Origin of the sequence: uncultured Sphingomonas sp., from assembly GCF_937859915.1 — a bacterium.
GTDB lineage: Bacteria > Pseudomonadota > Alphaproteobacteria > Sphingomonadales > Sphingomonadaceae > Solisphingomonas.
In genome coordinates this window covers 1-49,242 of sequence record NZ_CALMAW010000009.1, presented here as the reverse complement: position 1 = coordinate 49,242, position 49,242 = coordinate 1, and the positions used below count along the sequence as shown (strand labels likewise).

At 68.3% G+C, this 49,242-nt stretch carries 44 protein-coding genes and 1 tRNA gene; 23 read left to right on the top strand and 22 right to left on the bottom strand.

Going from position 1 to position 49,242, the window contains the following annotated elements; genetic code table 11:
* Positions 1 to 401 precede the first annotated feature (401 nt).
* Positions 402 to 1,409 carry a heme-binding protein gene (locus Q0326_RS01460; RefSeq protein WP_298686319.1) on the bottom strand — a complete coding sequence of 336 codons (1,008 nt, stop codon included), beginning with the start codon at positions 1,407 to 1,409 and terminating at the stop codon, positions 402 to 404.
* Between the two features lie 170 nt (positions 1,410 to 1,579).
* Here Q0326_RS01460 and Q0326_RS01455 point away from each other — a divergent pair, with 170 nt between their 5' ends.
* Complete coding sequence (locus Q0326_RS01455; protein WP_298686317.1) at positions 1,580 to 1,882, top strand: hypothetical protein; 303 nt, start codon at positions 1,580 to 1,582, stop codon at positions 1,880 to 1,882.
* Positions 1,883 to 2,124: 242 nt separating this feature from the next.
* Here the strand turns inward: Q0326_RS01455 and Q0326_RS01450 are convergent, their stop codons facing one another.
* The gene (locus tag Q0326_RS01450; protein WP_298686315.1) at positions 2,125 to 2,502 is read right to left on the bottom strand and encodes a hypothetical protein; all 378 of its coding nucleotides are present in this window, start codon (positions 2,500 to 2,502) and stop codon (positions 2,125 to 2,127) included.
* A gap of 229 nt (positions 2,503 to 2,731) precedes the next feature.
* The gene (gene lepA, locus Q0326_RS01445) at positions 2,732 to 4,543 is read right to left on the bottom strand and encodes a translation elongation factor 4 (protein WP_298686313.1); all 1,812 of its coding nucleotides are present in this window, start codon (positions 4,541 to 4,543) and stop codon (positions 2,732 to 2,734) included.
* A 246-nt stretch (positions 4,544 to 4,789) separates the two neighbouring features.
* Here lepA and Q0326_RS01440 point away from each other — a divergent pair.
* A tRNA-Pro gene (locus Q0326_RS01440) sits at positions 4,790 to 4,866 on the top strand.
* Positions 4,867 to 5,070: 204 nt separating this feature from the next.
* Here Q0326_RS01440 and Q0326_RS01435 read toward each other — a convergent pair.
* The 3 genes from Q0326_RS01435 to Q0326_RS01425 form a co-directional block, all read right to left on the bottom strand.
* A complete protein-coding gene (locus Q0326_RS01435) occupies positions 5,071 to 8,175 on the bottom strand; it encodes an efflux RND transporter permease subunit (protein WP_298686311.1) in 3,105 nt (1,034 codons plus the stop codon).
* Entirely contained in the window at positions 8,172 to 9,260 is a 1,089-nt protein-coding gene (locus Q0326_RS01430) for an efflux RND transporter periplasmic adaptor subunit (RefSeq protein ID WP_298686309.1), read from the bottom strand. Before Q0326_RS01430 ends, Q0326_RS01435 begins: the two co-directional genes overlap by 4 nt.
* An 85-nt stretch (positions 9,261 to 9,345) precedes the next feature.
* Positions 9,346 to 9,966 carry a TetR/AcrR family transcriptional regulator gene (locus tag Q0326_RS01425; protein ID WP_298686307.1) on the bottom strand — a complete coding sequence of 207 codons (621 nt, stop codon included), beginning with the start codon at positions 9,964 to 9,966 and terminating at the stop codon, positions 9,346 to 9,348.
* Positions 9,967 to 10,051: 85 nt separating this feature from the next.
* On the opposite strand from Q0326_RS01425, the gene Q0326_RS01420 reads away from it, so the two are divergent.
* From Q0326_RS01420 to Q0326_RS01390, 7 genes are all read left to right on the top strand, one after another.
* Positions 10,052 to 11,509, top strand: coding sequence for an efflux transporter outer membrane subunit (locus Q0326_RS01420; RefSeq protein WP_298686305.1), 1,458 nt, complete (start codon positions 10,052 to 10,054; stop codon positions 11,507 to 11,509).
* A gap of 258 nt (positions 11,510 to 11,767) precedes the next feature.
* Complete coding sequence (locus Q0326_RS01415) at positions 11,768 to 12,073, top strand: hypothetical protein (RefSeq protein ID WP_298686302.1); 306 nt, start codon at positions 11,768 to 11,770, stop codon at positions 12,071 to 12,073.
* A gap of 359 nt (positions 12,074 to 12,432) precedes the next feature.
* Positions 12,433 to 13,944 carry an aldehyde dehydrogenase family protein gene (locus Q0326_RS01410; protein WP_298686323.1) on the top strand — a complete coding sequence of 504 codons (1,512 nt, stop codon included), beginning with the start codon at positions 12,433 to 12,435 and terminating at the stop codon, positions 13,942 to 13,944.
* Positions 13,945 to 14,082: 138 nt separating this feature from the next.
* The gene (locus tag Q0326_RS01405) at positions 14,083 to 16,134 is read left to right on the top strand and encodes a hydantoinase/oxoprolinase family protein (RefSeq protein ID WP_298686300.1); all 2,052 of its coding nucleotides are present in this window, start codon (positions 14,083 to 14,085) and stop codon (positions 16,132 to 16,134) included.
* A gap of 29 nt (positions 16,135 to 16,163) precedes the next feature.
* Positions 16,164 to 18,050 carry a hydantoinase B/oxoprolinase family protein gene (locus Q0326_RS01400; protein WP_298686298.1) on the top strand — a complete coding sequence of 629 codons (1,887 nt, stop codon included), beginning with the start codon at positions 16,164 to 16,166 and terminating at the stop codon, positions 18,048 to 18,050.
* A gap of 6 nt (positions 18,051 to 18,056) precedes the next feature.
* Entirely contained in the window at positions 18,057 to 18,686 is a 630-nt protein-coding gene (locus tag Q0326_RS01395; RefSeq protein ID WP_298686296.1) for an isochorismatase family protein, read from the top strand.
* Between the two features lie 325 nt (positions 18,687 to 19,011).
* Positions 19,012 to 19,794 carry an IclR family transcriptional regulator C-terminal domain-containing protein gene (locus tag Q0326_RS01390; protein WP_298686293.1) on the top strand — a complete coding sequence of 261 codons (783 nt, stop codon included), beginning with the start codon at positions 19,012 to 19,014 and terminating at the stop codon, positions 19,792 to 19,794.
* 45 nt (positions 19,795 to 19,839) lie between these two features.
* On the opposite strand, the gene Q0326_RS01385 is transcribed toward Q0326_RS01390, so the two are convergent.
* Together Q0326_RS01385 and Q0326_RS01380 are read right to left on the bottom strand one after the other, a co-directional pair.
* Positions 19,840 to 21,060: an FAD-dependent monooxygenase gene (locus Q0326_RS01385; RefSeq protein ID WP_298686291.1), complete on the bottom strand. Its 1,221-nt coding sequence runs from the start codon at positions 21,058 to 21,060 to the stop codon at positions 19,840 to 19,842.
* A complete protein-coding gene (locus Q0326_RS01380; RefSeq protein ID WP_298686290.1) occupies positions 21,057 to 21,344 on the bottom strand; it encodes a DUF1330 domain-containing protein in 288 nt (95 codons plus the stop codon). Before Q0326_RS01380 ends, Q0326_RS01385 begins: the two co-directional genes overlap by 4 nt.
* Positions 21,345 to 21,631: 287 nt before the next feature.
* Between Q0326_RS01380 and Q0326_RS01375 the strand changes: the two genes are divergently transcribed.
* From Q0326_RS01375 to Q0326_RS01360, 4 genes are all read left to right on the top strand, one after another.
* The gene (locus tag Q0326_RS01375) at positions 21,632 to 23,065 is read left to right on the top strand and encodes an aldehyde dehydrogenase family protein (protein WP_298686321.1); all 1,434 of its coding nucleotides are present in this window, start codon (positions 21,632 to 21,634) and stop codon (positions 23,063 to 23,065) included.
* A 151-nt stretch (positions 23,066 to 23,216) separates the two neighbouring features.
* The gene (locus tag Q0326_RS01370; protein WP_298686287.1) at positions 23,217 to 24,437 is read left to right on the top strand and encodes a class I SAM-dependent methyltransferase; all 1,221 of its coding nucleotides are present in this window, start codon (positions 23,217 to 23,219) and stop codon (positions 24,435 to 24,437) included.
* Positions 24,434 to 24,781, top strand: a complete 348-nt coding sequence (locus Q0326_RS01365) for a hypothetical protein (protein ID WP_298686285.1) — start codon at positions 24,434 to 24,436, stop codon at positions 24,779 to 24,781. The genes Q0326_RS01370 and Q0326_RS01365 overlap by 4 nt, the downstream gene beginning before the upstream one ends.
* Positions 24,778 to 25,995 carry an FAD-binding oxidoreductase gene (locus tag Q0326_RS01360; protein ID WP_298686283.1) on the top strand — a complete coding sequence of 406 codons (1,218 nt, stop codon included), beginning with the start codon at positions 24,778 to 24,780 and terminating at the stop codon, positions 25,993 to 25,995. The genes Q0326_RS01365 and Q0326_RS01360 overlap by 4 nt, the downstream gene beginning before the upstream one ends.
* A gap of 395 nt (positions 25,996 to 26,390) precedes the next feature.
* On the opposite strand, the gene Q0326_RS01355 is transcribed toward Q0326_RS01360, so the two are convergent.
* Complete coding sequence (locus Q0326_RS01355) at positions 26,391 to 26,894, bottom strand: VOC family protein (RefSeq protein WP_298686281.1); 504 nt, start codon at positions 26,892 to 26,894, stop codon at positions 26,391 to 26,393.
* 14 nt (positions 26,895 to 26,908) lie between these two features.
* On the bottom strand, positions 26,909 to 27,595 hold the full coding sequence (locus tag Q0326_RS01350) for a hypothetical protein (protein ID WP_298686279.1): 687 nt from the start codon (positions 27,593 to 27,595) through the stop codon (positions 26,909 to 26,911).
* Positions 27,596 to 27,859: 264 nt separating this feature from the next.
* Between Q0326_RS01350 and Q0326_RS01345 the strand changes: the two genes are divergently transcribed.
* Genes Q0326_RS01345 through Q0326_RS01335 form a run of 3 tightly spaced genes read left to right on the top strand, consistent with a single transcriptional unit; the run spans position 27,860 to position 30,707 of the window.
* Positions 27,860 to 28,594 carry an arylmalonate decarboxylase gene (locus Q0326_RS01345; RefSeq protein WP_298686277.1) on the top strand — a complete coding sequence of 245 codons (735 nt, stop codon included), beginning with the start codon at positions 27,860 to 27,862 and terminating at the stop codon, positions 28,592 to 28,594.
* A gap of 23 nt (positions 28,595 to 28,617) precedes the next feature.
* Complete coding sequence (locus Q0326_RS01340) at positions 28,618 to 29,547, top strand: polysaccharide deacetylase (protein WP_298686275.1); 930 nt, start codon at positions 28,618 to 28,620, stop codon at positions 29,545 to 29,547.
* Positions 29,544 to 30,707, top strand: coding sequence for an FAD-dependent monooxygenase (locus tag Q0326_RS01335; protein ID WP_298686273.1), 1,164 nt, complete (start codon positions 29,544 to 29,546; stop codon positions 30,705 to 30,707). Before Q0326_RS01340 ends, Q0326_RS01335 begins: the two co-directional genes overlap by 4 nt.
* A 136-nt stretch (positions 30,708 to 30,843) precedes the next feature.
* On the opposite strand, the gene Q0326_RS01330 is transcribed toward Q0326_RS01335, so the two are convergent.
* The 4 genes from Q0326_RS01330 to Q0326_RS01315 are packed head-to-tail and all read right to left on the bottom strand — an operon-like array spanning position 30,844 to position 34,338.
* Positions 30,844 to 31,767: a polysaccharide deacetylase family protein gene (locus Q0326_RS01330; RefSeq protein ID WP_298686271.1), complete on the bottom strand. Its 924-nt coding sequence runs from the start codon at positions 31,765 to 31,767 to the stop codon at positions 30,844 to 30,846.
* Positions 31,767 to 32,690, bottom strand: a complete 924-nt coding sequence (locus tag Q0326_RS01325) for a polysaccharide deacetylase family protein (protein ID WP_298686269.1) — start codon at positions 32,688 to 32,690, stop codon at positions 31,767 to 31,769. The genes Q0326_RS01330 and Q0326_RS01325 overlap by 1 nt, the downstream gene beginning before the upstream one ends.
* Positions 32,690 to 33,373 (bottom strand): isochorismatase family protein, encoded by a 684-nt coding sequence (locus tag Q0326_RS01320; protein ID WP_298686267.1) that lies wholly within the window; start codon positions 33,371 to 33,373, stop codon positions 32,690 to 32,692. Before Q0326_RS01320 ends, Q0326_RS01325 begins: the two co-directional genes overlap by 1 nt.
* 14 nt (positions 33,374 to 33,387) lie before the next feature.
* Entirely contained in the window at positions 33,388 to 34,338 is a 951-nt protein-coding gene (locus Q0326_RS01315; protein ID WP_298686265.1) for a hydroxymethylglutaryl-CoA lyase, read from the bottom strand.
* Between the two features lie 75 nt (positions 34,339 to 34,413).
* Between Q0326_RS01315 and Q0326_RS01310 the strand changes: the two genes are divergently transcribed.
* Positions 34,414 to 35,583 (top strand): CoA transferase, encoded by a 1,170-nt coding sequence (locus Q0326_RS01310; protein ID WP_298686263.1) that lies wholly within the window; start codon positions 34,414 to 34,416, stop codon positions 35,581 to 35,583.
* Here Q0326_RS01310 and Q0326_RS01305 read toward each other — a convergent pair.
* On the bottom strand, positions 35,544 to 36,302 hold the full coding sequence (locus Q0326_RS01305; RefSeq protein ID WP_298686261.1) for a GntR family transcriptional regulator: 759 nt from the start codon (positions 36,300 to 36,302) through the stop codon (positions 35,544 to 35,546). The two genes, Q0326_RS01310 and Q0326_RS01305, sit on opposite strands and share 40 nt — an antisense overlap.
* 76 nt (positions 36,303 to 36,378) lie before the next feature.
* Between Q0326_RS01305 and Q0326_RS01300 the strand changes: the two genes are divergently transcribed.
* Together Q0326_RS01300 and leuD (Q0326_RS01295) are read left to right on the top strand one after the other, a co-directional pair.
* Positions 36,379 to 37,806, top strand: coding sequence for a 3-isopropylmalate dehydratase large subunit (locus Q0326_RS01300; RefSeq protein WP_298686259.1), 1,428 nt, complete (start codon positions 36,379 to 36,381; stop codon positions 37,804 to 37,806).
* Positions 37,803 to 38,402: a 3-isopropylmalate dehydratase small subunit gene (gene leuD, locus Q0326_RS01295; protein WP_298686257.1), complete on the top strand. Its 600-nt coding sequence runs from the start codon at positions 37,803 to 37,805 to the stop codon at positions 38,400 to 38,402. Before Q0326_RS01300 ends, leuD (Q0326_RS01295) begins: the two co-directional genes overlap by 4 nt.
* 97 nt (positions 38,403 to 38,499) lie before the next feature.
* Here leuD (Q0326_RS01295) and Q0326_RS01290 read toward each other — a convergent pair whose 3' ends face one another.
* The 5 genes from Q0326_RS01290 to leuC all read right to left on the bottom strand — a co-directional run bounded on the left by Q0326_RS01290 (position 38,500) and on the right by leuC (position 43,411).
* On the bottom strand, positions 38,500 to 39,309 hold the full coding sequence (locus tag Q0326_RS01290; RefSeq protein ID WP_298686254.1) for an alpha/beta hydrolase: 810 nt from the start codon (positions 39,307 to 39,309) through the stop codon (positions 38,500 to 38,502).
* A 113-nt stretch (positions 39,310 to 39,422) separates the two neighbouring features.
* Positions 39,423 to 40,553, bottom strand: a complete 1,131-nt coding sequence (locus Q0326_RS01285; RefSeq protein ID WP_298686252.1) for a zinc-binding dehydrogenase — start codon at positions 40,551 to 40,553, stop codon at positions 39,423 to 39,425.
* Positions 40,550 to 41,410: an isocitrate lyase/PEP mutase family protein gene (locus Q0326_RS01280; protein ID WP_298686250.1), complete on the bottom strand. Its 861-nt coding sequence runs from the start codon at positions 41,408 to 41,410 to the stop codon at positions 40,550 to 40,552. The genes Q0326_RS01285 and Q0326_RS01280 overlap by 4 nt, the downstream gene beginning before the upstream one ends.
* The gene (gene leuD, locus Q0326_RS01275; RefSeq protein ID WP_298686248.1) at positions 41,403 to 42,011 is read right to left on the bottom strand and encodes a 3-isopropylmalate dehydratase small subunit; all 609 of its coding nucleotides are present in this window, start codon (positions 42,009 to 42,011) and stop codon (positions 41,403 to 41,405) included. Before leuD (Q0326_RS01275) ends, Q0326_RS01280 begins: the two co-directional genes overlap by 8 nt.
* Positions 42,008 to 43,411 carry a 3-isopropylmalate dehydratase large subunit gene (gene leuC, locus Q0326_RS01270; RefSeq protein ID WP_298686246.1) on the bottom strand — a complete coding sequence of 468 codons (1,404 nt, stop codon included), beginning with the start codon at positions 43,409 to 43,411 and terminating at the stop codon, positions 42,008 to 42,010. Before leuC ends, leuD (Q0326_RS01275) begins: the two co-directional genes overlap by 4 nt.
* A 165-nt stretch (positions 43,412 to 43,576) precedes the next feature.
* Here leuC and Q0326_RS01265 point away from each other — a divergent pair, with 165 nt between their 5' ends.
* From Q0326_RS01265 to Q0326_RS01255, 3 genes are all read left to right on the top strand, one after another.
* Complete coding sequence (locus Q0326_RS01265; protein WP_298686244.1) at positions 43,577 to 44,722, top strand: aldose epimerase family protein; 1,146 nt, start codon at positions 43,577 to 43,579, stop codon at positions 44,720 to 44,722.
* Positions 44,723 to 45,296: 574 nt separating this feature from the next.
* Complete coding sequence (locus Q0326_RS01260) at positions 45,297 to 45,620, top strand: hypothetical protein (protein WP_298686242.1); 324 nt, start codon at positions 45,297 to 45,299, stop codon at positions 45,618 to 45,620.
* 47 nt (positions 45,621 to 45,667) lie between these two features.
* Positions 45,668 to 46,147 (top strand): hypothetical protein, encoded by a 480-nt coding sequence (locus tag Q0326_RS01255; RefSeq protein WP_298686240.1) that lies wholly within the window; start codon positions 45,668 to 45,670, stop codon positions 46,145 to 46,147.
* A 390-nt stretch (positions 46,148 to 46,537) separates the two neighbouring features.
* Here the strand turns inward: Q0326_RS01255 and Q0326_RS01250 are convergent, their stop codons facing one another.
* Both Q0326_RS01250 and Q0326_RS01245 read right to left on the bottom strand, forming a co-directional pair.
* Positions 46,538 to 47,143 (bottom strand): acetate uptake transporter, encoded by a 606-nt coding sequence (locus Q0326_RS01250; RefSeq protein WP_298686238.1) that lies wholly within the window; start codon positions 47,141 to 47,143, stop codon positions 46,538 to 46,540.
* Between the two features lie 109 nt (positions 47,144 to 47,252).
* A complete protein-coding gene (locus tag Q0326_RS01245; RefSeq protein WP_298686236.1) occupies positions 47,253 to 48,233 on the bottom strand; it encodes a CorA family divalent cation transporter in 981 nt (326 codons plus the stop codon).
* 206 nt (positions 48,234 to 48,439) lie between these two features.
* On the opposite strand from Q0326_RS01245, the gene Q0326_RS01240 reads away from it, so the two are divergent.
* Positions 48,440 to 49,138 carry a pirin family protein gene (locus Q0326_RS01240; RefSeq protein WP_298686235.1) on the top strand — a complete coding sequence of 233 codons (699 nt, stop codon included), beginning with the start codon at positions 48,440 to 48,442 and terminating at the stop codon, positions 49,136 to 49,138.
* Positions 49,139 to 49,242: the final 104 nt, after the last annotated feature.

The following is a 49,242-nucleotide window of genomic DNA, read 5'->3' as shown; positions in this document are numbered from 1 at the left end:
GCCCAGGCCCGCGCCGCCGCCGGCGCCCCTGGCCAGGCGCGCGACGCCGGTCAGGATGCGACGCCCGGTCAGACGTATCTTGCGACCTCAGACGCATCTTGCGACCTCAGACGTATGTTGCGACCTCCGACGTATGTTGCGACCGACGCGACCGTTGATCCGTAGGCAGCCGACGCCATCGGATATCCGCGCCTTTCGCCGAGACGGTCTCCATTCCCGGCAGTGACGCGCGCGACCTACGATCGGCCTGCGGGTTCGAGACGAGAGCCGGGCTGCGGCGTCCGCCCGGCGATCCTCGTCGGCCCCTGGCGCAGCATGAGCCTCGGCTCTGCGGCGACAGCCTCGCCGCCCGATGCGCACGCACCGCGGCCGAGGCGCCGCGCCGAGCCCTGCGGCGCGCCCTAGCCCGCGCGGATCCTGGCCAGCACGTCGACCGGAATATGCGGATCGACGAAGGTCGGCGGCACCGCCACCTGGACATGCTTGCGCAGCGTGCCGACCGTGACGTGCGGCCATAGGATGCCGTCGTCGAACTTGAGCATCACGGTCTGCGAATATTGCAGCTGCTGAAAGTCGGGCGCGCCGCCCGTCCCCTTGACCGTCTCGATCCAGAAGGTCGAGGTCACCTTGGTCGCATCCGCATTGGGACCCTGGGCGCCGCCGACGAGGAAGGAGGTGTTGCTCGTACCGCCGCCGGTGATCGGCGCGGGGGCCGCGGTCGAGACCTCGAGGATGGTGACCGCGGTGATCGTCTGCCCGTGGATCGCCGCGGCCAGCACCGAATTGGGATTGTCGACCATCGCCTGGGTGATGCCGACGATGTTGGCGGGCGGCGAGCGGAACGGCGTCGAATGCGACAGATTCTGCTGCTCGAACGGCACCGCCGGCCCGCGCGGCGGGATCGGATTGATGTTGATCGCGGGAAACATCGGCGCGCCCTGCCCGGCATGCGCCTGGCCCTGCGCGAGGATCGTCGTGCCGTGCGGGATCGAGGCCATGCGCACCACCGTCGGCGGCTCGGCCGGGCTGCTGGTCTGCGGCACCGTCGCCCAGATTCCGGGCTCGATATGCAGGCCCGCCCCGACCACGGAATCGCTAATCTGCTGGAGATAGGTCAGGCCGAACATGTTGATGTCGGGCTGGAAGAAGCCGCGATTGGGGATCTGCCCGCTGATCGCGGTGAATTCGAGCGTCTCGGTGGTCAGGTTGAGCTCGAGGAACTCGTCTTCCTTCGCCGGCGGCTTGGCGAAGAAGGGGCGCCAGATCGTGTTGAAGCCGGTGCCCGACCAGGTCCCCGGCAGATCCTTGAGCGGCCCCAGCGGATCGAGGATGGCGGGAAAGGGCAGATGCACCGGCTGCGCGATCGCGGGCAGCGGCGTAAAGGAGAAATTGGCCTTCAAGTCCATCATGGAGCTCCCGTCTGACGACATCGAACAACCGCGAACGCACAGGAATATCGACGCACTATCGACAGGACCCGTCTTGCGCGCAGCGGGTCGTGAGACACTGTTTTACGAGCGCCATGCTTGCTGGCCGGACCGGTCTATTAGCAATGCCGCCTGCGTCAAAGCGAAGATCGATGCATTATGACGCGGTCTTCGGTCGGCACGCGCCGGACGGACACCCCTACCCGCACCCCCCCGCACCCGCACGAAGGCGCGCCGTCGCGGCGGCGGCGGCGATGCTCGAGGACGCGCCCGATTTCGCGCCCGTCCCGCGCGAGCACAGCCGCTACGACGGCTGGACGCCCGCGCCCCAGCGCGCCGTCTTCAAGCTGCTTGGCGAACATGGCTGCGTGCGCCGGGCCGCCGCGGCGCTCGTCATCCCGTCAAGCGTGACCGGTCGCGGGCACACGCGCAAGCGACGCTGTCGGGGCCCCTAGCCTGCGGACAACGCCGTCGTCGCGCGCGCGGCACAGAAATCGAGAGCCACGAGCCCCAGGCTCGATTGCTTCGCCGCGACGCTCCTCGCGATGACGGGAATGGCGCGCTTTGATGGTCTGTACTTGGCCCGCTTTAGACCCGCTGGATCAACCGTCGCCTACCTGCCGGCGGAAAGCCGATCAGAGCAACGACCAGCCGGGCCAAAAACGACTATCGCGCGACCTTGGACTATCGAGCCGCCTTAGTTGGTCCAATTGGGATGGCTCGCAATCAGCTTGGCGTCAAATGCGTCCACCCGATCTGTGGACCAAAGAGGATGACGCTTTACCGTCTCTTCGGAAACGATCTGTTTCAAGCGTCGATCCAGCATGTCTTGATCGTGAAACGTCAACGATCCGCCGTCCTCGCGTCTTTTCTTCGCGACAAGGCGCTTATAGTCGGCAATGTTGCGACGATAGTCTTGCACCGAAGACGATCCCCTTATGCGGTTACTGGCATAGGGACCATAGATCTGCGCAAGGCCGGGGGTGGCCAGTCCAATGGCAAGCGCTACGAAGGTAAGGGATCGAGCTAGCGTCATGATCGCAACCTCTCCGAACAGTCTTTCGGCGAAACTCATTTCGTAACAGCCGGGTTCCCCATCGCAAAGCGGTTCGGACACGCCGAATATTGAGGTTCTCGCCCGTCTGCTTTCCAGAACGGCGAAGTCCTGCCATCAACATAGTTGTCGGGCGCTTGCCGCCCTCGCTGCCGTCATGGCGAGTGCGAAGCGCCATAGCGGTCCACGGGCCGGACCCGGATTGCTTGCCCCGGCTCTAGCCCGGGGTCGCAAGGACGGCGCTCGGGGCTCAGCCTTCGTCGCCCATCCTCAGCGCGGCGATGAACGCCTCCTGCGGGATCTGCACGCTGCCATATTCGCGCATCCGCTTCTTGCCCTCCTTCTGCTTCTCGAGGAGCTTCTTCTTGCGGGTCGCATCGCCGCCATAGCATTTGGCGGTGACGTCCTTGCGCATCGCCGCGATCGTCTCGCGCGCGATCACCTTGCCGCCGATCGCCGCCTGCACCGGGATCTTGAACAGGTGCCGCGGGATCAGGTCCTTCAGCCGCTCGCACATGCCGCGCCCGCGTGCCTCGGCGGTGCCGCGGTGGACGATCATCGACAGCGCGTCGACCGGCTCGGCATTGACCATGATCGACATCTTGACGAGGTCGCCCTCGCGGTAGCCGATCTGGTGATAGTCGAAGGAGGCATAGCCGCGCGAGATCGACTTCAGCCGGTCGTAGAAGTCGAACACCACCTCGTTGAGCGGCAGCTCGTAGGTGATCTGCGCGCGGCCGCCGACATAGGTCAGGTTCTTCTGGATGCCACGGCGATCCTGGCAGAGCTTGAGCAGCGAGCCCAGATATTCGTCGGGCACGTAGATCACCGCCTCGATCCACGGCTCCTCGATCGTCGCGATCTGCATCACGTCGGGCATGTCGGCGGGATTGTGCAGCTCGATCTCGCCCTTGTCGTGCGCGAGCTGGATCTTGTAGACCACGCTCGGCGCCGTCGTGATCAGGTCGAGATCATATTCGCGGGTCAGCCGCTCCTGGATGATCTCGAGATGGAGCAATCCCAGAAAGCCGCAGCGGAAGCCGAAGCCCAGCGCGGCCGAACTCTCCGCCTCGAAGCTGAACGAGGCGTCGTTGAGCCGCAGCTTGTAGAGGCTGTCGCGCAATTTCTCGAAGTCGGCGGCGTCGACCGGGAACAGGCCGCAGAACACGACGGGCTGGACGGTCTTGAAGCCGGGCAGCGCCTCGGCGGTCGGGCGCTTGGCGTCGGTGATCGTGTCGCCGACCGCGGTCTGCGACACCTCCTTAATCTGCGCGGTGATGATGCCGATCTCGCCCGCGGCGAGCTCGGTGAGTTGCTCGAGCTTGGGGCGCATGCAGGCGACGCGGTCGACCAGATGCAGCGTGCCATGCTGCATGAACTTGATCTGCTGACCCTTCCTGAGGACGCCCTCGACGACGCGGACGAGGATGACGACGCCCAGATAGGGATCGTACCAGCTGTCGACGAGCATCGCCTTCAGCGGCGCGTCGCGGTCGCCCTTGGGGGGCGGGATGCGGGTGACGATCGCCTCGAGCACCTCGGCGATGCCGATCCCCGACTTGGCCGAGGTCAGGATCGCATTGTCGGCGGGGATGCCGATGATGTCCTCGATCTCGGCCTTGACCTTGTCGACCTCGGCGGCGGGCAGGTCGATCTTGTTGATCACGGGCACGATCTCATGGTCGTGCTCGATCGACTGGTAGACGTTGGCGAGCGTCTGCGCCTCGACGCCCTGTGCGGCGTCGACGACCAGCAGCGCGCCCTCGCAGGCGGCAAGGCTGCGCGACACCTCATAGGCGAAGTCGACATGGCCGGGGGTATCCATGAGGCTGAGCTCATAGGTCAGCCCGTCCTGCGCCTTATAGCTAAGACGCACGGTCTGCGCCTTGATGGTGATCCCGCGCTCTTTCTCGATGTCCATGTTATCAAGGACTTGCGCCGACATCTCGCGCTCGGTGAGGCCCCCGGTCGACTGGATCAGCCGGTCGGCGAGCGTCGACTTGCCATGGTCGATATGCGCGATGATCGAGAAGTTGCGGATACGGTCGAGCGGAATGGACACGGTGGGAAATCGTCCTCGGGCGGGAAAGCGTGCGCGCCCGATAGCACCGCACGCCGCATTGCCCAAGCGGCGCGTCCGTTGAGGCGGACGGCGGGGGCGGACGGCGGGGGCGGACGACGGGGGTGGTCGCGAAATCGGCGCCCGGCGCAAAAGAGACGCTTGCCGAGCCCGTCGGGCCTGCCTATAGGCCACCCCGCTTGGCACCGCCGGTCGGCTCCCGAGTGATAAAAACGACCGGTGCTCCGTCGGGGAGTAGCTCAGCCTGGTAGAGCACTGTCTTCGGGAGGCAGGGGCCGGAGGTTCGAATCCTCTCTCCCCGACCATTTTTCTTTAACGATATCATGCCGCGCGCTTCGTCCGTGGCCCGGCAGACGGCTCGATCGGCATCGTGCCATATGCGACGACTTTGCCCGCGTGCCATAACCGGCGCCGGACGCGGCGGGATCGCGACGCCGCACAGGCGCAAAGATCTCCTCAACCCCGGCGACGCCCCGGCGAGAGGTCAGCCGTTCGCCCGTGCCCGCCTGCTAGCCCGCAGAAGGCGCCGTGCGATGCGACGGCATCCGGTTCGGCGCGGTCTCGCGTGCCGGCCTGATCCGATACCAGATCGCATAGAGCGCCGGCAGGAACACCAGCGTCAGCGCCGTGCCCCCGATCGTCCCCCCGATCAGCGTGAAGGCGAGCGAGCCCCAGAACACCGAGAAGGTCAGCGGGATGAAGGCGAACACCGCGGCGAGCGCGGTCAGCACCACCGGTCGCGCGCGCTGCACCGTCGCCTCGACGACGGCATGATAGGGATCGAGCCCGTCGGCCTCATTCTGGTGGATCTGTCCGATCAGGATCAGCGTGTTGCGCATGATGATCCCGGCGAGCGCGATCAATGCCAGGATCGCGTTGAACCCGAATGGCTGGTTGAACAGCAGCAATGTCGGCACGACCCCGACCAACGCCAACGGCGCGGTCAGCAGCACCATCGCCATCGCCGACATCGAGCGGACCTGGAAGATGATCACCACCATCATCAGGATGATCATCAGCGGGAAGACCGCGGCCAGCGCGACGTTCGCCTTGCCGGCCTCCTCGAGCGCGGCGGCGGTTTCGATCTTGTAGCCCGGCGGGAGCGCATCGACGATCGGCTTGATCTGCTTGATCACCGCGAGCGAGATGTCCGGCGGCTGATATTGTTCGCCGATGTCGCCGCGCACGGTGATCGTCGTATAGCGGTCGCGACGGCGCAGGATCGGATCCTCCATGCGGATCTCGGCCTTGCCGATCTGGCCGAGCGGGACGCGCTGCCCGGCGCTGCCGGTGAGCGTGAACGCGTCGAGCTTGGCGGGGTCGAGGCGGTCGGGGCCGGCGCTGCGCGCGATCACCTCGACGGACCGGATATCCTCGCGGATCTGCGTGACCGGCGTGCCGGTCAACAGAAACTGGAGCTGCTGCGCGGCATCATGCGAGGAGAGGCCGATCGCGCGCAGCCGATCCTGGTCGAGCACGACGTGGACGGTCGGCACGCGCTCGCCCCAGTCGGTGTTGACCTGCCGCATCGATCCGTTCTTGAGCATGGCCTGGCGGACCTGTTCGGCGATCGCGCGGACCTTGTCCTCCTCCGGCCCCATCACGCGGAACGCGACCGGGAAAGGCGAATAGGGCCCGAACACGATCTGCGTCGCACGGATGCGCGCGCCGGGGACAAGGCCCTGTGCCGCGACCTGGCGGACGCGCAGCTTGAGCGTCTCGCGATCCTCCTTGCTCGGCGTCAGCACGACGATCTTGGCGAAGGACGGATCGGGCAGCTCGGGCGACATCGCGAGGAAGAAGCGCGGCGCCCCCTGCCCGACGTAGCTCGTGACGATCTTCGCCTCGGGCTGCTTGCGCAGCCACGCCTCCATCTTCGCGGTGGCGGCGCTGGTCGTCTCGATGCTGCTGCCTTCGGGCATCTGCACCTCGACGAGTACTTCGGGCCGATCCGAGATCGGGAAGAACTGCTGCTTGACGAAGCCCATGAAGAACACCGCGACGAAGAACAGCGCGACGACGGTCAGCGCCACCTTCTTCTTGTTGTCGACCGTCCAGGAGATCAGCGCGCGCAACCGATTATAGCGCGGCGTACCGTAGATCGCGGCATGGCCGCCCTCGATCGCCTTGATGTCGGGGAGCAGCTTGACGCCGAGATAGGGGGTGAACACCACCGCCACGACCCACGAGGTCAGCAAGGCGAAGCCGACCACCCAGAAGATGTTGCCGGCATATTCGCCCGCGCTCGACTTGGCGAAGCCGACGGGCATCAGCCCGATCGTGGTGACCAGCGTGCCGGCCAGCATCGGCGCCGCGGTATGGCCCCAGGCGTAGGTGGCGGCGGTGATGCGGTCGTGGCCCTCCTCCATCTTCACCACGATCGTCTCGATGATGATGATCGCGTCGTCGACCAGCAGGCCGAGCGAGAGGATGAGCGCGCCGAGCGTGATCCGGTCGAAGTCGCGGCCCGTCGCCAGCATGATCACGAACACCCCGGCGAGCGTCAGCGGCACCGCCAGCGCGACGACGATGCCGACACGCCAGCCGAGGCTGATCAGGCTGACCGCGATCACCACCGCCAGCGCGACGAAGAACTTCAGCATGAACTCACCGTACGCCTCCTTGATGTTCACCGCCTGGTCGGTGACCTTGGTGAAGGAGAGGCCGAGCGGCATGTCGGCGGAGATCGCCTTCGCCTCGGCGTCGAGATCCTTGCCGAGCTGGAGGCCGTTGTAGCGTTCCTTCATCACCACGCCGAGTTCGAGCGCGGGCTCGCCCTGGTTGCGGATCAGGAAGGTGGCGGGATCCTCGTAGCCGCGCCTGACGTCGGCGATGTCGGAGAGCTTGAGCGTCTTGCCGCCCGCGACGATCGGCGTGTCCTTGATCTTCTGGACATCGTCGAGCGCGCCATCGAGCCGGACCTGGACCTGGGGACCGTCGGTGTCGATCGACCCGGCGGGGGTGACGAGATTCTGGTTGGCGAGCGCGGCGAACACGTCGCGCGCGGAGACGCCGAGATTGGCGAGGCGGGCATAGGAGAATTCGACGTAGATCTTCTCGGGCCGCTCGCCGATGATGTTGACCTTCTTGACGCCCGCGACGTGGAGCAGCCGCTGGCGCAGCGCCTCGGCCTGGCGGACGAGCAGCCGCTGCGGCTCGCCGCGTGCTTTCAGCGCGTAGAGCGCGAAGGTCACGTCGCCATATTCGTCGTTGATGAAGGGGCCGGCGACGCCGGTGGGCAGTTTGAGCGCCTCGTCTCCGAGCTTCTTGCGCGCCTGGTAGAATTCCTCGGGCACTTCGGCAGGCGGTGTCGGATCCTTGAGCGTCACCGTCGTGAAGGCAAGACCCGGACGCGTAAACGTCTCGGCGCGATCATACCATTTGAGCTCCTGCATCCGCTTCTCGAGCGGCTCGGCGACCTGATCCTGCATCTCCTGCGCGGTGGCGCCGGGCCACGTCGTGACGAAGGTCATCGACTTGATCGTAAAGGTCGGGTCCTCGGCGCGCCCGAGATGAAAGAAGGCGAACAGCCCGGCCACCGAAATCGCGAGGATCAGGAACAGCGTGACCGCGCGCTCGCGGACCGCCAGCGCGGAGAGGTTGAAGCCGCTCATCGCGCCGCGACCGCGTCGGGGGCGATGCGGACCGCCTCGCCCTGGTGGAGCAGATGCGCGCCGAGCGCGACGAAATGCTCGCCCGACTTCACCCCATCGGCGATCGTCGCGGTCTCGTCGCCGAGGCCGGCGAGCCGGACGGGACGCCAGGTGACCTGAAGCGGCGACCCGGCGACGATCCACACGCCCGGCCCGTGGCCATTGTCGAAGAGCGCCGACAGCGGCACCTCCATCGCGCCGGCCGCCTTCGCGTCCGTCAGCGCGATCGTCACGGTCGCGCCGAGCGGCGCGTTGGCCGCCGCGCCCTCGAGCACGTAGCGCGCGTCGAAGGTGCGGGTCATCGGGTCGGCGGCGCTGGAGAGCTGGCGAAGCCGGGCCGAGCCCGATGCGGCGGCGTTGAAGATCGCGGCGGACGCGGTCGACCCGATCGCGGGGCGGATCGTCTCGGGCAGGCTGACCGTCGCCTCGCGCGGCCCGGCATGCGCCAGCCGCACCACCGTCTGCCCAGCGCTCACCACCTGGCCCGGCTCGGCGAGCGTCTCGACGACGACGCCGTCCGCATCCGCCACGAGCACCGAATAACCGGCTTCGTTACGCGCGACGCCGGCCTGCGCCTGCGCGGCGTCGAGCTGCGCCCTGGCCGCGTCCGCCGCCGCCTTCGCTTGGTCGTAGGCCGATGCCGAGACGGCACCCGCCGAGACGAGATCGCGGTAGCGCGCCTCGTCCGCCGCGGTCTGCAGCGCCTTGGCGCGCGCCGCGGCGACGGAGCCCGCCTGCGCGACCGTGGCAAGCGCGAGATCGGTGCGGTCGATCCGCATCAGCGGCTGTCCGCGGCGGACGACCTGCCCCGTGTCGACCAGCCGTTCGACGATCTTTCCAGGCACGCGGAACCCGAGATCGCTCTGCACCCGCGCCGAGACGATGCCGGTGAACGTGCGCCTCGACTGACCGGCGGCCCCCACGGTCGCGACCCGCACCAGCGGCGGGCCGACGCGCGGGTCGGCCGGCGCCTTGGAACAGGCGACCAGCGCCAACGCCAGCGCGCCGCTGAGGATCATCGAGCCGGAATTCTCGAGACGTAGCATGGCGCGCTCCCCACATTGGGCCGCGCTCATCTGTCGACGTGTGACCATATTGTCAATACGTCACCGGCGGTCTTTCCCGTCGGTGCTACGGGGCAAGGCTCCGGAGGACGAGGCTCGCCACCTCGTTGGCGCCGTCGGGAATGGCGTCGAGATTATATTGCAGCATCACCGGGTTCATGAACGGCTGATAGACCAGCATGATCGCGCGCACGGCCTCGTCGATCGGCGTCTTGCGCTCGAACTCGCCCGCCTGGCGGCCCTCCTGGATGATGGCGGTGAGGATCCCGCCGATCTCGTCGAGATAGGCCATCGCGGACGGCCATTTCTCGGCGCAGGAATAGGCGGCGATTTCGTAGATCTTGCGATCCCGAAAGGCGATGTCCGCGGTCGTCACGGTAATCGTTCGGAACAGCCGGCGCAATTTGTCGGTGGCCGACCTGCCCTCCGATAGCGATTGATGGACCGCCGCGGTGACCGTGCCGAGGCAACGGCTGCAGATCGCCTCGCCGATCGCCTGCTTCGAGGTGAAGAATTTGTAGATATAGGCCTTCGAAAAGCCGATCGCCTTGGCCAGATCGGCCACGGTCGTCTTGCCATAGCCATAGCGGCCGAAATGGTCGTCGGCGGCGTCGATGATCTGGTCGCGGATGCTATGATCTGCGGGGCCGCGTTGCCCGGCCGCGGTGCTGGCTTGGAGGTCGCTCATCGCGATCACATAGCGTCTGCGGGAAATATTGACAACGAGTGACCACAACATATAATAGTCACTCACCGCTCAGACCGAGGCCGCAATGCGCAATTTTCCTTTGGCGACCGCCTTGTTTGCCGCGAGCCTGCTCGCCGGCTGTGCCGTCGGACCGGACTATCATCGGCCGGCCATGGCCGCGCCCGCGGCGTTCATGGGCAGCGCGGCCGTCCAGTCGCGATCGGTGCCGGCGATGCCCGGCCCCGAAGACACGCGCTGGTGGTCGAGCTTCGGCGATCCGATGCTGACCGCGCTCGTCGATCGGGCGCTGGGGCAAAATCTCGACGTCGCGCAGGCCGTGGCGCGTGTCTCCCAGGCGCGCGCCGGGCTGCACGAGGCGACCGCAGCGCTGCTCCCGTCGGGGACCGTGTCGGCGTCGGCAGCCGCGCAGCGGCTTTCCGAGGACACGCTGCAGGGACGCCAGCTCGCTGCATTCGGGATCGGTCGCAACACCGAGGCCTATGAAGCCGATCTCGGTGCCAGCTGGGAGATCGATCTGTTCGGCGGGCTGCGGCGCGATCGCGAGGCGGCCCTGGACGCGTATCAGGGCGCGCGCGCCGATGTCGCGGCGGCCCGGCTCTCGGTCGCGGCGCAGGTCGCCGACAGCTATATCACGATCCGCGGACTGCAGGAGCGCCTGGCGGTCGCCGACGCGCAGGTCGGAACGCAGCAGCGGCTCGTCGACACGATCGGCCTGCAATATCGCAAGGGGATCGCCGCCGAACTCCAGTTGCGCCAGTCCGAGGGAGCGCTGGCGCAGGTCCGCGGAACCGTGCCCGTGCTCCAGGTCGCGCTCGACGGCGCGCTCAATGCGCTCGACGTGCTGATGGGCGAACAGCCGGGTACCGAGCGCGCGCGGCTGTCCGCACCCGGCGCCATCCCCATGGCACCCGCCATCACCGCCATCGGCAGCCCCGCCGATCTGCTCCAGCGCCGCCCCGACCTGATCGTCGCGGAGCGCAAGCTGGCCGCCTCGAATGCGCAGATCGGGTCGGCGATCGCCGAATATTATCCCAAAATCTCGCTGAGCGGCCTGATCGGCACCGCGGCGACGGGGCCGGCAAGCCTGCTCACCGGCGGGGCGACGCAGGCGCAGGGCGTGTTCGGGCTACGCTGGCGGCTGTTCGACTTCGGCCGCGTCGACGCCGAGATCAAGGCCGCGCGCGGCCGCAACGCCGAAGCGCTGGCGGCCTATCGCCTCTCGGCGCTGCGCGCGTCGGAGGATGTCGAGGATGCGTTCTCGGCACTGGTCAACCGCGAGCAGCAACGGCGCACGCTGGCGGACGGCGCCAAGGCGCTGACCCGCGCGCAGCAATCTTCGATGGCGGCGTACAAGGGCGGCGTCGTCAGCCTGATCGAGGTGCTCGACGCCGACACGCGCCTCCTGGAGACACGCGACGCACTGGCACAGGCAAGGACCGAGACCGCGCGCGCCGCCGTCGCGTCGTTCCGGTCGCTCGGCGGCGGATGGACTGCCGCTACACCCAGCGGCGGTGGCGCGTAGTCCGAAAATGCGGACGCCGATCCAAAGCGGCCGGCAAGAGAATAGTCCGCACCGATCGCCGCGCCACGAAACCAGCCCAGGCGACCCGTCTATACTTTAGTCGCGCAGCATGGACTCCGGACGATCGCCAAGCCGACAAACCTTCGGCTTACGCCGCTTGCCTTTGCGGTCGCCCCGCTGTTCGACGACGTCGATTTCTACATCATCGGCTCAGGCTACAAGGGCGATCTTGGCGGGAACGTCAAACTGCTCGACGAGATGACGTTCGACGCGACGCTGCCCTATGTCCGCTTCAGCGACGCGGTCGTCGCGCCCTATCGCGAATCCACGGCGTCTTCCTATCTCGCTGAAACCAGCCTCAAGCTGCTCCAGGCCTCCTTCTACGGGATACCGTCCATCTGCCCGCATTTCGCGGTCGGCGACGATCCGCTCCGGCATGGCTATACCGCGGGGAACGGCGCGAGCGCGATCGCGGCGACCAGGGCAGCGCTGGGTACGGCGCGCGTTCCGGTCATGCAGAATGCGCCGACCTGGGATCGCGTCGCCGAACAGCTTTTCGCGTGATGCCGGCCGAAGGATGTTCGGCTAGCGTCCATCCTATCTGTTGAGGCTATTCTTCTTCGCGTTTGGCCGGCTTGGCCGCGTGTCGAGCAACCCCGCGGACCATGCCTAGACTGTGATCCGCCGACCAAGACGAGGGCGTGACGGCATGTGGGTCATGTCGGCCGCGCGATGTCCGGCCGACGCCCATGGCGAAATCGCCTGGTCGCGCTCGGACCCGCCGCCCGCCCGTCGTCTCGGCACTCCCCGCGTGCCGGATAGGTCTTGGCGAGATGGGCTTGCCGTCGCCGCGCTGCGCTAGGCTGGGGTCCGCACCGGCCGGCCAAGCGTCGGCCGCCTTCGCAGACCAGGAGTCTTCCGTGATGCCGTTCGTCCCGCCCGCGACCGATCTTCCGCTTTCGGCGACGACCCGCGCCTTTCTCCAAGGTCCCTTCCCGTTGCTGATCGCCGGCGTGTCGCGCCCAGGCGTCGCGGGCGAGACGCTCGCGACCTTCGATCCGGCGACCGGCGCGCATCTCGCCGACGTCGCGATCGCCGATGCGCAGGACGTCGATGCCGCGGTGATCGCCGCACGCGCCGCGTTCGAGGGCGGCTGGGGCAGGAGCCGCGGCGCCGACCGCGCGCGGCTGATCCGCAAGCTTGCCGCGCTGGTCGAGCGCGATGCGGACCTGCTCGCCGAGGTCGAGGTGCTCGACAATGGCATGCCGATCGGGCTCGCGCAGATGATCGTCGGCGGCGCGGTCGAGATGCTCGATTATTATGCCGGCTGGGCGACACGGATCGAGGGGACGACCACCGCGCCGCCCGCGCATCTCACCATGTTCGGCGAGGCACTGACCTATACGGTGCGTGAGGCGGTCGGGGTGATCGGGCAGATCGTGCCGTGGAACGTGCCGCTGTCGATGGCGATCCTCAAGCTCGCCCCCGCGCTGGCGGCGGGGTGCACGGTCGTGCTCAAATCGTCCGAGGAGACTCCGCTCTCGGCGATCATCCTGGGCCGCCTGATCAGCGAGGCGGGCTTTCCCGACGGCGTCGTCAACATCATCTGCGGGATCGGCGAGGTCGCGGGCGCCGCGCTGGTCGCGCATCCGGACGTCGACAAGATCGCCTTCACCGGATCGACCGAGGTCGGCAAGCTGATCGTGCGCAGCGCGGTCGAGACGATGAAGAAGGTCTCGCTCGAGCTCGGCGGCAAATCCCCCGTTGTCGTCTTCGCCGACGCCGATCTCGATATCGCCGTCCCCGGCGTCGCGATGGCGACCTTCTTCCTGCAGGGCCAGAACTGCATGGCCGGCACGCGGATCTTCGTCCACGAGGCGATCCACGACGATTTCGTCGCCCGGCTCGCCGCGCACGTCGCGACCTATCGCATCGGCCATGGCCTCGATCCGGCGACGCAGATCGGCCCGCTGATCTCGCAGGGACATCGTGACCGCGTCGCCGCCTATGTCGAGAGCGGGATCGCCGCGGGCGCGCGCGTGCTGGTCGGCGGGACGACGCCCGAGGGTCCGGGCAATTTCATCGAGCCGACCATCTTCGCCGACTGCACCCCCGACATGGCGATCGTGCGCGAGGAGATTTTCGGGCCGGTGATGGCGATCGAGCGCTTCGGCGACGAGGACCTCGACGCGGTCGCCAAGCGCGCCAACGACAGCGTCTACGGCCTGTCGGGCAGCGTCTGGACGCGCGACCTGTCGACCGCGCACCGCATGGCGGCGCGCATCCGATCTGGCCATGTCTCGATCAACTGCCACGGCGCGGTCGCCGCCAACATCCCGTTCGGCGGCTACAAGCAATCGGGTTGGGGCCGCGAGTTCGGCAAGGAGGGGCTCGACCTCTATCTCGAGACCAAGGCGATCACGGCGCGGCTCTAAGGCGGCGCGATCGGCGCCGCTTAACCGCTGGACGAACAGCCGTGCCGCCGGCGTTGCACCGCCCGATCGCGCTGGCCATCACGGATCGAACGCTGCGCCCGCGAGGCGCGGCACAGTCTTTTTCCGAGGGTCTCCAGCATGTCCTACCGCCTGGGTGTCGATGTCGGCGGCACGTTCACCGATCTGCTGCTGTTCAACGAGGCCAGCGGCGACTTCTGGCGCCACAAGACGCCGTCGACGCCGCACGACAGTTCGGAGGGCATCCTCACCGGCGTCGAGGCGGTGTGCGCCAAGGCGGGGATCACGGCCAAGGAGATCGTCTACTTCCTCCACGGCACCACGGTCGCGACCAATGCGATGCTGGAGGGCAAGGGCGCGCGCGTCGGGCTGGTGACGACCGAGGGCTATCGCCAGATCATGCAGATCGCGCGCAGCTTCGTCCCCGGCGGTCTCGCCGGCTGGATCGTCTGGCCCAAGCCCGAGCCGCTCGCCCGGCTCGAGGACACGGTCGAGATCAAGGGCCGGATGGACGCCCGCGGCAAGGAACTGCGCCCGATCGACGAGGCCGACATCCGCGCCCAGCTCGAGGCGCTGAAAGCCAAGGGCGTCGAGGCGCTGACCGTCTCTTTGATCAACGCCTATCTCAACGGCGCGCACGAGCTGGCGGTGGCCAAGCTGGCGGCCGAGATCCTGCCCGACGTGCCGATCTCGCTCAGCCACGAGGTTCTGCCCGAGATGCAGGAATATGAGCGCACGCTGACCACGGTCGCCAATGCCGCGGTGCGCCCCGTCGTCGGCCGCTACGTCCGCAACCTGCGCGGCAAGCTCGAGCAGATCGAGATGAAGGGCCGGCTCGCGCTGCTGCGCTCGGACGGCGGGCTGATGTCGTCGGAAAAATCCGAGGAGCAGCCGGTCGCACTGCTGATGTCGGGGCCCGCGGGCGGCGTCACCGGCGCGCTGTGGGTGGCGAAACATGCCGGCCTCAAGAATATCCTGACGCTCGACGTCGGGGGCACCTCGACCGACGTCGCGCTGATCGAGAATGGCGAGCCGCGCCGCGTCCGCACCACCGAGGTCGGCCATCTCTCGGTGCGCGCCTCCTCGCTCGACGTGAAGACGGTGGGCGCGGGCGGCGGCTCGATCGCCTATGTGCCGCAGCTCACCAAGGCGCTGCGGGTCGGGCCGCAGTCGGCGGGCGCCGTCCCCGGCCCCGCCGCCTACGGCAAGGGCGGCACGCTGCCGACCGTCACCGACGCCAATGTCGTGCTGGGCTATCTCCCCGAGAACCTGCTCGGCGGCGCGTTCAAGCTCGATCGCGCCGGCGCCAAGGCGGCGGTGCAGACGATCGCCGACGCGCTCGGCATCGATCTCTACAAGGCCGCGCGCGGCATCATCGATATCGTCAACGAGAATATGTTCGGCGCGCTGCGGATGATCTCGGTGCAGCAGGGCTATGATCCGCGCGAGTTCGCGCTGATGGGCTTCGGCGGCGCGGGTCCGCTCCACGTCAATGCGGTCGCGCGGCTGATGGGCAGCTATCCCGCGGTATCGCCGGTCAGCCCCGGCGTGTTGTGCGCGCTGGGCGACGCGACCACGCGGATGCGCACCGAGGCCGCGCGCTCGCACTCCAAGCTGCGCTCGGCGACCAGCGGCGCCGAGATTCTCGGACTGCTCCAGGAGATGGAGGTGCAGGTCCGCACCACGCTCGCCGCCGAGGGTGTCGCCGACGCCGACGTGATCACCGCCTTCGAGGTCGACGTCCGCTATGCAGGCCAGGCCTTCGAGGTGCCGATGACCGTGCGGTTCGCCGAGCTCGAGGCGACCGGGCTCGACGGCCTCGCCAAGCGCTTCGACGACGAGCATCGCCGGCTGTTCACCTTCAACATGGACAGCGAGCATGAGTTCGTGAACCTGCGCGCGGTCGCGATGGGCCGCGCGCTCGAATTGCCCGCGCTCGAACTGCCCAAGGGCGACGGCAATCCGCACGCCGCCAAGCTGCGCGACCACGAGCTGTGGATGGACGGCGCATCGCAGGCGGGCGCGATCTACGACCGCGCGCTGCTCAAGGGTGGCGACGTCATCCAGGGTCCGGCGATCGTCGTCGAGATGGACTCGACCACGCTGATCGAGACCGCGCACATCGGCACCGTCGACGCGATCGGCAACATCCTCATCACGCCCGCCGCCTGACCGACAGCAGACCAGACAAGGTATTCGCCATGAGCGCCCGCATCGTCCAGTCCAACGCCACCCCCTTCAGCCCCGTCGAGATCGACCCGGTCACGCTCGACATCATCGAGAATGCGCTGCGCAACGCGCGCAACGAGATGGACGCGACGCTGGTCCGCACCGCGATGTCTCCCGGCATCCCCGAGCAGGGCGACAGCTTCCCGCTGATCGCCGATCACAAGGGCCGGATGATCGTCGGCCAATTCGGCTCCTATATCGGCCCGTTCCTCGAAGGCTATGCCGGCACCGTCGAGGAGGGCGACATGATCATGCTGTCCGATCCCTATTCGGTCGACGGCGCGATCAGCCACTCCAACGACTGGCTGGTGCTGCTCCCGGTGTTCAAGGACGGCCGGCTGATCGCCTACACCTCGATGTTCGGCCACATGTCGGACATCGGCGGCAAGGTCGCGGGCTCGATGCCGATCGACGCCACCTCGATCTTCCAGGAGGGGGTGCGCATCCCGCCGGTCAAGATCTGGAAACAGGGCCTCTACAACGCCGACCTCGTCGCGCTGATCATGCACCAGGTCCGCACCCCCGAATGGTGCAAGGCGGATCTGAACGCGCTGGTCGCCTCGTGCCGGGTCGCCGCGCGCCGCGTCGTCGAGATGGCCGAGCGGTTCGGCGACGACGTATTCGTCTCGGCCTGCGAGGAGCTGCTCGCGCGCAACCACCGCGCGATGGCGAGCCTGATCGAGACCGCGGTCGGCGACGAGCCGGTCAGCTTCGAGGACTATATCTGCGACGACGGCATGGGCTACGGCCCGTACAAGATCCGCTGCACGATGTGGAAGGAGAAGGGCCGCGTCGTGCTCGATTTCGACGGCACCGATCCGCAAAGCCAGGCGTCGATCAACTTCTTCCTCAACGAAAACATGTTCCGCATGTTCTTCGGCATCTACATGATCATGGTGTTCGACCCGCAGATCCTGTTCAACGACGGCTTCTACGATCTGATCGACGTCCGCATCCCCGAAGGCTCGCTGCTCAAGCCGAAATTCCCGGCGGCGCTGTCGGGCCGCACCCACGCGCTCGGCCGGATCTTCGACATCCTCGGCGGCCTGCTCGGCCAGAAGACCCCCGAATTCCTCAACGCCGCGGGCTTCTCCTCCTCGCCGCATCTCTTCTATTCGGGCACCGACAAGAGCGGCGAGTGGTTCCAGCTGTTCCAGATCGGCTTCGGCGGCATCCCCGGCCGCCCGCTCGGCGACGGCCCCGACGGCCATTCGCTGTGGCCCAACTTCACCAACGTGCCCAACGAGTTTCTCGAGCGCTACTTCCCGCTGGTGATCGAACGCTATGAGACGGTGGCGGATTCGGGCGGCGCCGGGCTGCACCGCGGCGGCAACGGCATCCTGATGAGCTATCGCTTCCTCGAACCGGGCATGATCGCGATCCACGACGACCGCTGGTTCGTCTCGCCCTGGGGCGTCAATGGCGGCGAGCCTGGCGCCCGCGCGAAGAAGATCCTCGAAAAGCCCGACGGCACGCAGACCGTGGTCGGCAACAAGGTCGAGGATCTCGCGGTCGAGGCCGACGACATCCTCCACTTCATCACCTGGGGCGGCGGCGGCTGGGGCGACCCGCTGGCGCGCGATCCCGCGCTGGTCGCGATGGAGATCGGCCAGGGTCTGGTCACCGTCGCGGGCGCCAAGGCGTACGGTGTGGTGATCGGTGCGGACGGCACCGTCGATGCCGCGGCGACCGAGGCGCTGCGCACGCAGCTCCGCGCGGCGCGTCCCGAGACGCTGCCGCTGTTCAACCATGGTGCCGACATCGAGGCGAAGCGCGCCAATTGCCTGGCCGAGACCGGCCTGCCCGGCCCGATCCAGCCCAAATGGCATGTTCCCGCGCTTGCGGTTGCAGCGGAGTAAGACGCGATGGATGACGCGCTCGACGACGATTACGCCAAAGCCGGCTTCGGTGGCCGCCTCGGCATCGGGGAAAGACCGGCGCTGCTGATCGTCGATGTCTGCATGGCCTATCTCGATCCCGGCTCGCCGCTCTACGCCGGCGTCGAGAGCGCGCTCGCCTCGAACATCCGCTTGGTCGCGGCCGCGCGCGCATCGGGCGTGCCGGTGATCTTCACGCGCGTCGCCTACGGGCCGGGCGGCGCCGACGGCGGGCTGTTCTACCGCAAGGTGCCGGCGCTGAAGGCGTTCCTGCCGGGCTCGCCGCTCGGCGACTTTCATCCCGAGCTGACGCCGGTCGCGGGCGACGTCGTCGTCACCAAACAATATGCCTCGGCCTTCTTCGGCAGCTCGCTCGCCTCGACGCTGAATGCGATGCGGGTCGACACCGTCTTCGTCACCGGCTTCTCGACCTCGGGCTGCGTCCGCGCGACCGCGCTCGACGCGCTGCAGAGCGGCTTCGTGCCGTTCGTGGTGGCCGACGCCTGTGGTGATCGCGACCCCCGGCCCCACGGCGCCAATCTGTTCGATCTGCAGGCCAAATATGCCGAGGTCGTCTCCGAGAAGATCGCGATCGGGCTGCTGTCCGGTCGGACCTGACCGCCTGCGTCTGGCGATCCGCGCGGGCGTCGCGCCTATTCGTCGCGGCGGCTCGGTGCCTCTCGTTGCCTTGGCTTCGATCGGGATCCGCGGCTTCAACCGCGCTCGTCAACCGTCGCTGGATGCCGGATCATGCCCGGCATGACGACGGGGTTTGCCTGGCCGACAGCCCCCTCTCTCACGGAACACCACCGATGCCGCGCTGCGAGCGACGCGAAACGTTCCGCGGCGCCTATCCGACAGGCGGATAGTTTCTAACCGTCTTGCGGATAAATCCGGCTGCAACATAAGCTTCACGAAGTTCACCGAGTCGCAGGAGTTCTTCGTGGAAAAAGGCGTCCCTATCCGCTCGATCAGCCGGTGCATCTCGGTGCTGCAGGCGTTGAACAAACATGGCTCGCTGTCGATGATGGCGATCTCCCGCCAGGGCGAGGTGCCCTACCCGACCGCGTGCCGGATCGTGCAGACGCTGATCGTCGAGGGGCTGATCGAGCAGGAGCCGTCGCGCAAACATTATCGCCCGACCGCGCTCGTCCAGTCGCTCGCGCATGGCTACCGGTCCGACAGCCTGTTGGTCGACGTCGCGCAGCAGCCGATCCGCGAGCTCACCAAGGCGATCGGCTGGCCGGTGTCGATCACGGTGCGCGTCGGCACGCACATGGTGGTGCGCGATTCGACCCATGCCGAGACCGCACTGACCTTCGAGCGCTATTATCCGGGCTATACGCTGCCCTTGCTCGACACCGCATCGGGACGCGTCTGCCTCGCGCAGATGCACCCCGACGAGCTTGAGAACGTGATGCGCTGGCTGGCGGTGACCGACGAGGGCGCCGGCAAGCCGCGGCCGCTGTTCGACTTCGACACCACGCTCAACAGGATTCGCACCGACGGCTATGCCGCGCAGGATTGGGGCCAGCACAATCTGACCCCGGGCAAGACTTCGACGATCGCGGTGCCGATCTTCCGCAACGGCCAGTTCCACGCCGCGCTGACGATGATCTACTTCGCCGCGGCGATGAAGCAGGTGCAGGCGGTGTCCGAACATCTCGGCGCGCTGCAACGCACCGCGCTGCTGATCAGCGGCCTGCTCAGCGACAAGGCCAGCTAAGCCGCGGGGGAAGGGTCGCCCATCGGGCCGCCCCTTCCCCGGCCGTCACACGATCACCGCTTCGTCCGTGATGCTCTTGAGCATCGAGGTGGTCTGCAGATAGTCGCGGCGCGCGGCGGCATTGCCCTGGAGGTCGCGCAGCAGCGCCTCGCGCGCGGCGAAGCCCGCACCGATTCCGGCCTTGTTGGCGATCGTCTGGGTCTGGACGAAGTCGTGGGTGATCGTCCGGCGCTGGCGATCGAACAGATCGAGCTGCCGGTCGGGATCGGCCTGCTCGAGCAGCACCTTCGACAGCTTGTCGATCAGGTTCCAGGCGTCGTGAATGCCCGAGTTCATGCCATAGCCGCCGAGCGGATTGTTGAGGTGCGCGGAATCGCCGATCAGCAGCACGCGCCCGACGCGGAACGTCTTGGCGACGCGCTGGTGGACCCGATAGACCGTGCGGTGCTCGGTCGTGATCGTCGGCGCGTCGGGCCCGAGCAGCTGCCGGAACACCGCATCCTTGCGCGCGTCGCCGAGTATGTCGGGGTCGCCCGTCTCGGCCGATTGCGGCACGAGCACGCGCCACAGCGTCGGCACGCGCAGCAGCACGCACCATTCGGGCGGATCGGCGACGTAGTTGACGTCGGCGACCCAGGGCAGATGCTGCTCGATCGGATAGGCGGTCGACAGCGTCAGGAAGCTCTCGGGATAGGTGAAGCCGTCGAACTCGACGCCGAGCAGCTTGCGGACCAGCGAATTGGCGCCGTCCGCGCCGACCAGATAGTCCGCCCGATAATGTTTGACGTCGATCGGGCCTTCGGCGATCGCCGACACGCCGGCGGCGTCCTGGTCGAAGTGGATGATCCGGCGCGAGAATTCGACATGGGCATTGGGCATCGCCTCGAGCCGGGCGGCGAGCAGCCGCGCGAGCTTGAACTGCTCGCACTGCAGCCGATAGGGGTAGCGCGTCAGGTCGGCGATCTCGCCGAGATCGAGCGCATAGGCCGCGCCCGTCTCCCGGTTGCAATATTGATAGATCGGCGCGCGCAGGCCCTGCGCCTCGAGCTCGTCGATGATGCCGAGTTCGGCCATCATCTCCAGCGTCGGCGGATGGAAGGTCGAGGCGCGCATGTCCTCGAGGCAGTGGCTCGCGGCCTCGAGCACGCGCACCGAAATGCCGCGCTTGGCCAGCGCATAGGCGAGCACGAAGCCGACCGGGCCGCCGCCCGCCACCAGGATCTGCGTATACTCCTCCGACGCGGTGCGCCCGTTCGCGTCGCTCACAGCGCGATCAACCGCATCGTCACCGTCGCCGCGTCCCCACGCGTGGCCCGCGCGGCCTGATAGTCGGGCGATGCGATATAGGCGCGGGCGGCATCGGCATCCGCAAAGCGCGTGACCACGACGCGTTCGCCGATCGTGACATCGCCTTCGAGCGCGTCCGAGACCGCACCCTTCATGACGGACTCACCGCCGAAGCGCTCGCTGAGGCCCGCGACGAGCTTGCCATATTCGGCAAAGCGGGCCGGGTCGTGAATCGTAACCGTCGCGACGATGAAAGCAGGCATCGCATCCTCCCCTGGATTGAAGGATCGTGCTTAGGCAGCGGCACGGGGAATCGATGCCGCGACGCCAACTTTCCCCGACAAGTGGACAGGCCGGCGCCGCATCTCGCTGACTTGACTGCGGGTTTCCCTGCCATGCGGATAAATCCGGCAATGCCCGGACCGATGCGGCGCGAAGGGCTATAGGCGGCCGACCTATGGGAGACCCAGCAATGACGAGCATCCTGACCGCGGTTCGGCCCGCCTCCGCCCGCGCACAGGCGTTGCTCGATGCGCCGCAGGACGCGCGCATGCTGATCGGCGGCGACTGGGTCGGCGCCAGCGACGGCGCGACGCTGCCCTCGATCGACCCCGCGACCGGCGCGGTGATCGGCCACATCCCCGACGCCACCCCCCACGACATCGACCGCGCGGTCCGCGCCGCGCGTGCCGCGTTCGACTCTTGGTCGCAGACGCCCCCCGCCGAGCGCGCCGCGATCCTGTGGCGCATCGCCGACCTGATCGACGCCAACATCGACGAGCTCGCCGAGATGGAAACGCTCGACCAGGGCAAGCCGCTCTACGTCGGCCGCTGGGCGGAGATCCCCGGCGCCGCCGGCCAGTTCCGCTTCTTCGCGGGCCAGGCGACGGCGATCGAGGGGCGCACGATCACGCCGTCGATCACCTACCAGCCCGCCGGCAAGCAGGTCCATGCCTGGACGCTGCGCGAGCCGGTCGGCGTGGTCGCCGCGATCGTGCCGTGGAATTCGCCGCTGGTGCTGACCGCGATGAAGCTGGCGCCCGCGCTCGCCGCCGGCTGCACGCTCGTGCTCAAACCCGCCGAGGACACCTCGCTGACCGCGCTTCGGCTGGCCGAACTGATGGTCGAGGCGGGGCTCCCCGCGGGCGTGCTCAACGTCGTCACCGGGCGCGGCGCGCGATCGGGCGCGGCGCTGGCCGCGCATCACGGCGTCGACAAGGTCGCCTTCACCGGCTCGACCGCGACCGGCCGCGCGATCCTCGACGCCTCGAAGGGCAATCTCAAGCGCGTCACGCTCGAACTCGGCGGCAAGTCGCCGGTGATCGTGCTGCCCGACGCCGATCTCGACCTCGCCATCCCCGGCGCGGCCAATGCGATCTTCTTCAACGGCGGGCAGGTCTGCGTCGCGGGCTCGCGCGCCTTCGTCCACGCCAGCATCTACGACAGGGTGATCGAGGGCCTGTCATCCTATGCCGACGGTCTGCAGCTCGGCCACGGCCTCAATCCCGCGACGCAGATGGGGCCGCTGGTCTCGGCACGCCAGGCCGAGCGCGTCGCCGACTTCGTCGCCGGCGCCCGGACGGCCGGTGCCTCGGTCATGACCGGTGGGGAGCGTAGCGGCGATGCCGGCACCTTCATCCGCCCGACCGTGATCGCCGACGTCTCGCCCGACATGGACGTCGTGCGCGAGGAGATTTTCGGGCCGGTGCTGGTCGTCCAGCGCTACGACGATCTCGACCAGGTGGTCGCGGCCGCCAACGACAGCGTCTATGGGCTCGCCGCCAGCGTCTGGACCGAATCGCTGTCGTCCGCGCATCGGCTGTCGCGGCGCATCCAGGCCGGCACGGTGTGGATCAACTGCCACCTGATGTACGACGCCAGCCTGCCGATCGGCGGCGTCAAGCAATCGGGCTATGGCCGCGACAGCGGCGTCGCCGCGCTCGACAATTATCTCGAGTGGAAGACCGTCTGCGCGGTGCTCTGACCGCCGATCTATCCGCCAGGCGGGGAAGCGCGACAGCGCGCGCGATGGCGGCGAGCGCTCCGCTAGCCTATGCTGCAGCGGCGATCAGGACCGGAACGCGTACCGCCCCGCCGGGCGCGCGGGCGGCGCCGATCGAGACGGAGGACGGACCATGCTCAACACCTTCCAACAGCATTTCCACGACGCGCTGCCGTCGGCGACGCCCGACGAGGCCGCGCGCCAGGAATTCGCGAAAAGCCTCAAGCAGTTCGTGCAGCAGGGCATCCTGCCGGGCCTGGGCCCCGTCTACAAGGCACGCGCCACCGCGAGGTTCGAGCGCGAGACCGGCCGCGCGCCCGCCGATCGCCACGACATCCGCAAGGCGATGACCCCCGATCCCTATTTCCAGCACTATGCCGCGGTGAACCGGATCAGTCAGGAGTTGCTGTGGGACAGCGTGATCGACAGCATCGACCGCGATGCCGATGCGGTCGACGCGCAGGCCAAGGCGGGTTCGGCGAAGAACAAGGGCGAGCTGCGCATCCCCGCCGATTTCGAGGTGCCGCGCTACGTCTCGGCGCTCGACATCCACTGCATGCCCGGCGGCTATAACGGCCGCGGCGCGGACACCGACGGGGTCAGGCTCGGCGCGCTCTACGATCGCGGCGTCTATCTCTATTCGATGGGATACACCGGCCCCGACAATGACGACATGGGCCGGTCGGTCTGCAACTATATCAAGCGCAAGCTCGGCGGCTGGACCCCCAAGCGCATCCTCGACATGGGCTGCACCGTCGGCCATTCGACGCTGCCCTACAAGGAGCTGTTTCCCGACGCCGAGATCTGGGGGATCGACGTCGCCGCGCCGCAGATCCGCTATGCGCACGGCCGCGCCGGCGCGTTCGGGCTCGACGTCAATTTCGCGCAGATGAACGCTGAGCAGACCGCGTTCGAGGACGGCTATTTCGACCTGATCGTCAGCCACATCATGCTGCACGAGACCAGCGGCAAGGCGATGCCCAAGGTGTTCGCCGAATGCCACCGGCTGCTGGCACCCGGCGGCTACATGATCCACGCCGATCTGCCGCCGTTCGACCTGATGGACCCGTTCACCCAGTTCATTCTCGACAACGAGACCTATTATAACAACGAACCCTTCTGGGGCGCGATGCGCGATCTCGACCAGGTCAAGCTCGCGACCGACGCCGGCTTTCCGCCGGAGACGATCCGCTTCGACACCGCGCCGATGGCGGTGATGGAATTCGCCGCCCAGCAAGCCTCGGGCTACAGCCAGGAAGCCGCCGACGCGGTCGCCGACCGTGAGTTCACCGCGGGCGAGTTCGCGCCGGGCGGCGGCTGGGAAGTCCTGATCGCACAGAAGGCCGCCGCATGACCGAGACGATGAACCGCAACGCAAAGGGTAAGCGCCCGCATTTCTACGAGACGCCCGCGCTCGACCAGATGATGTCGATGATCATGGTGCTGGCGAGCGAGGTCTCGGTGCTCGCCGACCATGTCGACTCGATCGAGCGCGTCGCCGCGACCAACGGCCTCGACCTGCGCGCCGGCATCGCCGCGCTGGTGCTCGACCAGACCGCCCTCGAGACGCGCGAAGCGCGCCGCCAGGCGATGCTCGACCGGATGTTCTACCTGATGCGCAAGGAGGCCGCTGAGGCCGCCGCCGCCGAGACCGGCGAAGGCTATTCCTCGGTGATCGCCGAGATCGCGGTCGGATGACGATCACGCTCGACCGTCCCGACCTGCTGCACGCGCTGACCGAGATCGTCGGCGCCGCCAACGTGCTGACCGGCGCGGCGATGCAGCCCTACGCCGAGGACGTGTACCGCAAGCTCGCCGCCCCGCTCGCGGTGGTGCGGCCGGGATCGGTCGAGCAACTGCAGGCGGTGGTCCGCGCGACCGCCGCGACCCAGACGCCGCTGTCGATCCGCGGCGGCGGCGCCTCCTATACCGACGGCTATCTGCCGCGCGAGGAGGGCCATGTCCTGCTCGACCTGGGCGGCCTCGACAGCATCGTCACGATCGATCCGAAGGCCGGCTATGTGACGGTCGAGGCCGGCGTCACCTGGGCGCATCTGCGCGACGAACTCGCCAGGCACGGGCTGCGCACGCCGTTCTGGGGTCCCTTCTCGGGGCTCAAGGCGACCGTCGGCGGATCGATGTCGCAGAATTCGGTGAGCCACGGCTCGGGCGCCTACGGCATCTCGGCGGAATCGGCGCTGTCGTTCGACATCGTCACCGCCGACGGGTCGCTGCTCAGCACGGGCGCGGCCGCCGCCACCGGCAACCTCCCCTTCACCCGCCATTTCGGCCCCGATCTGACCGGGCTGTTCACCGGCGACTGCGGGACGCTCGGCATCAAGGCGCGGATCACGCTGCCGCTGCTCAGGAGCCGTGCGGCGCACCGGCCGATCTCCTTCGCCTTCCCCGATTTCGCAACGATGCACGAAGCGATGCGCCGCGTGTCGCAGGAGCGGATCGAGGATTCGCACTTCGCGCTCGATGCCGCGCTGTCGCAGGGCCAGATCGCCCGGCAGGATCGCGCCGGCGCCGCGCTCGGCATCGCGCTGTCGATCATCAAGAGCTCGCCCTCGCTGGTCGCGGGCCTCCGGCAGGTCGCGCGCGCCGCAGTCTCCGCGCGCAAGGCAATCTCGGGTTCTGCCTATATGGTGCACTATATCGTCGAAGGCTTCGACGATGCCGAGGCGCGCGCGCGGCTGCACCGGATCCGCGAACTGCTCGCCGCCACGGTCGCGAGATCCCCGCGACCGTGGCGGCGGTGGTGCGCGGCATGCCGTTCGCGCCCTTCTTCAACACGCTCGGCCCCGCCGGCGAGCGCTGGGTGCCGCTGCACGGCATCCTGCCGCACGCCAACGTCCAGGCCTTCCATGCCGCGCTCGACGCCTTCTACGCCGCGCGTGCGGAGACGATGAAGGCGCTGGGGGTGTGGACCGGGGGGATGTTCGCGACGATCGGATCGAGCGGCTTCCTCTACGAGATCGCGATCTACTGGCCCGACGTCCAGCAGCCCTATCACCAGGCTGTGGTACCGGCCGACTATCTGTCCGGGCTGCCGACCTACCCCGACAATCCCGAGGCCCGCGCCTATGTTCACCAGTTCAAGGCGGACATGATCGCGCTGTTCGTCGCCCATGGCGCGACCAACTTCCAGCTCGGCAAGGCCTATCCCTATGCCTCCCGGCTGGGCGAGGCGCCGCTGGCGCTGGTCCGCGCGATCAAGGCGCAGACCGATCCCGACGGGCGACTGTCGCCGGGCGGGCTCGGGCTGTAGACACCTCCTGCCGCGCGCAGCGGGGGCGCATGATGATCAGCTATAGTCCAGCTCCGGGCGCGTCCGCTCCTGCTGCGCGGGGTCGGTCTCGACCAGGTTGAGCAGCACGCCGTCGCAGTCGCGGATGCACACCTCGGCCTGCTGGCGGTGCGCCATCACGAAGATCCCGGGCTCGGGCGCATAGGTCGCGCCATTGGCACGTGCCGCCGCCATCGCATCGGCCATCGAGCCGACATAGAAGACCAGCGCGACCTCGCCGACGCGCGCCGGGCCGGTCGCCAGCGGCACCGTCTCCGGATGGAGGCCGTCGTCCATCTTGAACAGCCCGATCATCCCGTAATTGGGGCCCGGCCGCTTGACGATCCGCACCGCCAGCGGCAGCGGCTCGGCATAGCCGATGATCCCGCTCGCCGAGGCGTCTTCGAGCACGCCCTCATAATAGGTCTCGGTCAGCCCCAACGCCCGATAGAAGGCGGTCGCCCGGTCGAGGTCGCGGACGAAGATGGTGCCGCGGATCAGCGCGGAGATGCGGTCGGTCATGGCAGGTCCTTCGGTCAGCGTTCGTCGAGCTCGGCGAGCTCGTACCAATTGTCGATCAGGCTCCACTGCATCTTGAGGAAGACGCAGTCGTGCGCGCGCACCCAGACGTCGGCGGGCGGCCATTCGGGGCTCCAGCGCAGCGCATAGCGGCGCGCCTCGAAGCGGCCGGCGGCGACGACGATCGGCTCATGGCCGACGAACGCCACGTCGATCGCGACCGGCACCCCGTCGAGCCCGACGTCGCCATTGGGCGAGATCGAGTTGGTGATCCCCTGCACCGTGCGGAAGGCGCCGGGCGCGTCCTCGGCGCGCTGGGTCACGATCAGCGCGTCGCCCTGGAGCGGGTGCAGCCCGAGATAGGCACAGCGGGCGTCGGTCGGCAGCGACTGGCCGATCCGCTTGCCGGCGACCAAGCCCTCGACGCGCACCGCATCGTCCTCGACGCCGAACCAGGTCGTCGCCTCGACGACGCCCGCACGGCTGATCCGGCAAAAGGCGTCGAGCGGACGCCAGGCCGGGTCGAGCGACACCGTCACGTCGCGCAGCAGGGCGATGTCGTCCATCTCGCACAGCGCGCGCAGCGTATGGCCGCCGGCATGGTGCGCGATCTCGAACCGCTCGCGCCCGATCACCGCGCCGGAGCCGCCGCGATAGAGGATCTTGCCCGCGGTCAGCGCCGTCAGGGCCGGTGTAGCGATCATCGGGTCGTCCTCTCCGCGGGGCTGTGGCCGCGACCGTACGCCGTGTGCGGCGATCGGCCATCGTCCGGGCCGGCATGGCCGTCTGTCGGATGACCGGGGCTGCTTCTTCGCGCCTGCGCGCCCCTCTCCGCCAGGCGGTGAGACGAGCGGCGCACCTTTGCCGCACGCGGCTTTGGCCCGAAAGTCCGGCCATTGTCGCTGGCCGCACCGCCAGCCCTCTTCCGTCAAGGGACCGCGCCGATGACCGACTCATTGGGATCTCGCATGAAGTTCGCGGTGGTGGCACCCTCCACCAACACCAGCGTCGAGCCCGAATATGCCGCGATGCAGCCGCGCGGCGTCACCAACCATTTCAGCCGCATCGCGATCCCCGACACCAAGGTGACCGACGACGACAGCTTCATGGTGATGCTCAACACGATCCGCGACTCGACCTTCGAGGCGGTCGACGTGTCGATGTCGATGGCGCCCGGCTGCGTGATCATGGGCATGTCCGCCGAGACCTTCTGGGATGGTGCCGAGGGCGCCGACCGGCTCCACAAGAAGATGCTCGAGCGCACCGGCGGCGTGCCGGTTATCATGGGATCGACCGCGGTCGACGCCGCGATCAAGGCCTATGAGAGCGACGGCAAGCCGATCCGGAAGATCGGCATCATCACCCCCTACATGCCGGTCGGCGACCGCAACGTGCAGAAATTCTTCGAGGATCAGGGCTATGAGGTGGTCAACCTCGTCGGCCTCAAATCGCCCTCCCCGATGCTGATCGCGCACGAGAGCAAGCAGACCCTCAAGCGCGCCGCGATCGCGGTGTCGGAAGGCGTCGACGCGGTGATCCAAGCCGGCACCAACCTCGCCTTCGCCGAGGTCGCCGCGATCGCCGAGTTCTGGCTCGACAAGCCGGTGATCGCTATCAACACCGCGACCTATTGGCACGCCCTGCGCACGATGGGCATCACCGACCAGCGCGACGGCTTCGGCCGCCTGCTCGCCGACTTCTGATCCGACCCGCGAAGGACGATCCCATGGACTATGACTATATCCCCCTTCCCGCCCGCCAGCCGCTGATCTGGCCGAACGGGGCGCGGGTCGCGCTGATCCTGACCTTCAATCTCGAGACCTGGGATCTCGTCAAGGATACCGACAAGCCCTATTATGCCGGCGGCCCGTCGATCCTGCCCGACATCCTGCCCGGCAACACCCCCGATTTCCCCAATTACAGCTGGCGCGAATATGGCCAGCGGGTCGGCATCTGGCGACTGTTCGAGCTGTTCGACGAGCTCGGCGTCAAGGCGTCGTGCACCACCAATGCGGTCACCTTCGACCGCCGCAAGGCGATGACCGACGCGGTGCTGGAGCGCGGCTGGGAGCTGCTCACGCACAATTGGGAGCAGGGCGAGCTGCTCACCAACTTCGCGGGCGATCCCGCCAAGGAGCGCGAGATCGTGATGCGCACGCTCGACCAGTTCGAGAAGTTCACCGGCCGCAAGTCGAAGGGCTGGCTGTCGTCGTCGCTGCGCGGCACGCTGCAGACCGCCGACATCCTCGCCGAATATGGCGCGACCTTCTACTGCGACATCATGAACGATGATCAGCCCTATCTGCTGAAGACCCCGCACGGCCCGATCGTATCGGTGCCCTATTCGAACGAGATCAACGACTTCACCTTCATCACCCGCAAGAATTTCACCACCGATCAATTTTCACAGGCGCTGATCGAGGAGCTCGACGTGCTCTATGCCGAGGGCGCCAAGACCGGCCGGATCATGAATGTCGGCCTCCACCCGCACGTCTCGGGCCGCGCGCACCGCATCCGTGCGCTGCGCGAATTCATCGACCATGCCAAGTCGCTGCCGGGCGTCTGGTGGGCGACGCGCGAGGAGATCGCCAACTGGTATCTCCAGAATCACGAGAGCCACATCCCCGGCCAGCTCGACGGTCAGCCGCAGGCATGAAGCCCGCGCACGTCCTGATCGCCGGCGGCGGCATCGGCGGTCTCACCGCTGCGCTGGCGCTGCTCCAGCGCGGCTTCGCCGTCGACGTGTTCGAGTCGGCCAGGGCGTGGGCGGATATCGGCGCGGGCGTCACGCTCGCGCCCAACGCGATGCGCGTGATGCAGCATCTCGGCATCGCCGATCAGATCGAGGCGACATCGGTCGAGCCGGTGCGCCAGCAGGTCCGCCACTGGCAGGACGGGCGCGTGCTGATGGCGCTCGATCGCGGCACGCGGATGCGCGACCTCTATCACGCCCCCTATGTCTATGCGCACCGCGCCGACCTGCACGTGATCCTGGTCGCGGCGGTCGAGGCGCTGGGCGGCAGGCTGCATCTCTCGTCGCCGGTGACCGCGGTCTCGGCCGACACGCACGGCGCGCATCTGACGTTGGCCGACGGCACCGTGGCGACGGGCGATCTCGTCGTCGGCGCGGACGGCCTCAAGTCGGTGGTGCGATTGCTGCAGGAGCCGGCGCCCGCGCACTTCACCGGCCACATCGCCTTCCGCTCGCTGGTACCGGTGACGCCCGAATTGCGCGAACTGGCGGACAATCCGGGCAATTTCATCGGCCCGGGCCGGCTCGCGGTCTTCTACCCCTTACGCGGCGGCACGCTGCTCAACCTCGTCTTCTTCGGCCGCCAGCCCGGCTGGAGCGACGACGGCTGGACGATCCCCGCCAAGCGGTCCGAGCTCGAGACGCTGTTTGCGGGCTGGTGCGCGCCCGTCCAGCAGCTGATCGCGGCGGCCGACGAGACCAACCTCTACAAATGGGCGATCAACGCGCGGACCCCGCTGAAGAGCTGGTCGATCGACGGCCGGATCACGCTGCTCGGCGACGCCGCGCACGCGATGACGCCGTTCCTCGGCCAGGGCGCCTCGAGCGCGATCGAGGATGCGCTCGTGCTCGCGCGCGCGATCGACGCGGCCGACACGCTGCCCGAGGCGCTGACCCGCTACGAGGCGGCGCGGATCGCGCGCACCAGCATGATCCAGAAGGAGTCCAACGACAACGCCGACCGCATGCAGGGCGACGACGCCGACCTGTTCGGCATGTCCAAGCTGCGCAACGAAGAGACGCTGGGCCTGTTCGCCTATGACGCGGGGACGGTCGCGGTCTGAGGGCCGCGCCTAGCCACCCTTCCGCGTCATTCCCGCGAAGGCGGGAATCCATAGACGCGGCGCCCGGATATTGCGCGCCGCGTCTATGGATCCCGGATCAAGTCCGGGATGACGGATAGAGACGGAAGACGCCGTTTCAAATGGCCGGAAACACCGCCTCGGTCACCGCCGTCACCGTCTCGAACGCCGCGCCCGGCTGTGCCGCGAGCCACGCCAGCAGCGCCTCGAACGCGCCGATGCGGTAGGGCAGCCCCATCACATAGGGGGTGACGTGCAGCGGCAGCATCCGCCCGCCATAGCGCTGCGCCTCGCCGTCGAGCCAGCCAAAGGCGTCGCGGATCTGCTCGGCATAGCTTTCGGCGGACTGCTGCTGGACGGTGATGATCTGCCGGTCGGACAGTTCGTGGTTGAGCGGCAGGTTGACGATGCCGCCGCTTGGCGTGTCCATCCGATAGGGCAGATCGTCATTGACCCAGTCGAGCATCGTGCGGACCCCGGCCTCGGCGAGCAGCCGCGGCGTGTTCCAGCTCTGCGAGCGCGCGATCGACGCCCAGGCGGTCGGGCGGACGCCCGCGACGCGCTCGAGCGTGTCGAGCGACGCCGCGATCAGCGCGCGCTCGTCGGCCTCGTCGAGCCCGGTCGCGATCGTGCCGTTCATGTCGGTCGAATGCGCGACGATCTCGTGGCCGGCGGCGACGATTTCGCGGATCACCGAGGGGTAGCGCTCCGCGATCGCGGCGTTGGTCGCGACCGAAACGCGCGCGCCGACCTTGGCGAAGGCGTCGAGCAGCCGGTAGAAGCCGACTCGCGTGCCATATTCGCGCGAGGTATAGTGGCGATAGTCGGGATAGGCGGTCTGCATGTGCCCGGGGGCGCGGAACGGCTTGTCCTCCGGCACGATCGGAAACCATTCGAGGCTGACCACGATCGGCACCGCGACCGTCTTGCCGCCGGCCCAGACGACCGGCGGCCGCTCGAACAGGTTGGAGTAACCGTAGAGGTCGTGATCCATCCCGCGCGCGCGGCGCGGGTATTCGAGATAGGCGGGATCGAGCGCCATCAGACGGCCCTTGCGTAGCGCGCGGCGTCGGCGACGGCGGCGTCATAGTCGTTGGCGAGGAAATGGTCGGCGATGTCGCCCGAGCGGGTGATCCAGGCGCGACCGTCCGCCGCGATGTGGCGCAGCACCTCCTCGAACGCGCCGATGCGGTGCGGCTGGCCGATGAGATAGGAATGGAGCGGGATGCACATCACCGTGCCCGATCGCTCGCCTTCCGCCGCCAAGCGGTCGAACTGGCGGATCAGCGTGTCGGCATAGTCGCGCGGGCTCATATTGTAGACGAAGAAGCCATAATGGTCGTTGACCTCGAGGCTGTAGGGCATCGAGATCAGCCGGCCGTCGGCGACATGCACCGGGCCCGGCTGGTCGTCATGATAGAGGTCGCAGGTGTAGGTCAGGCCGTATTCTGCGATCAGGTCGAGCGTGCGCGGCGTGTGGGTGAGCGCGGGGGCGAGCCAGCCCTTGATCGTCTGGCCGGTGAGATCGCGGACGGTGCGGATCGAATCCTCGATGATCGCGCGCTCTTGGCGCTCGTCCATGCCGTAGGAATAGCGCGTGTTGTAGATGCCGTGGCTGAAGAATTCCCAGCCGCGCGCATTGGCATCGAGCACGACCTCGGGAATGTGATCGCACAGCGCCACCGACAGGCTGACCGAGCCGGGGAAGCCGTGCTTGCTCATCACCTCGGCCATCCGCCAATGGCCGACGCGATTGGCATAGTCGCGATGCGCATAGCCGACGACGTCGGGATGCGGCTTCGCCCAGCTCTTGCGGTGCGGATTGGCGGCGGGGTCGATCTCATAATATTCGAGATTGGGCGACACCCACACCGCGACGGTCTTGCCCTCGGGCCAGGCGATCCTGGCGCGATCGCGATAGGGGCGGAAATCATAGAGGCCGGGATCGGCCGCACCCTCGCGCATCAGCGCGCCTCCAGCCAGTCGATCACGCTCTGCACCGGCTCGACGTCGGCATATTTGAGCTGGAGGTCCGTGAGGTTGGCGTAATGATAGCTCTCATGCTTGTCCGCGCAGGTCTCGAGCGGGACGATCGTGCGATAGCCGCGCGACAGCGAGTCCACCGCCGCGGCGCGGACGCAGCCCGAGGTCGAGCCGCCGGTGATCACCACCGTGTCGACCTTGTGCCAGACCAGCAGGCTCTGCAGCGGCGTCTCGAAGAAGGGCGACGGCATCCGCTTAGTGTAGACCGCATCGACCGTCGCATCGATCTGGCAGCGCTCGTCGAAGGCGTGGCGGTCGGAGTCGTATTTGATGTTCTGGAGCGAGTCCGGCGTGTCGGTGCGCGTGCCCCAGACGCCGGCGTCGCTGGCGTCGTCCATATAGGCGACATGCGTCCAGATCACCGGCATGCCCTTGGCGCGGGCGAGCGCGGAGAGCGTGTTGACGTGCTCGATCTGGCGCGGGTCGGCCTCGTAGGCGGTCTTGTAGCGATCGATCCGGGTATAGGCGTTCTGGAAGTCGATATTGACGATCGCGAGCTTGCTGCCGAAGCCGAATTTGGTGCGCGCCGGATTGGCCATCACCTCGTCGAAGATCTGCCTGGCGGTCTTGCCGTCCGAGACCATCCGGGTGCCGACGATCGTCATACGCTGTTTACTCCTCAGGCGGCCAAAGACGTCGCCGGGCGGAAGCCGAGCGGCAGTCCGGCATCGGGCAGGAAACCATAAAGCGGTTCGCCGGGCAGCGCATCCGCGACGATTGTCCGAACAGCGGTCAGCCGGTCGAGGTCGATGCCGGTGCGCAGCCCCATCGCCTCAAGCATGAAGGCGAGGTCTTCGGTGACGATGTTGCCCGAAGCGCCCGGCGCGAACGGGCAGCCGCCGAGCCCGCCGAGCGACGCGTCGAAGGTGGTCAGCCCGCAATCGAGCGCGGCGAGCACATTGGCGAGCCCCAGTCCCCGCGTGTTGTGGAGATGGATGCCGGTCAGCGCCGCATCCCCCGCCACGCCGCGGACCAGCCGGATCAGCCGGCGCACCGCGGACGGATCGGCGAACCCCGTCGTGTCGGACAGCCCGACCTCGTCGCAGCCCGCCGTCATCAGGCTTTCCGCGAGCCGCGCGATCTGCGCGTCGGGGATCGCGCCTTCGAGCGTGCAGCCGAAGGCGGTCGAGAGGCTGCCCTCGAAATGCGGGCGCCGGTCGGCGGGCAGCGCCGCGATCAGCGCCGCGATCGTGCGCGCCTCGTCGATCACCTGCGCATGGGTGCGGCGGAGGTTGGCGAGGCTGTGCGTCTCGGACACCGACAGCGGCAGCGTGATCTTGTCCGCCCCCGCCGCGATCGCCGCCTCGGCGCCGCGCGCATTGGGGACGAGCACCGCGACGGTGAGGCCGGGGATCGTCTTGGCGAAGGCGACCACCTCGGCGGTGTCGGCGAGCTGCGGCAGGAGCTTGGGCGGCACGAAGCTGCCGACCTCGATCTCGGTGACGCCGGCCGCGGCCTCGGCCGCGATCCACGCCTTCTTGGCGGCCAGCGGCATGATCGTGCCGATGCTCTGCAGCCCGTCGCGCGGGCCGACCTCGCTGATCAGCACGTCTGTTCGCTGGTCGGTCACGGCAATCTCCCGCTTGGAAGTTATGACATATATCTATAACAAATAGCGCGGGGCTGTCGAGCGGGGATATCGAACGTGCAGGACGACGCATTGCCGCTGGCAGGCATCAAGGTGATCGAGTTCACGCACATGGTGATGGGGCCGTCGACCGGCGTCATCCTCGCCGATCTCGGCGCCGACGTGATCAAGGTCGAACCGCTGGGCGGCGACCAGACGCGCAAGCTGCTCGGCTCGGGCGCTGGCTATTTCCCGATGTTCAACCGCAACAAGCGCTCGATCTGCCTCGATCTCAAGAGCGAGGCCGGGCTCGCCGCAGCCCGCGCGCTGTGCGAGGGCGCCGACGTCGTCGTCGAGAATTTCCGCCCGGGCACGCTCGACCGGCTCGGGCTCGGCTATCAGGCGCTCAAGGACGCCAATCCCGGGCTGATCCACTGTGCCGCCAAGGGCTTCCTCGCCGGCCCCTACGAGCATCGCACCGCGCTCGACGAGGTGACGCAGATGATGGGCGGGCTCGCCTATATGACCGGGCCGCCCGGTCGTCCGTTGCGCGCGGGCGCCTCGGTGATCGACATTACCGGCGGCATGTTCGGTGTGATCGGCATCCTGGCGGCGCTCGAACGCCGCCACCGCACCGGCCTCGGCGGCGAGGTCAAATGCGCGCTGTACGAGACCACCGCCTTCCTGGTCGGCCAGCATATGGCGCAGATGGCGGTCACCGGTCAGGCGGCGCAGCCGATGCCCAACCGCATCTCGGCCTGGGCGATCTACGACGTGTTCGAGACGCTGGAGCCCGGCGAGCAATTGTTCGTCGGCGTGGTCAGCGATGCGCAATGGACGGCGTTCTGCGCCGCCTTCGGGCTCGACGACCTTGGCGCCAACCCAGAGTTCGCGAAGAACAACCAGCGCGTGCTGGCGCGCGACGCGATCGTGCCGCAGATCCGCGCGTTGTTCGCGGGCATGACCCGCGCCGAACTGGTCGCCAAGGTCGAGACGATCGGCCTGCCCTTCGCGCCGATCGCGCGCCCCGAGGATCTGTTCGACGATCCGCATCTCAACCATGGCGGCCTCGTCGACGTCACCATCCCCGGCGGCGACGCGACCCGCCTGCCCGGCCTGCCGATCGAGTTCGACGGCGCGCGCGTGCCGCTGCGTCACGACATCCCGCATGCGGGTCGCGATGGCGCCGCGATCCTGCGCGAGATCGGTTATGGCGACGACGCCATCGCCGCCGCGATCGCCTGCTGACCACCGCCATGCAGATCGAGGCTGAGCCGATAGCGATCGCCGCGATAGCGTGCGCTGGTGAACAGCAGCGGACGTCCGTCGGTGTCGCGCACGACGCGATCGACGCGGATGATCGGCGCGCGCGCCTCGGTCTCGAGCAAGGCGGCGAGCGCCGGGTCGGCCGGCACCGCGGAGATGATCTGCGACCCCGCCCCGATCGCATGGCCGGCGGCGCGGATCAGCTCGAGCATCGGTTGCGTCGCCAGCGCGGCGCGGCTGAGCCCCGCCCCGATCGCCGCCGGCACGAAGCTCTCGATCGCGCCGAGCGGCGCCTCGTCGGCCGAGCGCAGCCGCAGCGCATGGATCACCGGCGCGCCGACCGCGATGCCGAGCCGGTCGGCGACGGTCGCGGTCGCCGGCACCTCGCCATATTCGATCACGCGGACCTGCGTGTCGCGCCCGAAGGCGATCAGCGAGTCGACCGCCTGGTCGATATGCCCCTCGATCGGCGCGGTCGGCGCGCGGAAGCAGACGCGCGTGCCGACGCGGCGCTTGCGCTCGACCAGACCGTGGCTCGCCAGCTCGTCGAGCGCGCGGCGCGCGGTGATCCGCGACACGCCGTGGATCGCGCCCAGTTCCTGCTCGGTCGGCACCGCGGCGCCGAAACCGCGCTCGCCCGACAATATCTCGTCGCGCAAGGCGAGATAGATCTGATGATAGAGCGGAATCGCATCCCGCATCGCGTGTGTTGCCATGGACTTGGCGATGCCGCTTTCCGCGCGCGCCGCCAAGCCCCCCACAGCCGGAGCGCCTGATATGGGCCAGACTCTTTTCGCCAAGATCTGGGATCGCCATGTCGTCGAGGACCTCGGCGGGGGCACCGGGCTGGTGCTGATCGACCGCGTGCTGCTCCACGAGCGCACCGGCGGGGTCGCGCTGGAGAGTCTTGCGGCGGCGGGCCGCGCGGTGGCCTCCCCCGCGCAGGTGTTCGCGACGATGGATCATGTCGTCGACACGCTGCCCGGCCGCACCGACCGCACGATCATGCCGACCGGCACCGCCTTCATCACCGCGACCCGCGACGCCGCCAAGGCGGCGGGGATCACGCTGTTCGATCTCGGCGATCCACGCCAGGGCATCGTCCATGTCATCTCGCCCGAGCAGGCGATCGTCCTGCCCGGCCTCACCCTCGTCTGCCCCGACAGCCACACCTGCTCGCAGGGCGCGCTCGGCGCGCTCGCCTGGGGAATCGGATCGAGCGAGGCGGAACATGCGCTCGCCACCACGACGCTGCGCGTCACCCGGCCCAAGACGATGCGGATCACGATCGACGGCGTGCTCGCCGCGGGCGTCACCGCCAAGGATCTCGCGCTGCACCTGCTCGCGCGCTTCGGCTCGGCGGGCGCCAGGGGCCACGTCCTCGAATATGCCGGCACCGCGGTCCGCGCGCTCGACGTCGAGGGCCGGCTGACCTTGTGCAACATGGCGACCGAATGCGCCGCCTTCTCGGCGATCATCGCGCCCGACGACACCGTCTTCGCCTATCTCGAGGGCCGGCCCTATGCGCCCAAGGGCGCGCTATGGGACCGCGCGGTCGCCGACTGGCGGACGCTCACCTCGGACGCCGACGCGGTCTTCGATACCGAGCACCGCGTCGACGCCGCCGATGTCGTGCCGATGGTGACCTGGGGAACCAGCCCGCAGCAGGCGGTGCCGCTCGGCGGCGCGGTGCCCGCCTTCGCCGACGTCTCGGATCGCGACACCGCCGAGGCTCACGGGCGGGCGCTCGACTATATGGGGCTGGCCGCGGGCGAGGCGCTGGCCGGCGCGGCGATCGACGCGGCCTTCATCGGCTCGTGCACCAACGCGCGCCTGTCCGACCTGCGCCGCGCCGCCGCGATCCTCGACGGGCGCCATGTCGCCCCCGGCGTCCGCGCGATCTGCGTACCGGGATCGGGCGCGGTCAAGGCGGCCGCCGAAGCCGAGGGGCTCGACCGCATCTTCCTCGACGCCGGCTTCGAGTGGCGCGAACCCGGCTGTTCGATGTGCTTCTTCGCGGGCGGCGAGAGCTTCGGCGCGCAGCAGCGCGTGATCAGCTCGACCAACCGCAATTTCGAGAGCCGCCAGGGGCCCGGCACGCGCTCGCACCTCGCCTCGCCCGAGACGGTCGCGGCGTCGGCGATCGCCGGCCGGATCGTGGCGCCCGCCGCGCTGGACACAGCGGCCGCGGAGCCCGGGGCATGACTCCCTTCACCACGCTCGTCTCGATCGCGATGCCGCTGATCCGCGACAATATCGACACCGACGCGATCATCCCCTCGCGCGAGATGAAGACGGTCGGCAAGACCGGCCTGGCGGACGGGCTGTTCGCGGGCTGGCGCTACACCGAGGTCGGCGGCCGCGTGCCCGAACCCGGCTTCGTGCTCAACGATCCCGGCTATGCCAGGGCCGCGATCCTGCTCGGCGGCGCCAATTTCGGCTGCGGCTCGTCGCGCGAACATGCCGCCTGGGCGCTTGCCGAATATGGTTTTCGCGTCGTCATCGCGCCGAGCTTCAACCCGATCTTCCGCGGCAATTGCGTGCGCAACGGCATCGTGCCGATCGAACTCGACCCGCATGCGTTCGCGGGGGCACCCCAGCCGCTCGCGATCGACCTGCCCGCGCAGACCGTCACCGACGCCGCGGGCAATTTCGCGACCTTCGCGATCGACGCGGAGTCGAAGGCGATGCTGGTCGGCGGGCTCGACGCGATCGACCTGACGCTGCGCCGCCGCGACGCGATCGCCGCGTTTCGGGCGGCGCACCGCGCGGCGAACCCGTGGGTCTATTTCGACGCCTGAGCGAAGCGGGCGCGTCATCTGCATCGTAAAGCCGCGGCGCGAAGCGGCGGGACACGCCTGGGCTCGCAAGGCCGCGCGTGCGGTAAGGCGCCCCCCTCTACAGCCTGCCCTGTGCCTGCAGGAACGCCGCGACCGCGTCCGCCCAGGCCTCGGGCTGCTGGTCGACGATGTCGACGCCGCCGCCGTCGAGCGCGACGAAGGCGAAGTCGGGGCGGATCGCATGCGCCCGCACCGCATGGTCGAAGATCGAGTCGCCACTGTTGGTGAGGATCAGCGTCGGCTGGGTGATCCGCGGCAGCGTCTCGTCCTGGCGATATTGGAAGGCAGCGTGATGGCCGTGCCAGAAGGTGCCGCGCCCGACCAGCGCCTGGACGACATAGTCGCTGATCCGGGTCAGCGGCACGCTGCCGTCGGCAAAGCCCGCGCGAATGTCGAACAGCTCGCGCATGTGGCCGGCGTGCGGCTGCGCGGTGAAGCCGAGCTCCCATTGGTGGCCGCCGGCAAGATAGGCCGCACGCTCCGCCTCGGTCAGCGGCAGCGGCCCGTTGAGGATCAGCGCCTCGACCCGGTCGGCGAACTGGATCGCCACCTCGGTCGCGACCAGCGCGCCGGTATGGTGGCCGAGCACCGAGGCGCTGGCGAGGCCGAGCGCGTCGAGCACCGGCGGGACGATCGCGGCATAATCGGGCACGCCCGGCACGAACGGCGTCGGGTCCGACTGGCCGAAGCCCGGCATGTCGATCCCGATCGCCTGGATCCCGCGCGCGGCGAGCGGCGCATAGACCCAGTCGAACTGCGCCGAGGTCATCGGCGCCTGATGGAGCAGCACCAGCGGGTGGCCCTCGCCCTGATGCTGGAAATGGACTTGCCCGAAGGGACCATCGGCATAGGCGCGGCGGGGGATCATGATCGGCTCCTTCGACGGGGAAACCCCGGCATGGCAAGCGCCGGCTTGCCCTGCGATCCGCTTTCCGACTTCGGCCGACAGTCGGATGACCGCCGCCAAGCCGCGCGCCTCGGCTACGGTGTCACGATCTGTCGGATCGCGCGGCCGTCGGCGAGCGCGTCGAGCAGGCTGTTGATGTCGGCGAGCGGATGCACCGAGCTCAGCAGCCGCTCGACCGGCAGCCGTCCCGCCTTCCACAGCGCGATATAGCGCGGGATGTCGCGCGCGGGGATCGACGAGCCCATATAGGAACCGATCAGCGTCTTGCCCTCGGCGACCAGCGACACCGCGGGAATGTCGAGCGGCTCGGCCGGATTGGGCAGGCCGACGGTGACGATCCGGCCGCCGCGGCGCGCGGCGCGATAGGCGTCGCGCAGCACCGCCGCCTTGCCGACCGTCTCGACGACGACGTCCGCGCCGCCCTCGGAGAACAGCCGCGCGATCGCCTCGGCGGCGTCCTCGGGGCCGACCGCGACCGCGCCCAGGTCCTGGGCGATCGCGCGCTTGTCGGCGAACGGATCGATCGCGAGGATCGGCGCGGCGCCGCTCGCCCGCGCGCCGAGCAGCGCGGACAGGCCGACGCCGCCGAGCCCGTAGACGATCACGCTCTCGCCGGGGCGCACCGCGGCCGAGTTCATCACCGCGCCGACCCCGGTCAGCACCGCGCAGCCGAACAGCGCGGCGATCTCGGGCGGCAGGTCGCGGTCGACTTTGACCGCCGAGCGCCGGTCGACCACCGCATGTGTCGCGAAGGCCGAGACGCCGAGATGGTGGCGGACGTCGCCGCCATCGGCATCGTGCAGCCGGCACCCGCCCTGAAGCAGCCGGCCCTCGCCATTCGCCGCGGCGCCGACCGCGCACATATAGGCCTCGCCCGAGCGGCAGCGCACGCATTCGCCGCAGGACGGCAGGAACGCCAGGACCACGCGGTCGCCGACCGCGAAGCCGGTGTCGTCGGCGCTGCCCAGCGCCGCGACGATCCCGGTCGCCTCATGGCCGATCGCCATCGGCATCGGCCGCGGCCGGTCGCCGTTGACCACCGAGAGATCGGAATGGCACAGCCCCGCCGCATCGATGCGGATCAGCAGTTCGCCCGGCCGCGGCGGATCGAGCGTCAGCGTCGCAAGCGTCAGCGGCCGCGATTCCGCATAGGGCCGCGGCTGGTCGCCGCTGCGCGCGAGCACCGCGGCGGTGATCGTCGTCATTTGTCCTGCGACCATTTCTTCTCGAATGCCCATACGTCCTCGAACCCGATCATGCCGCAGAAGGTCTTGAAGTCGAACATCGGCATGTCGGCCGGCTCACCATCGCCCCCGTCGCGCAGCTTGACCAGCGCGGTCTCCATCGCGGAGGCCGCGATCAGGCTGGTCAGCGACGGATAGATGGCGAAGGCATAGCCGATGTCCGCCAGCACGTCGCCCTTGAGCATGGGGGTCAGGCCGCCATTGGCCATGTTCGCCATCACCGGCTGCTCGAAGCTCGCGCAGGCGGTGCGCATCTCCGCCTCGCTGGTCAGCGCCTCGGGGAAGAGGATGTCGGCGCCCGCCTTGGCATAGGCCTCAAGCCGGCGCAGCGTGCCGTCGAGCCCTTCGGACTGGCGCGCGTCGGTCCGCGCGATCACCAGCATTTCCTCGCGCGTATCGACCGCGACCTTGATCTTCTCGACCATGTCGGCGATCGGCACCAGCCGCTTGAACGGCGTGTGGCCGCACTTCTTGGGAAATTCCTGGTCCTCGATCTGGATCGCCGAGACGCCCGCCGCCTCATAGCCCCTGACCGTGTGATGGACGTTGAGCAGCCCGCCGAAGCCGGTGTCGGCATCCGCGATCAGCGCCGCTTTGCTGGTCCGCTTCACCGTCGCCATGCGGTCGACCATCTGTGAATAGGTGGCGATGCCGGCGTCGGGCAGGCCGTAGGCCGATGCGGTCAGCCAATAGCCGGTGCCATAGACGATGTCGAAGCCGACGCGGTCGGCGACGACGGCGGCGATCATGTCGTGGACGCCGGGCACCACGAAGAATGTGCCGCTCGCGAGTTTGCTGCGCAGCCGGGGGTCAAGCATCGATGTCGTCCTTCGTCCAAAGCCAGGGGGAGGCGCGCCGCTGGGCGGCCTCGAAACGGGTGATGTCGGCGCTGTGCCGCGCGCGGATGCGCGCGGTCTCGTCCCAGCCGTTGAGCAGCGACTCGCGGCTGTCGGCGTCGACCGCGAACGGGATCGTCGTGACCCCGGGCGCGGCGATCGTGCCGGCCTCGAGATCGACCGCGATCGTCGCGCCCGCGGTCGCCGCGCCGTGCAGCGCCCCGACCTGCTCGGCGGGCAGCGTGATCGCGAGCAGCCCGTTCTTGAAGCAGTTCGAGAAGAAGATCTCGCCGAAGCTTGGCGCGACGATCACGCGCAGCCCGAGATCGGCGAGCGCCCACGGCGCCTGTTCGCGGCTCGATCCGCAGCCGAAATTGGCCCCCGCGATCAGGATCGTCGCCTCTTTCGCGTCGGGCGCATCGAACGGGAAGCCGGGTGCGCCGCGGCGATCGTGGAAGGCGTAGCGGCCGAGCCCGCGCTTCTCGGTGATCAGCAGGAAGCGCGCGGGATAGATGATGTCGGTGTCGATGTCGGCATCGGGCAGCGAGATCGCGCGGCCCTCGACCTGGCGGAGCGGGATCATGCGGCGTCCTCGCGAATGTCGACGATATGCCCGGCGATCGCGGCGGCGGCGGCCATCGCCGGGCTCATCAAATGGGTGCGCGCGCCGGCGCCCTGGCGGCCCTCGAAATTGCGGTTCGAGGTCGAAGCGCAGCGCGCGCCCGCCGGCAGCCGGTCGTCGTTCATCGCGACGCACAGCGAACAGCCCGCCTCGCGCCACTGGAAGCCCGCCGCGACGAACAGCCGGTCGAGCCCCTCCGCCTCGGCCTGGCGCTTGACCGCGCCCGAGCCGGGGACGACCAGCGCGGTCACGCCGGCGGCGACGCGGCGGCCGCGGATCGTCGCCGCGGCGGCGCGCAGATCGTCGAGCCGGCCGTTGGTGCAGCTGCCGATGAAGACATGGTCGACCGCCAGCCCGGCGAGCCGCTGGCCCGGCGCCAGATCCATATAGGCCAGCGCCTTTTCGAGCTTGGCGCGCGCCGCGCCGTCCGCCAGCGTCGCGGGATCGGGCAGCGCGCCGTCGACCGCGATCACCTGGTCGGGGCTGGTGCCGAAGGTCGCCTGCGGGGCGAGCGTCGCGGCGTCGATCTCGATCTCGCGGTCGAACACGGCGTCCGGGTCGCTGGCGAGATCCTGCCACGCCGCCAGCGCCGCGTCCCATGATGCGCTCGCCGGCGCCCGCGGCCGGCCCTCGAGATAGGCGAAGGTGGTCGCGTCGGGGGCGACGAGGCCGGTGCGCGATCCCGCCTCGATCGCCATGTTGCAGAGCGTCATCCGCCCCTCCATCGACAGCGCGCGCACCGCCTCGCCGGCGAATTCGATCGCATGGCCGGAGGCCCCCGCCGCGCCGATCCGGCCGATCAGCGCGAGCGCCATGTCCTTGGGGGTGACGCCCGGCGCCAGCGCGCCGGCGAAGGTGACGCGCATCCGCCGGGCCTTGGTCTGCCACAGCGCCTGCGTCGCCATCGCGGTGCCGCATTCGCTGGCGCCGATCCCGAAGGCGAGCGCCCCGAAGGCGCCGTGCGTCGCGGTATGGCTGTCGCCGCAGACCAGCGTCATCCCCGGCAGCGTGAACCCCTGTTCGGGGCCGATGACGTGGACGATGCCCTGGTCGGGGCCGTCGAGCCGCAGATAGTCGATCCCGAAATCGGCGCAGTTGCGCTCGAGCAGCCCGACCTGCGCGCGCGCCAGCGGATCGGCGATCGGCCGGTCGCGGTCGTGCGTCGGCACGGCATGGTCGGCGACCGCGAGCTGGGTCGCGGGGCGATGCACGACATGCCCGCCCTCGCGCAGCGCCGCGAAGGATTGCGGCGTGCTCACCTCGTGAAGCAGATGCCGGTCGATATAGAGCAAGCTGCGCCCGTCGGCCTCGGAGACGACGACGTGCGCATCCCACAGTCTGTCGTACAGCGTGCGCGCCACGGTCGTCCTCTCCCGGTTGTGCGGCGTAGATAGGCGCGCGCGACGCGGCGTCGAGATCGGCGGCCAACATGATCGTAGGGCGGACAGGCCGCCGCCGCCCGCCGCCGATCTGGACTTTGCCGGACGTGTCCGACAAAAATGCGCGAAATTGTGGGAGGCGGATCGATGACCCGGACGGCAAGCAGGATCGCGGCACTATTGGCGACGGTGGCCGCCACCGCCGCGGCGCATGCGACGACGGTGGCGCAGCGCCGCTTCGGACAGCTCCCCGACGGCACCGCGATCGCCGCGGTCACGCTCACCAATACAGCCGGCATGCGGGTCACGATCCTCACCCTGGGGGCGAGCGTCCAGTCGGTGATCGTGCCCGACCGCGCCGGCCATTTCGCCGACGTCGCGCTCGGCTATCCCGACATTGCCGGCTATGTCGCCAAGCCCAATTTCTTCGGCGCCACCGTCGGCCGTGTCGCCAACCGCATCGCCAAGGGGCGCTTCACGCTCGACGGCAAGAGCTATGCGGTGCCGCTCAGCGACGGCCCCAATTCGCTGCACGGCGGTACCAAGGGGTTCGACAAGGTCGCCTGGCAGCTGGTCTCGACCGCCGCCGGGCCGACCGCGACGGTCGTGCTGCGCTATGTCAGCCCCGACGGCGACCAGGGCTATCCGGGCATTCTCACCACCACCGCCACCTATGCGCTCGACGAGGCCGGCGCGCTCTCGGTCGACTATCGCGCGACCACCGACCGGCCGACCATCGTCAATCTCTCCAACCACACCTATTGGAACCTGTCCGGCGAGGGGTCCGCCAACGGCGCGATGGGCGAGCGGCTCACCATCCCCGCCGAGGCCTATTCGCCGACCGACGCCACCGCGATCCCGACCGGCGAATTCCGCGCGGTCGCGGGCACCGCCTTCGACTTCCGCACCCCCCGCGTCATCGGCGACCGGGTCCGCGACGCCACCGACCCGCAGCTCCGCTACGGCCGCGGCTACGACCATAATTGGGTGGTCAGCCGCACCCGCACGGCGGCGCCGCGACTGATGGCGCGCGTCGAGGATCCGGCATCGGGCCGCGTCCTCGAAATCCTGTCCGACCAGCCCGGCATCCAATTCTATTCGGGCAATTTTCTCGACGGCACGATCGTCGGCAAGGCGGGCCATCTGTACCGCGAAGGCGACGCGATCGTGCTCGAGCCGCAGATGTTCCCCGACACCCCCAATCACCCCGAATTCGGCTCGGTGCGGCTCGCTCCCGGCCAGACCTACGCCAACCGCATCGTCTTCCGCTTCTCGATCGCCCCCGCCCACTGAGCGCTTGACAAGGCGAACCATTTGGGTTATATACCGACGCGTCCTTTTACCCCGAAGCGCAAGGGTGCGAGGGACGGGAACCGATCGCGGCGAGCGTCACGCTGGCATCGATCGGGCGGCCGGCGCGGAGTCATCCGGTTTTCCAAGCCGAAGCTTCGCTGAGAACGTAACCGTGGACCGACGTCACACCCTGCCAGGCCAACCGTGGGCAGGGGCCTTGGTCCCCAAGTACAAAGTCTGGACGCGGCTGTTTTGGTTACCAACCGCACTTGGCTTACCCCAAGCCGTCCAGCACCGGGTGCCCCTTGGCAAGAGACGCGCCGGCCGTTGACCTCCCCCTGTCCTGATCTTGCGGGAGAGGTGTGTCTGCATGTCGTACAGGACGCTTCGGTTTCGGTTCGTCGGCACGACGCCGGGCTCGGCCTGAGGAGCAATCCAGCGCCGATCTCCGGATCGCCACGGCGCTCCGCGCCTCACAATGACGAGCAGACTATGGCTGCTTTCGCCCAGACCTTGCCATTCCGGTCATATCTGACCAATCCCGATAGCCGTCATTTGAGGCAGGAGCCGCGAGATGGAAGATATGGAGAAAATGGAAGGCTTCGTCGGGTTCCTCAGTGCGCTGCCCCTAATCCCAAAAATCGTCGCCACGTTCGTCGTGGTTGGGATTGCGTTTATCATTTTGCTAGTGATGTGGCAGCCTCATTCCAAAGCTACGGATCGCCTTTCCTCTTTCACAAGGCCCCCGCGTGCCCCTGCATTGGACCTGCCGAAAGGAGCGAGCGATGCAGAGGCGGAAACCAACAAGGCGCCACCGGTGAGGATTGAGAGTGTCAGTAGCCACAATCAGTCGGGCGGCGTCACTGCCGGGAGTATCGGTCATGTGGATCAAAAATGACGCCGAGGATTCTAGCGATATCTGCGCTTCTCGCTGCCGGACCTAGCATGGCAAACGATAAGTCGCCCATATCAAAGCCGATACCTTCTATTGGCTCTGTTAATTCACACAACGCCAGTGGGGGTGCGACAGCGGGCGTTATTCAGCATCTGGAGCAGAACTACGTTTTGCCGACCGTGGTGCGAGGACCACTTCTGAATGAGTTCAAGCAAAGATTTACGGAGGGCGCCCAAATTTACCAGCGTCTGCAAAATGAGAGCCTAACCTCCGACGAGTATGCAGTAGTGTTTGCGCAGGCTGATCGATGGTATTGGGACACGTTCAATTGGCTAGACACCGATGTGGATAAATGGGCGGCTCAGCGGTTCGCATTTCGCTTCGGAAGTGCAAACACATGGGACTTGTCCAGCCTTGATCAAGCAACAAACAAAAAGCGAAATGATTACATAAACACGGTATATCCGCTCTTGCAAAATCTTGATCAACTCATGCGTGAACCTTCGTTATACCCAAGCAAAAGGAAGTAGTCTTCAGGCTGTTCAGTTGCCGCACGTCGTATGACCGCTTCCGCCCGACAAGTCTTCCGAACCGGAATGGCGGCTCTCCACCACATCCCGTCATTCCCGCGAAGGCGGGAATCCATACGCGCAGCGCCTTGATTGCGAACGCTGCGTCTATGGATCCCGGATCAAGTCCGGGATGACGAACAAGAGGAATGGCCGCTCTCCACCACGCCCCGTCAGTCCCGCGGAGGCGGCAATCCATACGCGCCGCGCCTCGAAGAGCGAACGCCGCGTCTATGGATCCCGGATCGGGTCCGCGATGACGACGACGAGGACTGGCGGCGCTCCACCGCGTCCGGTCCGCTCGTCACCGCCGACGACCGTCGGCATCGACGCCGCGCCGCCGCGCCCGCCTCAGCCGACCAGCAGCGGCGCGCCGACCGGGATCACGGTCCGTCCCCAGGTCGCGTTGGTGACGAAGGCGAAGCTGCCGTACATCGCAAGCGTGCCGCAGAGCAGGCCCAGCCAGCCGCCGAGATGGGTCAGCGCGGGCGCGCCCATCGCGCCGCCCAGACCGAGCAGGAAGAAGGTCGGCCACAGCGTCAGGAACACCGCGAACAGGATGCGCGGCAGGCGGAAGGTGCTGATCCACAGATAGAGCGTGAGCACGCCCCACAGCAGCAGCGCGACGCCGACCGTCGGCCCGGCCTGCGCGATGTCGATCACGCCGGTGTGCGCGAAGATCAGCAGCAGGGCGAACCACCACCAGAAGGCGCCGTAGCTGAGGAAGGCGGTCATCCCGAAGGTGTTGGCGACGCGGAATTCGAGCAGCCCCGCGACGATCTGGATCAGACCGCCATAGGCCAGCGCCAGCGGCACGACGACGCCTTCACCGCCCGCGGGGAGCACCCCCGCGTTGACCAGGCTGAGCAGCACGGTGGTCAGCCCGAAGCCGACGAGGCCGAGTGCAGCCGGATTGGCGGGCACGGCGGGCGTGGCGGTGACGATGGTGTCCGGCATCCTAATCCTCCCAGCTTGTTATGCCGAGAAGAAGCGCGAGGACGACCATCGCTGTCAAGCGGCTAGCCGGGCGATCGCATCCGATTGCCGCGTCTCGCGTCGGCCGCGGCTACAGCCAGTCGCGCCACTTGAACCACAGTACGGGCAGCACGGTCGAGGCCACCATCGCGGCGATCGCGTACGGATAGCCCCAGCGCCACGCCAGTTCGGGCATGTGCTGGAAGTTCATCCCGTAGACCCCCGCGATCAGCACCGGCGGCACGCCCGCCACCGAGACCACGGTCAGCACCTTGACCACCTCATTCTGCTCGATCGAGATGAAGCCGGTGGCGGCGTCGAGCAGCAGCTGCACCCGCCCGGTCAGCGAGCTCTCGAACTCGTCGAGCGATTCGATGTCGTGGCGGATCGAGGCGAGCCGCTCGCGCAGCTCGGCCTCGATCTTGGGCTCGCAGCGATCGGTGACGAAGCTCGCGATCCGTCCGATCGCGAGGAAGGCGTGGCGGACCTTGACCATCTGCTCGCTCTGCCGGCCGATGCTGATCATCAGCGCGCGCAGCCGCTTGGTCTCGTGCGCGAGCCGGTGCTTCTTGCTGTCCTTCTCGGGCTCGGCGAAGATCTCGTGGCTCGCCTTGGTCAGCTCCTCGGCGACGCGCTCGAGCCGGTCGGCGGAGCGGTCGACGATGTCCTCGAGCAGGCGGACGAACACGTCGCGCCCGCTTTCCGGCCGGTCGGTCTTGGCGACCGCGTCGTGGACCGCGTCGAACGCCGCCATTTCCATGAAGCGCACCGTCACCAGCGTGGTCTCGAGCAGCAGGAAGCCGGTCGGCGACAACATGCCGAGTTCGCCCTGCCGCGCGATCAGCGGCGCGCTCATGATCAGCCGCCCGCGATCGGCGCGCAGCCGGCTCGACGCCTCGATCTCGGCGAGATGCTCGCGATTGGGGATGCGGACGTCGAACGCCTGCTCGACGCGTTCGATCTCGGCGTCGGTCGGGCTGCACAGGTCGATCCAGATCGCGCGGTCGAGCGCGCCGCCGTCGGCGCCATCGTCCTCGATCGTGGCGCCTGCCTTGTCGACCTTCCTCAGCATATGCCCTCCCCGCGTCCGATTCGCCGCGCCGGCCATACGAGCTTTCGGCGGCACGACAATTGCGGCGTCGCAATGCATCGGCCCTTATTCAAGATCATCGAACGATCAGCGCGATCTTATCCCACTGTCGCGGATGACGGACGGCGCCTATCTCTCGCTCCAACGGCGGGCGTCCGATAGCGCCCGGCCGCATCGGGAGACCCACGATGATCGACCTGCGCCCCTTCGCGACCCTCGGCGGCGAGAACCACGGCTGGCTCGACGCCAAGCATCATTTTTCCTTCGCCAACTATCAGGACCCCAAGCGCATGAACTGGGGCAATCTGCGCGTCTGGAACGACGACGTGATCGCGCCCAAATCGGGCTTCCCGCCGCATCCGCACCGCGACATGGAGATCATCACCTATGTCCGCAGCGGCGCGATCACCCACCGCGACAGCCTCGGCAACGAGGGCCGCACGGGCGCGGGCGACGTCCAGGTGATGTCGGCGGGCACGGGCATCACCCATGCCGAGATAAACCAGGAGGACGTGCCGACCACGCTCTTCCAGATCTGGATCATTCCCACGCGAGGTGGCGAGAAGCCGGGCTGGGGCGCGCGGCCCTTCCCCAAGGGCGAGCGCTCGGGGCGGTTCGTGACGCTGGCCTCGGGCTTCGCCAATGACGACGACGCGCTGCCGATCCGCACCGACGCGCGCGTCGTCGGCGCGACGCTCAAGGCGGGCGAGACCGCGGACTATCCGCTCGGCAAGGATCGCCGCGCCTATCTCGTCCCGGCGACCGGCGCGGTCGAGATCGAGGGGGTGCGGGTCAACGCCCGCGACGGCGCCGCGATCAGCGACCTCGACACGCTGCGCGTCACCGCGCTCGAGGACAGCGAACTGGTGCTGGTCGACGCCGCCTGACCTTCGTCCGCGGCGCGGCGTTCCCCGGCGAACGCCGGGGCCCAGGCCCGCTGCCCGTGGCGGACGCCGCGCGCGACCGCAGACGTGGGGCCTGGGCCCCGGCC

What these genes read in the sequence shown, in the direction of transcription:
- Q0326_RS01365 (WP_298686285.1), top strand. Translation starts at nt 24,434, where the DNA reads ATGACCGAGACGATGAACCGCAACGCAAAGGGTAAGCGCCCGCATTTC.
- Q0326_RS01260 (WP_298686242.1), top strand. Translation starts at nt 45,297, where the DNA reads ATGGAAGATATGGAGAAAATGGAAGGCTTCGTCGGGTTCCTCAGTGCG.
- Q0326_RS01425 (WP_298686307.1), bottom strand. Translation starts at nt 9,966, where the DNA reads ATGAGCGACCTCCAAGCCAGCACCGCGGCCGGGCAACGCGGCCCCGCA.
- Q0326_RS01240 (WP_298686235.1), top strand. Translation starts at nt 48,440, where the DNA reads ATGATCGACCTGCGCCCCTTCGCGACCCTCGGCGGCGAGAACCACGGC.
- Q0326_RS01430 (WP_298686309.1), bottom strand. Translation starts at nt 9,260, where the DNA reads ATGCTACGTCTCGAGAATTCCGGCTCGATGATCCTCAGCGGCGCGCTG.
- Q0326_RS01435 (WP_298686311.1), bottom strand. Translation starts at nt 8,175, where the DNA reads ATGAGCGGCTTCAACCTCTCCGCGCTGGCGGTCCGCGAGCGCGCGGTC.
- Q0326_RS01250 (WP_298686238.1), bottom strand. Translation starts at nt 47,143, where the DNA reads ATGCCGGACACCATCGTCACCGCCACGCCCGCCGTGCCCGCCAATCCG.
- Q0326_RS01340 (WP_298686275.1), top strand. Translation starts at nt 28,618, where the DNA reads ATGGACTATGACTATATCCCCCTTCCCGCCCGCCAGCCGCTGATCTGG.
- Q0326_RS01410 (WP_298686323.1), top strand. Translation starts at nt 12,433, where the DNA reads ATGCCGTTCGTCCCGCCCGCGACCGATCTTCCGCTTTCGGCGACGACC.
- Q0326_RS01280 (WP_298686250.1), bottom strand. Translation starts at nt 41,410, where the DNA reads ATGCTTGACCCCCGGCTGCGCAGCAAACTCGCGAGCGGCACATTCTTC.
- Q0326_RS01330 (WP_298686271.1), bottom strand. Translation starts at nt 31,767, where the DNA reads ATGGCGCTCGATCCCGCCTATCTCGAATACCCGCGCCGCGCGCGCGGG.
- Q0326_RS01420 (WP_298686305.1), top strand. Translation starts at nt 10,052, where the DNA reads ATGCGCAATTTTCCTTTGGCGACCGCCTTGTTTGCCGCGAGCCTGCTC.
- Q0326_RS01375 (WP_298686321.1), top strand. Translation starts at nt 21,632, where the DNA reads ATGCTGATCGGCGGCGACTGGGTCGGCGCCAGCGACGGCGCGACGCTG.
- Q0326_RS01355 (WP_298686281.1), bottom strand. Translation starts at nt 26,894, where the DNA reads ATGACCGACCGCATCTCCGCGCTGATCCGCGGCACCATCTTCGTCCGC.
- Q0326_RS01370 (WP_298686287.1), top strand. Translation starts at nt 23,217, where the DNA reads ATGCTCAACACCTTCCAACAGCATTTCCACGACGCGCTGCCGTCGGCG.
- Q0326_RS01255 (WP_298686240.1), top strand. Translation starts at nt 45,668, where the DNA reads ATGGCAAACGATAAGTCGCCCATATCAAAGCCGATACCTTCTATTGGC.
- Q0326_RS01450 (WP_298686315.1), bottom strand. Translation starts at nt 2,502, where the DNA reads ATGAGTTTCGCCGAAAGACTGTTCGGAGAGGTTGCGATCATGACGCTA.
- Q0326_RS01395 (WP_298686296.1), top strand. Translation starts at nt 18,057, where the DNA reads ATGGATGACGCGCTCGACGACGATTACGCCAAAGCCGGCTTCGGTGGC.
- Q0326_RS01360 (WP_298686283.1), top strand. Translation starts at nt 24,778, where the DNA reads ATGACGATCACGCTCGACCGTCCCGACCTGCTGCACGCGCTGACCGAG.
- Q0326_RS01405 (WP_298686300.1), top strand. Translation starts at nt 14,083, where the DNA reads ATGTCCTACCGCCTGGGTGTCGATGTCGGCGGCACGTTCACCGATCTG.
- Q0326_RS01285 (WP_298686252.1), bottom strand. Translation starts at nt 40,553, where the DNA reads ATGACGACGATCACCGCCGCGGTGCTCGCGCGCAGCGGCGACCAGCCG.
- Q0326_RS01380 (WP_298686290.1), bottom strand. Translation starts at nt 21,344, where the DNA reads ATGCCTGCTTTCATCGTCGCGACGGTTACGATTCACGACCCGGCCCGC.
- Q0326_RS01460 (WP_298686319.1), bottom strand. Translation starts at nt 1,409, where the DNA reads ATGATGGACTTGAAGGCCAATTTCTCCTTTACGCCGCTGCCCGCGATC.
- Q0326_RS01290 (WP_298686254.1), bottom strand. Translation starts at nt 39,309, where the DNA reads ATGATCCCCCGCCGCGCCTATGCCGATGGTCCCTTCGGGCAAGTCCAT.
- Q0326_RS01245 (WP_298686236.1), bottom strand. Translation starts at nt 48,233, where the DNA reads ATGCTGAGGAAGGTCGACAAGGCAGGCGCCACGATCGAGGACGATGGC.
- Q0326_RS01455 (WP_298686317.1), top strand. Translation starts at nt 1,580, where the DNA reads ATGCATTATGACGCGGTCTTCGGTCGGCACGCGCCGGACGGACACCCC.
- Q0326_RS01300 (WP_298686259.1), top strand. Translation starts at nt 36,379, where the DNA reads ATGGGCCAGACTCTTTTCGCCAAGATCTGGGATCGCCATGTCGTCGAG.
- Q0326_RS01400 (WP_298686298.1), top strand. Translation starts at nt 16,164, where the DNA reads ATGAGCGCCCGCATCGTCCAGTCCAACGCCACCCCCTTCAGCCCCGTC.
- Q0326_RS01265 (WP_298686244.1), top strand. Translation starts at nt 43,577, where the DNA reads ATGACCCGGACGGCAAGCAGGATCGCGGCACTATTGGCGACGGTGGCC.
- Q0326_RS01325 (WP_298686269.1), bottom strand. Translation starts at nt 32,690, where the DNA reads ATGCGCGAGGGTGCGGCCGATCCCGGCCTCTATGATTTCCGCCCCTAT.
- Q0326_RS01345 (WP_298686277.1), top strand. Translation starts at nt 27,860, where the DNA reads ATGAAGTTCGCGGTGGTGGCACCCTCCACCAACACCAGCGTCGAGCCC.
- leuD (WP_298686257.1), top strand. Translation starts at nt 37,803, where the DNA reads ATGACTCCCTTCACCACGCTCGTCTCGATCGCGATGCCGCTGATCCGC.
- Q0326_RS01415 (WP_298686302.1), top strand. Translation starts at nt 11,768, where the DNA reads ATGACGTTCGACGCGACGCTGCCCTATGTCCGCTTCAGCGACGCGGTC.
- Q0326_RS01320 (WP_298686267.1), bottom strand. Translation starts at nt 33,373, where the DNA reads ATGACGATCGTCGGCACCCGGATGGTCTCGGACGGCAAGACCGCCAGG.
- Q0326_RS01305 (WP_298686261.1), bottom strand. Translation starts at nt 36,302, where the DNA reads ATGCGGGATGCGATTCCGCTCTATCATCAGATCTATCTCGCCTTGCGC.
- Q0326_RS01350 (WP_298686279.1), bottom strand. Translation starts at nt 27,595, where the DNA reads ATGATCGCTACACCGGCCCTGACGGCGCTGACCGCGGGCAAGATCCTC.
- Q0326_RS01335 (WP_298686273.1), top strand. Translation starts at nt 29,544, where the DNA reads ATGAAGCCCGCGCACGTCCTGATCGCCGGCGGCGGCATCGGCGGTCTC.
- leuD (WP_298686248.1), bottom strand. Translation starts at nt 42,011, where the DNA reads ATGATCCCGCTCCGCCAGGTCGAGGGCCGCGCGATCTCGCTGCCCGAT.